The organism is Alteromonas sp. CyTr2 (assembly GCF_947311905.1).
Taxonomy (GTDB): domain Bacteria; phylum Pseudomonadota; class Gammaproteobacteria; order Enterobacterales; family Alteromonadaceae; genus Alteromonas; species Alteromonas macleodii.
Window position 1 is genome coordinate 1 of the sequence record NZ_CAMZMZ010000023.1, and the last position, 57,671, is coordinate 57,671.

At 45.1% G+C, this 57,671-nt stretch carries 49 protein-coding genes and 1 tRNA gene (1 of these 50 running past the window's edge); 34 read left to right on the top strand and 16 right to left on the bottom strand.

Annotated features, from left to right (window positions below; translation table 11 throughout):
- The first annotated feature begins 797 nt into the window (after positions 1–797).
- From QME20_RS12770 to ilvN, 7 genes are all read left to right on the top strand, one after another.
- The gene (locus QME20_RS12770; protein WP_281716029.1) at positions 798–3,269 is read left to right on the top strand and encodes a TonB-dependent receptor; all 2,472 of its coding nucleotides are present in this window, start codon (positions 798–800) and stop codon (positions 3,267–3,269) included.
- 93 nt (positions 3,270–3,362) lie between these two features.
- Complete coding sequence (locus QME20_RS12775) at positions 3,363–4,928, top strand: tetratricopeptide repeat-containing sulfotransferase family protein (protein ID WP_281716030.1); 1,566 nt, start codon at positions 3,363–3,365, stop codon at positions 4,926–4,928.
- A gap of 104 nt (positions 4,929–5,032) precedes the next feature.
- Positions 5,033–7,027 carry an alpha-amylase family protein gene (locus QME20_RS12780; protein WP_239259218.1) on the top strand — a complete coding sequence of 665 codons (1,995 nt, stop codon included), beginning with the start codon at positions 5,033–5,035 and terminating at the stop codon, positions 7,025–7,027.
- 242 nt (positions 7,028–7,269) lie between these two features.
- Positions 7,270–7,731: a hotdog fold domain-containing protein gene (locus QME20_RS12785; RefSeq protein ID WP_187446944.1), complete on the top strand. Its 462-nt coding sequence runs from the start codon at positions 7,270–7,272 to the stop codon at positions 7,729–7,731.
- Between the two features lie 233 nt (positions 7,732–7,964).
- On the top strand, positions 7,965–8,342 hold the full coding sequence (locus QME20_RS12790) for a DUF413 domain-containing protein (RefSeq protein ID WP_061486911.1): 378 nt from the start codon (positions 7,965–7,967) through the stop codon (positions 8,340–8,342).
- Positions 8,343–8,615: 273 nt separating this feature from the next.
- The gene (locus QME20_RS12795; RefSeq protein WP_039225051.1) at positions 8,616–10,334 is read left to right on the top strand and encodes an acetolactate synthase 3 large subunit; all 1,719 of its coding nucleotides are present in this window, start codon (positions 8,616–8,618) and stop codon (positions 10,332–10,334) included.
- On the top strand, positions 10,334–10,831 hold the full coding sequence (gene ilvN, locus QME20_RS12800; RefSeq protein ID WP_014975513.1) for an acetolactate synthase small subunit: 498 nt from the start codon (positions 10,334–10,336) through the stop codon (positions 10,829–10,831). Before QME20_RS12795 ends, ilvN begins: the two co-directional genes overlap by 1 nt.
- 80 nt (positions 10,832–10,911) lie before the next feature.
- Here the strand turns inward: ilvN and QME20_RS12805 are convergent, their stop codons facing one another.
- Positions 10,912–11,973 (bottom strand): hypothetical protein, encoded by a 1,062-nt coding sequence (locus QME20_RS12805; protein ID WP_278346274.1) that lies wholly within the window; start codon positions 11,971–11,973, stop codon positions 10,912–10,914.
- A 177-nt stretch (positions 11,974–12,150) separates the two neighbouring features.
- Here QME20_RS12805 and tatA point away from each other — a divergent pair, with 177 nt between their 5' ends.
- The 7 genes from tatA to hemB are packed head-to-tail and all read left to right on the top strand — an operon-like array spanning position 12,151 to position 17,714.
- On the top strand, positions 12,151–12,396 hold the full coding sequence (tatA, locus tag QME20_RS12810; protein WP_230633705.1) for a Sec-independent protein translocase subunit TatA: 246 nt from the start codon (positions 12,151–12,153) through the stop codon (positions 12,394–12,396).
- Positions 12,396–12,695 (top strand): Sec-independent protein translocase protein TatB, encoded by a 300-nt coding sequence (gene tatB / locus QME20_RS12815; RefSeq protein WP_014948087.1) that lies wholly within the window; start codon positions 12,396–12,398, stop codon positions 12,693–12,695. The genes tatA and tatB overlap by 1 nt, the downstream gene beginning before the upstream one ends.
- Complete coding sequence (gene tatC, locus QME20_RS12820) at positions 12,696–13,451, top strand: twin-arginine translocase subunit TatC (protein WP_014948088.1); 756 nt, start codon at positions 12,696–12,698, stop codon at positions 13,449–13,451. It abuts the gene before it with no gap.
- Positions 13,452–13,476: 25 nt separating this feature from the next.
- Positions 13,477–14,019 (top strand): hypothetical protein, encoded by a 543-nt coding sequence (locus QME20_RS12825; RefSeq protein ID WP_014948089.1) that lies wholly within the window; start codon positions 13,477–13,479, stop codon positions 14,017–14,019.
- The gene (locus QME20_RS12830) at positions 14,020–14,796 is read left to right on the top strand and encodes a TatD family hydrolase (RefSeq protein WP_281716031.1); all 777 of its coding nucleotides are present in this window, start codon (positions 14,020–14,022) and stop codon (positions 14,794–14,796) included. It begins immediately after the preceding gene.
- Between the two features lie 12 nt (positions 14,797–14,808).
- On the top strand, positions 14,809–16,707 hold the full coding sequence (locus QME20_RS12835; RefSeq protein WP_281716032.1) for a diguanylate cyclase: 1,899 nt from the start codon (positions 14,809–14,811) through the stop codon (positions 16,705–16,707).
- The gene (hemB, locus tag QME20_RS12840; RefSeq protein ID WP_281716033.1) at positions 16,704–17,714 is read left to right on the top strand and encodes a porphobilinogen synthase; all 1,011 of its coding nucleotides are present in this window, start codon (positions 16,704–16,706) and stop codon (positions 17,712–17,714) included. Before QME20_RS12835 ends, hemB begins: the two co-directional genes overlap by 4 nt.
- Before the next feature lie 114 nt (positions 17,715–17,828).
- On the opposite strand, the gene QME20_RS12845 is transcribed toward hemB, so the two are convergent.
- Both QME20_RS12845 and rhlB read right to left on the bottom strand, forming a co-directional pair.
- Positions 17,829–19,340 (bottom strand): guanosine-5'-triphosphate,3'-diphosphate pyrophosphatase, encoded by a 1,512-nt coding sequence (locus tag QME20_RS12845; protein ID WP_101563389.1) that lies wholly within the window; start codon positions 19,338–19,340, stop codon positions 17,829–17,831.
- 33 nt (positions 19,341–19,373) lie between these two features.
- Positions 19,374–20,666 carry an ATP-dependent RNA helicase RhlB gene (gene rhlB, locus QME20_RS12850; protein ID WP_014975523.1) on the bottom strand — a complete coding sequence of 431 codons (1,293 nt, stop codon included), beginning with the start codon at positions 20,664–20,666 and terminating at the stop codon, positions 19,374–19,376.
- A gap of 100 nt (positions 20,667–20,766) precedes the next feature.
- On the opposite strand from rhlB, the gene trxA (QME20_RS12855) reads away from it, so the two are divergent.
- From trxA (QME20_RS12855) to QME20_RS12870, 4 genes are all read left to right on the top strand, one after another.
- Complete coding sequence (trxA, locus tag QME20_RS12855) at positions 20,767–21,093, top strand: thioredoxin TrxA (RefSeq protein WP_012517074.1); 327 nt, start codon at positions 20,767–20,769, stop codon at positions 21,091–21,093.
- Between the two features lie 271 nt (positions 21,094–21,364).
- Positions 21,365–22,630, top strand: a complete 1,266-nt coding sequence (rho, locus tag QME20_RS12860; protein WP_014948094.1) for a transcription termination factor Rho — start codon at positions 21,365–21,367, stop codon at positions 22,628–22,630.
- Between the two features lie 229 nt (positions 22,631–22,859).
- Entirely contained in the window at positions 22,860–24,158 is a 1,299-nt protein-coding gene (locus QME20_RS12865; protein ID WP_014948095.1) for an amidohydrolase, read from the top strand.
- Between the two features lie 22 nt (positions 24,159–24,180).
- Positions 24,181–26,997, top strand: a complete 2,817-nt coding sequence (locus tag QME20_RS12870; protein ID WP_281716034.1) for an ATP-binding protein — start codon at positions 24,181–24,183, stop codon at positions 26,995–26,997.
- Here QME20_RS12870 and nhaA read toward each other — a convergent pair.
- Positions 26,959–28,233 carry a Na+/H+ antiporter NhaA gene (gene nhaA, locus QME20_RS12875; protein WP_014948097.1) on the bottom strand — a complete coding sequence of 425 codons (1,275 nt, stop codon included), beginning with the start codon at positions 28,231–28,233 and terminating at the stop codon, positions 26,959–26,961. The two genes, QME20_RS12870 and nhaA, sit on opposite strands and share 39 nt — an antisense overlap.
- A gap of 278 nt (positions 28,234–28,511) precedes the next feature.
- On the opposite strand from nhaA, the gene purE reads away from it, so the two are divergent.
- The 6 genes from purE (at position 28,512) to QME20_RS12905 (ending at position 32,923) form a co-directional block, all read left to right on the top strand.
- Positions 28,512–29,006 (top strand): 5-(carboxyamino)imidazole ribonucleotide mutase, encoded by a 495-nt coding sequence (purE, locus tag QME20_RS12880; RefSeq protein WP_014948098.1) that lies wholly within the window; start codon positions 28,512–28,514, stop codon positions 29,004–29,006.
- Positions 29,003–30,139, top strand: coding sequence for a 5-(carboxyamino)imidazole ribonucleotide synthase (locus tag QME20_RS12885; protein WP_014948099.1), 1,137 nt, complete (start codon positions 29,003–29,005; stop codon positions 30,137–30,139). Before purE ends, QME20_RS12885 begins: the two co-directional genes overlap by 4 nt.
- A gap of 60 nt (positions 30,140–30,199) precedes the next feature.
- Positions 30,200–30,275 (top strand) — tRNA-Thr (locus tag QME20_RS12890).
- A gap of 66 nt (positions 30,276–30,341) precedes the next feature.
- Positions 30,342–30,887, top strand: coding sequence for a copper chaperone PCu(A)C (locus QME20_RS12895; protein WP_014948100.1), 546 nt, complete (start codon positions 30,342–30,344; stop codon positions 30,885–30,887).
- Between the two features lie 186 nt (positions 30,888–31,073).
- On the top strand, positions 31,074–31,547 hold the full coding sequence (locus QME20_RS12900) for a Dps family protein (protein WP_014948101.1): 474 nt from the start codon (positions 31,074–31,076) through the stop codon (positions 31,545–31,547).
- A 194-nt stretch (positions 31,548–31,741) separates the two neighbouring features.
- Positions 31,742–32,923, top strand: a complete 1,182-nt coding sequence (locus QME20_RS12905) for a PQQ-dependent sugar dehydrogenase (protein WP_014948102.1) — start codon at positions 31,742–31,744, stop codon at positions 32,921–32,923.
- Positions 32,924–33,123: 200 nt separating this feature from the next.
- Here the strand turns inward: QME20_RS12905 and QME20_RS12910 are convergent, their stop codons facing one another.
- Together QME20_RS12910 and QME20_RS12915 are read right to left on the bottom strand one after the other, a co-directional pair.
- Positions 33,124–35,232, bottom strand: a complete 2,109-nt coding sequence (locus QME20_RS12910; protein WP_187446953.1) for a S9 family peptidase — start codon at positions 35,230–35,232, stop codon at positions 33,124–33,126.
- Between the two features lie 283 nt (positions 35,233–35,515).
- Positions 35,516–35,848, bottom strand: coding sequence for a DUF962 domain-containing protein (locus tag QME20_RS12915; protein ID WP_187446954.1), 333 nt, complete (start codon positions 35,846–35,848; stop codon positions 35,516–35,518).
- 287 nt (positions 35,849–36,135) lie between these two features.
- Here QME20_RS12915 and trxA (QME20_RS12920) point away from each other — a divergent pair, with 287 nt between their 5' ends.
- On the top strand, positions 36,136–37,005 hold the full coding sequence (trxA, locus tag QME20_RS12920) for a thioredoxin (RefSeq protein WP_014948105.1): 870 nt from the start codon (positions 36,136–36,138) through the stop codon (positions 37,003–37,005).
- A 153-nt stretch (positions 37,006–37,158) separates the two neighbouring features.
- On the opposite strand, the gene QME20_RS12925 is transcribed toward trxA (QME20_RS12920), so the two are convergent.
- Positions 37,159–37,587, bottom strand: a complete 429-nt coding sequence (locus QME20_RS12925) for a hypothetical protein (RefSeq protein WP_014948106.1) — start codon at positions 37,585–37,587, stop codon at positions 37,159–37,161.
- 264 nt (positions 37,588–37,851) lie between these two features.
- Between QME20_RS12925 and QME20_RS12930 the strand changes: the two genes are divergently transcribed.
- The 5 genes from QME20_RS12930 to QME20_RS12950 all read left to right on the top strand — a co-directional run bounded on the left by QME20_RS12930 (position 37,852) and on the right by QME20_RS12950 (position 43,216).
- On the top strand, positions 37,852–39,030 hold the full coding sequence (locus QME20_RS12930) for an aminotransferase class V-fold PLP-dependent enzyme (RefSeq protein ID WP_281716035.1): 1,179 nt from the start codon (positions 37,852–37,854) through the stop codon (positions 39,028–39,030).
- A 56-nt stretch (positions 39,031–39,086) separates the two neighbouring features.
- Positions 39,087–39,269, top strand: coding sequence for a DUF2065 domain-containing protein (locus tag QME20_RS12935; RefSeq protein ID WP_014948108.1), 183 nt, complete (start codon positions 39,087–39,089; stop codon positions 39,267–39,269).
- Between the two features lie 503 nt (positions 39,270–39,772).
- Positions 39,773–41,071, top strand: a complete 1,299-nt coding sequence (locus tag QME20_RS12940; RefSeq protein WP_014948109.1) for an adenylosuccinate synthase — start codon at positions 39,773–39,775, stop codon at positions 41,069–41,071.
- 310 nt (positions 41,072–41,381) lie between these two features.
- Complete coding sequence (locus tag QME20_RS12945; protein WP_168463105.1) at positions 41,382–42,788, top strand: aldehyde dehydrogenase family protein; 1,407 nt, start codon at positions 41,382–41,384, stop codon at positions 42,786–42,788.
- An 11-nt stretch (positions 42,789–42,799) separates the two neighbouring features.
- Positions 42,800–43,216, top strand: coding sequence for a VOC family protein (locus QME20_RS12950; RefSeq protein WP_168463104.1), 417 nt, complete (start codon positions 42,800–42,802; stop codon positions 43,214–43,216).
- A 52-nt stretch (positions 43,217–43,268) separates the two neighbouring features.
- Here QME20_RS12950 and QME20_RS12955 read toward each other — a convergent pair whose 3' ends face one another.
- A complete protein-coding gene (locus QME20_RS12955; RefSeq protein WP_281716036.1) occupies positions 43,269–43,988 on the bottom strand; it encodes a PepSY domain-containing protein in 720 nt (239 codons plus the stop codon).
- Between the two features lie 77 nt (positions 43,989–44,065).
- Between QME20_RS12955 and QME20_RS12960 the strand changes: the two genes are divergently transcribed.
- Positions 44,066–44,536 (top strand): NYN domain-containing protein, encoded by a 471-nt coding sequence (locus QME20_RS12960; protein ID WP_014948113.1) that lies wholly within the window; start codon positions 44,066–44,068, stop codon positions 44,534–44,536.
- A gap of 156 nt (positions 44,537–44,692) precedes the next feature.
- Here QME20_RS12960 and ggt read toward each other — a convergent pair whose 3' ends face one another.
- The gene (gene ggt, locus QME20_RS12965; RefSeq protein WP_014948114.1) at positions 44,693–46,411 is read right to left on the bottom strand and encodes a gamma-glutamyltransferase; all 1,719 of its coding nucleotides are present in this window, start codon (positions 46,409–46,411) and stop codon (positions 44,693–44,695) included.
- A 76-nt stretch (positions 46,412–46,487) separates the two neighbouring features.
- Entirely contained in the window at positions 46,488–47,864 is a 1,377-nt protein-coding gene (locus QME20_RS12970; protein WP_168463101.1) for a Na+/H+ antiporter NhaC family protein, read from the bottom strand.
- Between the two features lie 196 nt (positions 47,865–48,060).
- On the opposite strand from QME20_RS12970, the gene QME20_RS12975 reads away from it, so the two are divergent.
- Positions 48,061–50,034, top strand: coding sequence for a glycoside hydrolase family 3 N-terminal domain-containing protein (locus QME20_RS12975; RefSeq protein ID WP_168463100.1), 1,974 nt, complete (start codon positions 48,061–48,063; stop codon positions 50,032–50,034).
- Between the two features lie 106 nt (positions 50,035–50,140).
- Positions 50,141–51,211 carry a mechanosensitive ion channel domain-containing protein gene (locus QME20_RS12980; protein ID WP_168463099.1) on the top strand — a complete coding sequence of 357 codons (1,071 nt, stop codon included), beginning with the start codon at positions 50,141–50,143 and terminating at the stop codon, positions 51,209–51,211.
- A 159-nt stretch (positions 51,212–51,370) separates the two neighbouring features.
- Here the strand turns inward: QME20_RS12980 and QME20_RS12985 are convergent, their stop codons facing one another.
- A complete protein-coding gene (locus QME20_RS12985; RefSeq protein WP_168463098.1) occupies positions 51,371–52,873 on the bottom strand; it encodes a DUF1343 domain-containing protein in 1,503 nt (500 codons plus the stop codon).
- 18 nt (positions 52,874–52,891) lie between these two features.
- Positions 52,892–53,905 carry an N-acetylmuramic acid 6-phosphate etherase gene (murQ, locus tag QME20_RS12990; RefSeq protein ID WP_168463097.1) on the bottom strand — a complete coding sequence of 338 codons (1,014 nt, stop codon included), beginning with the start codon at positions 53,903–53,905 and terminating at the stop codon, positions 52,892–52,894.
- 190 nt (positions 53,906–54,095) lie between these two features.
- On the opposite strand from murQ, the gene alr reads away from it, so the two are divergent.
- Positions 54,096–55,172: an alanine racemase gene (alr, locus tag QME20_RS12995; protein ID WP_168533604.1), complete on the top strand. Its 1,077-nt coding sequence runs from the start codon at positions 54,096–54,098 to the stop codon at positions 55,170–55,172.
- 425 nt (positions 55,173–55,597) lie between these two features.
- Here the strand turns inward: alr and QME20_RS13000 are convergent, their stop codons facing one another.
- The 4 genes from QME20_RS13000 to QME20_RS13015 form a co-directional block, all read right to left on the bottom strand.
- Positions 55,598–56,323, bottom strand: coding sequence for a YitT family protein (locus tag QME20_RS13000; RefSeq protein ID WP_168533602.1), 726 nt, complete (start codon positions 56,321–56,323; stop codon positions 55,598–55,600).
- 222 nt (positions 56,324–56,545) lie between these two features.
- Complete coding sequence (locus QME20_RS13005; RefSeq protein ID WP_014948122.1) at positions 56,546–56,857, bottom strand: hypothetical protein; 312 nt, start codon at positions 56,855–56,857, stop codon at positions 56,546–56,548.
- Positions 56,858–56,949: 92 nt separating this feature from the next.
- On the bottom strand, positions 56,950–57,336 hold the full coding sequence (locus QME20_RS13010) for a VOC family protein (RefSeq protein WP_014948123.1): 387 nt from the start codon (positions 57,334–57,336) through the stop codon (positions 56,950–56,952).
- A gap of 48 nt (positions 57,337–57,384) precedes the next feature.
- Positions 57,385–57,671, bottom strand: partial view of a Rho-binding antiterminator gene (locus QME20_RS13015; protein WP_278343511.1) — the 3' portion only. 55 nt of this gene lie beyond the right edge of the window; 287 of the gene's 342 nt are visible here — the last part of the coding sequence; its start codon lies beyond the right edge, outside the window; the stop codon is at positions 57,385–57,387.

Below are 57,671 nucleotides of genomic sequence, written 5' to 3' on the forward strand. Positions count from 1 at the left end.
GGAATAGCTCAGTTGGTAGAGCACGACCTTGCCAAGGTCGGGGTCGCGAGTTCGAATCTCGTTTCCCGCTCCAAATTTTTACACTCCTATTTTTGTAACAGCCTTTGATTAGTGTATCAATGCGACCCCTTGATGGGCCCGCGACCGAGTGTCGGCCAGTTGGCGAATCTCGTTTCCCGCTCCAAATTTTTCAGACACCTCAAAAATAAAAACTTATCTTGTTTTTAAGTGCGACCCCTTGGTGGGCCCGCGACCGAGTGTCGGCCATTGCTTCACAACGAGAACAAATCTGTTTCTCGCTCCAAATTCACTTGCATCGAACGGTGTTCCTCTAAGCTTTCCTTTCCCACAAAACCCTGCACTGATTCTGGGTATAAATTCGATTTTTCACGCACCAAAGTCGTGCGACTTTAATATAGTTATGTGCCTATTTCTATAAGGCTATGATATTTCAGTTAAAAGTAATTATTTTATGAGCTCTCATAAAGTGCGGCCGCCCCAATGCGCAACGTGTTGTGGGATTATTTGCGCTTTAAATGAATAAATACCCTGTTTTGCTCTGGCTTTTGACGTTTTTTATATTAGAATGCGCGCAAATTCCGGCACGTATTCTGCTGAGTCTTGGGTTCTAGGCCCTTTTCACTGAGTAGCAATGAATAATAATAAGAACGCTACAAAGAACGAGCCGGTACACATTTTTACCCAATTCACGCTAAAACGCTTAATTAGAAGGACTCTGTTTTTTCCTATGGAATGGGCTAGTGGTTTTTAGCAATGTCCATTTTAAGAGAGAGAACATGCATAGTAAGAGTGCTCCTTTCCATATTTCCGCTGTAGCAGGCGCCGTGTTAGCCGCTTGCTCAAGCCCAAGCGTATATGCCCAAACGGTTACAGTAGACGAAAAACAAATTGAAAAAGTAGAAGTAACCGCAACGCGCAGAAGCGGCACCCTACAAGAAGTGCCTATTAATATCTCAGCGCTAACCTCTGACGTTTTAGACCAACAGAATATTGAAGATCTTGACGGCGTAGCGCGTTGGGTACCTGGTCTTACGGTGACAGATCAAGGTGGACGAAACGACTCTCCAATTATCGTACGTGGTCTAAATACTAATTCATCAGGCCCTGGTTCAAATGGCGGCACGGTAGCCACCTACTTTGGTGATATCCCTCTTTTCCTGAATATGCGTCTTGTAGACGTAGATCGCGTTGAAGTTCTTATTGGTCCGCAGGGTACGCTTTACGGAGCAGGAACCTTGGGCGGTGCTATTCGTTATCTTCCTAAGAAAGTCGATTTAGAGTTTGTGTCTGGGGAAGTAACGGGTGATGTGTTCAGCATTAGCGAGAGCGATTCACTAGGTGGAGAAAGCAGTATTGTCTTCAACGCACCTATTATTGATGGTGAATTAGCCGTACGCGCGTCATTGAACTATTTCAATAACCCAGGCTTCCTTGACTACAACTATGTGGTAAAAGAGGGCGGTGTGTCACTGCCAGACCCAGACTGGTCTAATGAAGAAGAGGTGAATAGCAACCTACGTCGTGTTGAAGATGCTAACGGTGAAGATACGCTAACAGGCCGTATTGCAGTACGCTGGGCGCCGAACGACTGGTTTGACAGCACATTGACTTACTTTTACCAAAAGCAGGACGTTGAAGGTCGCTCTATCACACATTACGACGCGCTTTCGGACGAAAATCCTTTAAGCGATGTTATCGGCAAGTACGAATCAGCCTATCGCTACGAAGAGCCGCGTGAAAAAGAAGACGAGCTATTAAGCTTAGAAGTAAGTGCTGACCTGGGCTTTGCAGAATTAGTATCTGCAACCGGTCTATCTAACTTTGACGCGAACGGCCAACGTGACCAAACTGATCTTTTAATTCGTTTAGACTACAGCTATGAAGAATTTCCAGCATTCTCGGCGTACACGGAAGAAGTGGAAGAACGGGAAGTTTTTACGCAAGAACTGCGCTTAGTTTCTCAAACCAGTGGGCCTCTATCATGGATCATTGGCGGCTTTTATTACGACTTAGACAGTGAAGGCAGCAGTAAAGAATTTACACCTAACTTCGATGTTTATGCCATTGACGTGTGGGGTGTAGACGGTAACTATCGTCCAGATGCACTTGAATACTTCTCAGTTGACGAAAGCGAGGTTACTGAAAAAGCGTTATTCGGAGAACTTACTTACGAGCTAACAAGCGACTGGGACGTTACATTAGGTTTACGTGCATACCAATATGATGTGCATTCACGTTCGGCTGTCGACTTACCGCTTTACAACTCAGTATTTGAAAGCAGAGCGTCTGACTCTATCGTACTAGATTATGGTGAGACAGAAGCTGACGATAGCGGCACGTTATTCAAATTCAACACTAGCTATCAGTTTACGAACAGCACAATGGGTTATTTGACCATCAGTGAAGGCTTCAGAATTGGTGGCGCGAACAGCGTTGGTGCTTGCCCAGATAATGTCGATGATCTGAATAACCAAATTGTTTGTGCTACTCCTGAAGAACAACTCTTTGAGGCGGATACCACAACTAACTATGAGCTAGGCGTTAAAACCAGTTTCTTCAGAAACAAACTTCAGCTGAATACGGCGCTATTCTACGTTGACTGGCAAGACCCTCAGGTGTCGGGTGCCACAATCAATGGTCAGCAGCCGATTATCGTTAATGCTGAAGGTGCGGAGTCGAAGGGAGCGGAATTCTCGATTCGCGGCATTATTGGCGACAATATCACGACTTATGCAACATACGCCTACACACAAGCTGAGTTAACTGCAGACGCACCATTCTTATTTGGTGTGTTTGATGAGCAACGCACAGAGCTTCAAGACTTTTACGATGGTAAAGATGGTGACCGTTTACCGGGAACTGCAGAGCATCAGTTCTCATTCGGTATCACATACAGCCAAGAAGTATTTGACGATAAAATGTTGAATGTGAACTACGGTATCACTGCGCAAAGCGATGTGTATACCACGGTTGGCCTTCGTCAAGATGGTGAGGCGCTGCCTGGCTACGCAGTAAGTAATTTGAACGCGACAATTTCAGATGAAGATTGGTCGGTAACCCTCTACATCGACAACTTATTCGATAAGTATGCGTTTACTTCAACTCGTCGTAACGTAGGCGATATTGGTTTAGGTCAGTTTAACGACACCCTAGAGCCAAATGGCATCGAGTTACAGCGAAACTATGGCCATTATGTGCTAACACCGCGTACTGTGGGATTGATGTTTAAGTATCAATTCGGCATGTAGTATAGTTATCGCTATAAGATACAATAAAAAGGCGCTTACGCTTAACGTGTAAGCGCCTTTTTCGTATTAAAACGGTTTTGAAAAAAGATAAAAATGAATACAAGTAACACTCGCTTAGACGACGCCGTAAGGTTTTTATCACAACGTGATTATCAGCAAGCACACCGCTGTTGTGTAGAAGTGATTCAACAATTCGGGCCGCATGCTCACGCCTATTTTTTACTTGGCATTATTCATGTTGAAATCGGACAGATAGAAAAGGCGATTGCCTTGTTAACTAAGTCTAACGAAATAGAAAACCGTTCAATTACCTTTGCCTATCTGGCCAAATGCTTTGCGTTAAAAGGCGACATGCAGCAAGCGCTAGACTGTGTGGCTCGTTCGCCAGTAAAGAGCCTTACCCGTGCTCTCGACTTAGATACGGTTGGCGTTTCATTATCGAGAGTAGGCCTACATGAGGATGCTATCGCCTATTTTGAAAAGGCCCTTGCTTTGGCGCCATCAAATCCGCAATACCACTACAACTATGCAGTCAGCTGCAAGTTTGCGGGAAAATTTGAGCTAGCCAGAAAGCATTTTGAACAAGCCATCGATAACGAGCCTAATTTCTTTCAGGCGCATTTTGCCCTGTCTGATCTCGGCGGCATTTCGCGTGAAAATAATCATTTAGCGCGACTTGACCCCTTAGTGGAAAAAGTAAAGGCAAACCCCGATGCACGACTTCACATAGGGCATGCGCTCGCGAAAGAGTATGAAGCACTAGGTGATTACACTCGTGTTTTTGAATCCCTGCAACACGCGAAAGCGCCCCAGAAGGCACGTAGTGAAAATACGCTGAAAGATTATCAGGCAATATTTAATACTCTTCATGCTAATTTGCAATCACAGATTAGCTCGGACGCTTTTTCCACCAATCTTTCTCAAAGCGACGCCCCCATTTTTGTAGTGGGTATGCCGCGCAGTGGCACAACACTGGTTGAGCGTATTTTAAGTCATCATTCGTTAGTTGCCTCTGGAGGAGAGCTACAAGACTTTGGCGTTGCTGTTAAACAGGTAACCCAAACTAGCAGCCAACTAGTGCTTGATACGCCTACCATTGAAAGTGCATATCAGAGTGACTTGGCCAAAATTGGAGAGCTTTATCTTCAGCGTACGGCTTTCTTGCGACAAGAGGCAAAGCACTTAGTCGACAAACTGCCATTCAATTTTTTCTATATCGACCTAATTCGACAGGCACTACCTAATGCAAAAATTGTTTGTTTGCTGCGTAATCCAATGGATACCTGCGTAGGTAACTTCAGACAGTTGTTTTCTATCCACAGCCCTTACTACGCTTACGCTTACGACCTTGAGGTGATTGGACAGCTTTATCAAAGCTTCGAACAGTGGGTGAGGAAATTTGCTGATACATATCCGAATGCTATTCGCCTGCAATCATACGAGCAACTTGCTCAGAATCCGCAAGCTGAAGTCAAAGATCTATTGGCATTCTGTAACTTGCCTTGGGAAGCGCAATGTCTACAAGTTGAAAACAATACGCTCCCTGTTTCGACCGCCAGTAAAGTGCAGGTTCGAGAGCCAATTAATACAAAGTCTATTGGACGCTGGAAACGATATGAACCGCAATTGGATGTACTTAAGGCAGTGATTTCGCAATAAAGGCACTGCATACGTATTCATTTGTTCTTACATACGTATGCATATTTAACAAATTTGAAACGTCTGGCTTACTTAGTGTTCACAAAATAAGCAGGAACACACCCATGAAAATCTCTTCTACTGCTGCCGCTTTGGCACTTTCGTCTACGTTGTCAATAAGTACCAGTGCCATTGCTTCTCCCACTACTTTTGTACATTTATTTGAATGGAAATGGGAAGATATCGCTACTGAATGTGAAACATTTCTAGGACCTGAGGGTTATGCCGCGGTACAAGTGTCTCCGCCTAACGAGCACATTACGGTGTCTCAATGGTGGGCACGTTATCAACCGGTAAGTTATGAGCTTACCAGTCGCGGAGGTAACAGAGCTCAGTTTGCTGATATGGTGCAACGGTGCAAAGCGTCCGGTGTTGATGTTTACGTTGATGCGGTAATAAACCACATGGCAGCTGGAAGTGGAACGGGAACGGCGGGTAACACATTCGGAGCTAAACAATATCCTATTTACTCGCCGAACGACTTTCACCCGACATGTGCCATAAGTAACTATAACAATCGTTACGAAGTGCAGCACTGCGAGTTAGTGGGTTTAGCTGATTTAGATACTGACAGCACTTATGTACAGGACACCATCGTAAATTACTTAAACGACTTAATTAGTTTAGGTGTTGCAGGCTTTCGGTTTGATGCAAGTAAACACATGCCAAGTGGAGATATCAATAGCATTGTCGCGCGTTTGAATAACACACCACTGGTTTTTCAAGAAGTCATTGACCAAGGCGGTGAAGCAATTAGTGCCAACGAATACTTTGGAAATGGTTTGGTTACTGAGTTCAAGTATAGCGTTGAAATAGGCAACACTTTCCGTAATGGCAAGCTAGCATGGCTGAGCAACTTTGGGGAAGGTTGGGGCTTTATGCCTAGCTCGAAAGCTGTGGTTTTTATAGACAATCACGATAATCAGCGCGGCCACGGTGGTGGCGGTAACGTTATTACGTTTGAAGATGGCAGGCTGTACGATTTAGCCAACGTATTTATGCTTGCTTATCCCTATGGTTATCCAAAGGTAATGTCGAGCTACGACTTTGGCGGTGATACTGAAAGGGGGGGGCCAAACGTCCCCGTTCATAACAATGGCACATTGGAGTGCTTTGGCAATAACTGGAAGTGTGAACATCGTTGGTCATACATAGCTGGTGCCATGGCGTTTAGAAACGCTACTGCATCAAATTTTTCGCTAACTAATTGGTGGTCGAATAACAACAACCAGATTGCCTTTGGCCGCGGAGATAAAGGATTTGTTGCCATTAATAAAGAAGACAGCGTGCTATACACGTCGCTCGCCTCAAGCATGCAACCCGGCACCTATTGTAATGTATTAAAAGGTAACCTCAGAGCTGATGGCAGCTCGTGCACTGGAGAAACCGTTACAGTAAATGCCGATGGTACGGTTAACGTTGACCTTGCACCATGGGATGCTCTTGCTATTCATCATGAAAACCGGGTTAATCCAACAGATAATACTGGTGCAGATTGGCAGCGCACCGTGATCTTTATTGAAGCAGAAACCCAAAGTGGACAAGATATGTTTGTTCGCGGTGGGATCGATCATGGCTATGCAGCATCAGTGTTCGGTACGACCTGCACAGATAGTAATTATTTATGTGCCATTCCTGTAAGGCACAACAACCTGCGCAATGCGACAACTTCGCCATGGAAGCAGGGCGATAACTTCCTTGATTGGTATGGTATTGAGTCTGCACAAAGTACTGAAGCAGAAGGAAGTGCAATGGATTGGACAACGAATAACTGGCCTGCGCAGTGGGGCGAGACAAAAGCCGTGGCGTCTGACGGTTTTGGACTTGAACCACTCAATGTTTGGGGACCACACCATTGGATGCTAGACGTTGAAATGGATTGTAGTAAAACAGTAAACGGCTGGTTTGAACTTAAAGCATTTATCAAAAACGGTCAGGGGTGGGAAGCTGACGTAAACCAGTCCAATACACCTTACTCATCAGGTAATCACTTTGCCCAATGTGGCAAGGTAAATCGTTTCGTTTTTGGTGATAGCGCCTATACAATGCAGAATTTTTAGTTGGTCATTTTTCTAAAAATTGGCAAGTAATTAACGCTTACTTACTTGCACTGCAGAAAAACATAGTTAAGCAGCACTGTGTGCTGCTTTTTGCGTTTACCGCTATTCAAAAGTTGCAACCCATTCACACAACGATTATGTTTATAGGTATGTAACTGGTCAAACCAGATTGGCGACACACGTAATCTACGTTGTGTAAAGGCGAACTTTTGTAAGGCTTAATTGAAGCTAGCGTGGACACTATGTCAAAGAACTATATATTAAATACCTATAATAAATTCATGAAACTTCCGTTTGGCAAGAAGCTATTTAGCTGGTACTCAGCGCGCAGGGCACCTTATTTTTCTACCGTTTCACCACTTATCTCAGACATTAAACCAAACTACTGTGAAGTGCTTATTAGTAAACGTAAAGCGGTAGAAAATCACATTGGAACGGTTCACGTTATTGCTATTTGCAATGGTCTGGAAATGGCCATGGGGTTCATGTGTGAAGCATCCATACCTAAAAACCTTAGGTGGATCCCGAAAGGTATGGAAGTAAAGTATCCGGCGAAAGCAGACTCAGATATTCGTTGTGTAGCAGAAGTGCCAGCTGACGCATGGAAACCAGGTGACTTACCTATTTCTGTTAAGGCGTATAACGCTGAAGGCACCGTGGTCGTCGACGGAACTATTACGGTTTGGGTAAGTGAAAAACGCTGATATCCCACTTATATTAAAAGGCCGCGCTTGCGGCCTTTTTTATGCTCTTTTAAAACATTCAATATTAAGTTTTTACTACAGCTACTTTTCTGTTTGACAGAAAATAAAAATCCGACTAAGAATAACCTTGAAAGCGATTAAGGCGCTATATCAGTAGTCTATTTCATTCAACAGTTGGTGTTGCAATTATGTCTGTGTTTACAACGCAGGTATTAGCGGTGGAAGAGGTTAAGATGTCTGTAATCACAAAAGAGCAATTCGCAAGAAAACCCTTTATAGATAAGAAAAATTACCCGTACGGCTTTGCCCGTTCAGGAGATTTTTCAATTAATGAAAGTAAGCTTCTTCAGGCTCATGGTAGTTTATTCGCTGCACTAGTGGACGGGAAAATTACGCCAGAGAATGATGAAGAACAAGCCTATTTGGAATCGGCTCTTGGTCATCGTGACCCTGCAACACCGCAAGAGAAAGCGTGGTTGAAATACCAAGCCAGAATAAACCGTCCAAAAACAGCAAGTATTTATGGCTCTAAGCGTGCTGCTGAACAAGATGTTGACGATGACGACGATATGAGCGATAACAGTGATCTTGATATCGACCTCGATGATTAAGCTTATGCCTTTATGCATTTAAAACGTGTAAAGGCGCCTCTCTTAAAGCAACTATGTTTATTGTTTGCGCTGTTAAAATCGTGTAAATAAATATCCTATTTTCTGTCAAAATTACACTTAAGTCGAAATATTTATCCTAATTATTGCGAATATTGGGATATATATCTCACTTTTACGCAATTTGGTGTTTTATCTTCCTATTACCTTAGATATAGTCGGGGCATCGTCAACGTACGCTGACAAACCCCCCAACCCATTACAGGAGAAAGCACTGTGAAAATGATGTCGGGCGCAGCCATGGTGGTTGAAGCGCTAAAAGATGTAGGAGTGACACACGTGTTCGGTTACCCAGGTGGTGCCGTATTAGACATTTATGATGCGTTATTTGCGCAAGATGATGTCAAACACGTCCTCGTACGTCATGAACAGGCAGCCGCCCACATGGCGGATGGTTATGCACGTTCAACTGGCAAAACCGGCACAGTGCTCGTCACATCAGGTCCAGGCGCTACGAATACTATTACAGGTATTGCTACTGCATATATGGACTCTATTCCGATGGTTATTTTATCGGGACAGGTGCCGTCGAAGCATATTGGTGAAGACGCATTCCAAGAAACTGACATGGTGGGGTGCTCACGCCCTATCGTTAAGCACAGCTTTTTGGTAAAGCGCGCGGTTGATATCCCAGAAGCGATTGCTAAAGCTTATTATATTGCCAACACAGGTCGTCCTGGCCCGGTGGTAGTAGATTTGCCAAAAGATATTGTGAACGTAGCAGAAGAACACCCGTACGAGTTCCCAACTGACGTGACCATGCGTTCTTACAACCCAACTGAAAAAGGCCATCCTAAACAGGTCAAAAAAGCAGTTGAGTCGCTACTTAAAGCAGAACGTCCCGTACTGTATGTAGGCGGTGGAGCTGTAGCTTGCGATGCGTCTGCAAAGGTTATTGAATTAGCCGAGAAGCTTAATGCACCGGTAACTTGTACGCTAATGGGCCTTGGTGCTATGCCGGGTACACACAAGCAATTTATCGGCATGCTAGGTATGCACGGTACGCTTGAAGCGAACAAGACCATGCATAATGCCGACTGCATCATTGCACTAGGTGCACGTTTTGATGACCGTGTTACTAATAACGTTGATAAGTTCTGCCCACATGCGGATATTATTCACGTTGATATTGACCCAGCATCGATTTCTAAAACCGTAAATGCGCATATTCCTGTGGTAGGTTCGGTAGATAAAGTACTTGATCAAATCTTAAGTCAGGTAAATAAGAAAGACTTATCAGGTCAAAGCGAAAAGCTGGCCGATTGGTGGCAACAAATTGAAACCTGGCGCGCTCGTCAGTGCTTAAACTACGCACAGGGCGAAGAGGTAATTAAGCCTCAGCGCGTTATCGAAGCCTTGTACAAACACACAGACGGTAAAGCTTACGTAAGTTCTGACGTGGGTCAGCATCAAATGTTTGCTGCGCTTTATTACCCTTATGATAAACCGCGTCAGTGGATCAACTCAGGTGGTCTTGGCACCATGGGCTTTGGTTTACCGGCTGCAATGGGTGTGCAGTTTGCGCATCCAGGTTCAACCTCTGTGGTAGTAACGGGTGACGGCAGTATTCAAATGAATATTCAAGAGCTATCTACTTGTTTGCAGTACAACCTGCCTATCAAGATTATCTCATTGAATAACCGTGCCCTAGGTATGGTTCGTCAGTGGCAGGATATGATTTACAAAGGACGTCACTCACACTCTTACATGGATTCAATGCCTGACTTTGTGAAATTGGCAGAAGCTTACGGACATGTGGGCATTAAAGTAGACAAGCTTGACGAGCTAGACGCAGCAATGGAGAAATGTTTCAGTTACACAGATCGCTTAGTGTTTATGGACATAGCAGTAGACCAAAACGAACACGTATATCCAATGCAAATTAAGTTTGGCGCAATGGATGACATGCGCTTAAGCAAGACGGAGCGAACCTGATGAAACGTATTATCTCTGTATTAATGGAAAACGCCCCTGGCGCACTATCTCGTATCGTTGGTGTATTCTCACAACGTGGTTACAACGTCGACTCACTGTGTGTGGCACCAACCGACGACGCGAGCCTTTCGCGTCTAACGATTATCACGCACGGCGACGACAAAGTCATAGAGCAAATTACTAAGCAAGTGAATAAGCTTATTGATGTGCTAAAAGTGGTAGACCTTACTGAAGGTACGCACATTGAACGCGAACTTATGCTGATTAAAGTCGCGACTCGCACAGAGTCGGTACGTGCTGAAGTGAAGCGGAACTCTGATATCTTCCGTGCGCGTATTGTGGATGTGAACGTAAACAACTACACCATTGAAATTACGGGCACCACAGATAAGCTAGATGCATTTGCCACGACTATGGGGCAGTGTGCTGAAATTATCGAATCATCGCGAACCGGTGTGTGTGGGCTTGCTCGAGGTGATAGGGCGCTTCGTCCTTAAATTTTTTCCCGAGTTTTCGCGCAAAGCGTTTTTTCGAAAGGCTGTCAGTAGACAGCCTTTTTTCATTCTAGGGAATTACCCTAAGTATCGCGCCCATAATAGGCTTCTACGCGCAGGGCTACGCCGTATGAGGTTTTAAAATCCTCTTCACGTAGCCATAAAACGAAAGGCTCTACCTCAAAGAATAGCCAATCGCGCAGCATGTTGTTACGCCACCTAAACCCGCCATAGACTTCTTCTACGCGAAAGTTGGGTTGGCTAAGTCCTTCCACCATAAAGTGAGGAATAACGGCGTTATGTTGATCTACCGAAAACAAATGGTGGACCTCGTGACGCCATAGCCAGTCGTTGGTATCGTCGCGGTAGTAGTAGCGATTATTTTGTCGAACCAGGTGCTTTTTATTGATTTCGTATTGAAAAGCGACGCCCACCTCCGCACCCAAACGGTCACGGGTGTAATAGTAAAGTTCGGCGTCGTATAGCATGGCCCATTGTTTAGAAAAGGCAAAAGCATCTCTGTATCGGGTCATCGCATAGAGTTGGTCGCGGCGACCAGCGCCAATTCTAAATGAGTAGTGAGAGTCTTGCTCAGGACGAAAGCGAAGCGCGATGGTCGTTCGATCGCGGTTGTTATTGCCGGTATCCCTCGCGGCTCGTATTGTGTTGTTCTGTGTCTCGTCTTCGTTATCACTTAATAGTAAATCAACGCGTTCTTTTAAAGCCGGTAGGCGAACTCTTACCCTGAAGCGCAAATCCGTATCCGAGAGCATGCCACTTCTTGGCTCCCATGCAAGTTGAACACGGCCTTCGGCTCTGGCTTCCTTCTGTCCTGAAGCACCTATTTCATCTGAACTTTCAAACAAACCATCAAGCTGTTTTACGGTGAAGTCCATGGTGTCGGTGAAGCTACGCTGCCAAATATCAAACCATTGCTCATTAGGTATTGAAGGAGGCAAGGAGTGTGTACTTTCTTTTGTCGAGTTAGCGCGGTTAGAAGGCGTATTTTCTGGCCGAGCAATGTCCCGATAGGTTATACCTACACTGGTCGCATTTACGGGGGAGTTCAACGTGTCAGCAGCTGAGTCAGGTGCAACAGGTAAAGCGAGCAATAAATGGCAATAGACCACGGTAAGGCATAGCATTGCTCACTAACTCCTTGTAAAAATTAGCATAGTTGAATGTTTCGACCATTCGCATTGGGAATATACAGAGCATGGATTGTCCCAACCAAAACGTCAATCTTTATTCATTGAAGTAAATATTCAGGTGAAAGCATCAGCAGGCAATGGCATACTGTGCCAATCGATGTAAGGGAGATTATTTTTATGGGTGGTATTAGTGTTTGGCAGTTGCTGATCATACTGGTTATTGTGGTGCTTTTATTTGGTACGAAGCGCCTTAAAGGTATAGGTACTGATTTAGGCGGCGCAATCAAAGGCTTCAAAAAAGCTGTCACCGAAGAAGACAAAGACGCAGACTTTGAACAAAAGAAGCAAGTTGAAGAAAAGTCAGCAGCAGAGCCTGTTTCAACTAAGACGCAGAGCGACGTTAAAGAAAAATCCTAATGTTCGATATCGGCTTTTGGGAGCTATTGGTTATCGGTGTACTGGCGCTGCTTATTTTAGGGCCAGAAAGATTACCGGGTGCCATGCGCTCAACTATAAATACAATTCGTAGCGTGCGTAATGTAGCAACGGGCTTTAAGCAAGAAGTTGAGCATCAGTTGCGCGTGCACGAATTGCATGAAAATTTGAAAAAAGCAGAGCAGCAAGGGCTTAAAGATCTTTCACCTGAACTTGAACAAAGCGTCGATGAGCTAAAAAAAGCTGCAGAGTCGGTTCAAGAACCTTATAAAAAGCAATAGATGTCTGACGCTAATAACCTTATTTCTCATTTAATTGAATTGCGTAGCCGTATTCTCAAAGCCCTTTTGAGCGTACTTATCGTCTTCATTTGTCTTGCGGCGTTTGCGCAAGACCTTTATAAGCTATTGGCGATGCCATTGCTTGAAGCCTTACCTGAAAATGCGAGCATGATTGCAACCGACGTTGCATCACCTTTCTTTGCTCCGTTTAAACTTACACTGGTGTTATCGTTTTTTATTGCTATTCCCTATGTGCTCTATCAAGTATGGGGGTTTGTGGCTCCGGGTTTGTACAGAAATGAAAAGCGCCTGGTAGCGCCTTTACTACTTTCCAGTACGCTGCTGTTTTACGCAGGAATGGCGTTTGCCTACTTTGTGGTATTTCCAATAGCGTTCGCGTTTTTTACAAGCGTAGCACCTGAAGGTGTAACGGTAAGTACAGATATATCCAGTTATTTGAACTTCGTCTTGAAACTGTTCTTTGCATTTGGGGTCTCATTCGAGATACCGATAGCCATTATCTTAATGTGCTGGACTGGGGTAACGGATGCTAAGTCTTTACGAGCCAAGCGCCCGTACGTGGTTGTTGGTGCATTCGTGGTTGGCATGCTGCTAACACCTCCAGATGTTATCTCTCAAACATTATTAGCTATTCCAATGTGGTTGCTGTTTGAAGTAGGGGTTATTGTTGGGGGATTTTACGCGGGTAAAACACCAAAAGACGATACATCTACTGAAACAACAGACAACACATAGATGTTAAAAAAAGAAAGGAATAAAAATGAAAACCCGACTGCTATCTCTTGCCACTATTCTGTGCGCGTTTGGGGCGTTTAATGTACAAGCTGAGACAGTTGCTGATGCATTGGAGAAATGTCGCAACACGGATAATAGTTTAAAGCGACTTATGTGCTATGACAGCGTCGCGAAATCACTCAACAAGTACGAAGGTTCAGACGCTCAGATTGAGCAACTACAGGCCTACAAGAGCAACAATGGTAATCAGATGAAGCCTCGCCCAGCGCCTGTCGCTCAGGGACAAGTTCAAGCCTCAGAACCTAAGAATGACTTTGGACTTGAACATAAGCGAGATTTGTCTGACGAAGCTTCTGAGATTGCGGTCACTATCGCTTCGATCAAGAAGAATGTGCGTGATAAGCATGTTATAACTTTCAGCGATGGTTCTGTATGGCAGCAAACTGATGGAACCTATATGAAGCTTAAGGAAGGTCAGTCGGTAGCCGTAGAAAGGGGCTTATTGGGTGCATTTTTCTTAAGTGTAGAAGGGCTTAACAAGCGCATGAAAGTAAAACGCGTAAAATAAATGCCTTGGTTTGATGCTGGCGTCAACTTGCTTGATAAGCGATTTGACGCCGATGAAGTTATACAACGAGCAAAAGATGCAGGGGTAGAAAAACTCTGCATTATCACCACGCACCCCAGTGAATGGGACGCCGCAGTAGCGCTATATAATAAGTATCCAACCCAATGCTGTTACACTATCGGTGTCCATCCTCACAATGCAAAAGATGTCACGCCAAGTGATTACAAGTGGTTACGCGAACTTGCACAACAGAAAGGGTGTGTTGCAATTGGTGAATGTGGTCTGGATTTTAATCGCAACTTCTCGCCACAGCCCGTTCAGTTGGCAGTGTTCGAAGCCCAGTTAGACATTGCGGCTGCATTAGACTTACCCGTGTATTTACATGAAAGGGATGCGTTTGACGAACAAGTCGCGTTATTAGCCGAGTATATGCCTCGTATAAAAGGTGGTATTGCCCACTGTTTCACTGGGAATGCAGAGCAGGTTCAGCACTACCTTGCGCTGGGGCTCTATATTGGTATTACTGGCTGGGTATGTGATGAGAAGCGAGGCGAAGCACTACGCGAAGCCGTGAAGTCTATACCTTTAAACCGTCTTATTCTTGAAACAGATGCGCCTTATCTGTTTCCCAAAACCCTTCGACCGAGAAAACGTAATAACGAACCTGCTTTTCTACCCAATATCGCTAAACAATTAGGCGAATATCTGCAAGTTGAGACTGATAAATTACGTATTAGCAGTTATGCTAATAGCTGTGAGTTGTTTTCTCTCAGCTAAACATAGGTTTATATGCAGACAAATCTGAAAGCGATGCGCAAGTATGATGCGGGTCTTATTCTTATCACCCTAGTGGCCGTCGTTGCATTTGTGTCTGTGTTGTTTAGTTTGTCTCCTAACGCCAGTGCAACACCACGTTTCTCGCAGCTTACTTATCTCAATGTAGATAATGGCAATGCGCTCGATTTTACTACCATTACTCAAACGCCGCTTACCGACTGGACACCAATATCTTCACCCATTAACTTGGGTATGAACACAAACGTACATTGGTTTTCAATGGTCATTGCGCCAACACAAAGCAATGAAAGTCGATTTCTATTGCACATCGACTATCCCCTTTTAGATAGTTTAGACGTTGCGATTTACAGCCAAATAGGCAGCACGCCTATTGCTACTTATTCAGGTGGCGATGGCCTGCACTTTGACAACCGGCCTGTTTCTCATGTGAAGCCACTATTCCCCCTACCAGTAAGCGCTCAGTCGCAGCGGGTGATTATTCGAATACAAACCTCTGGCAGCGTACGCCTTCCTATTCGTATATGGGAAGAAACAGAGTTTATTGCCTATACATCAAGCCGTAACCTGGCATTGGGGATATTTTTTGGCATCTTGGTAGCAATGGGCGTGAGTAACGCATTTTTAACGGTAACGACAAGTAACGTGTCGTTCCTTTATTACTCTGGCTATGTAATGAGTTTGGCGCTTATATTGGCGACGTTACACGGCTACGGCTTCTCCTATATGTGGCCGGGAAGCACATGGTTTCAAGGTAAAGCAATTCTTGTGTTTGCCAACGCGACTATTATGTTTGCGGCGATGTTTACGCGAAGCCTACTACCTATTAGAGCCCACAGCGTAAAGCTAGATAAAATCACACAGGCAATCAGTTGGGTGTGCGGGTTAAGTATAATCCTCGGCCTTATCTTGCCTTACTCGTTCATGATAAAGGCGTTCCTGTTACTGCTTAGCCTCATCGTTATTTTTACTCTTGGGTTAGGTATTTGGCTAACGCTCAAAGGGGTGGTCGTAGCACGTTATTTTACCATTGCTTGGGGTTTTCTATTAATTAGTGGACTAAGTGCGAGCCTTGATAACGTTAATATTATTCAATTGCCTATTTCGTCAAATAACCTGCTGATCATTGGTGGCGCGGTAGAAACGCTTATCTTGGCACTTATCTTAGCGATTAATTATAGCCACAGTCGCGATGATCTCATTGAGGCGCAGCAGTTCGCGCTAGAGCAGGAAAAACAGGCAAATACGGCCAAAGAGAATTTACTTGAAGTACAAAAGCGTTATCAAGATGACCTGGAGTATAAAGTACAAGAACGCACGTTAGAGCTAGAAATTACGTTACGCGAGTTGTCTGAAGTTAACCAAGAACTGGAAAGGTTAAATGCAATAGATCCGCTCACAGGAGCGCACAACCGTCGACATTTCGATAAGCGTCTGCGTTCTGAAGGGCGACGCAGTAGACGTGAACAAACACCATTATCTCTCATCATTGTTGACGTGGATCATTTTAAGCAAATTAATGATCAACATGGACATGATGGTGGTGACGCGTGCTTAATTCACGTCACCAATGTCTTTCAGAAGCACATCCATCGCCCTACAGATGACTTGTGTCGCATAGGTGGTGAAGAGTTTGCCATTATATTGCCTAATACCGATCTTGAAGGCGCTTTTCACGTTGCCGAAAATATGCGAGATAGCCTTGCGTCGACCCCACTTGATTACGAAGGGGAAACCATTAAGCTAACTGCAAGCGCGGGCGTTTCTACAACCATTATTATTGATGAAGAGCACGCGCAAAATCTTTTCAAGTTCGCCGACGAATGCCTTTACGAAGCCAAGGCTGCGGGCCGCAATACAGTAATACATAACCATTTACAGGAAAAACTATGACATCTTCACCTTTCCCTCAAAGAAGAATGCGCAGACTACGCGCCAAAGATGCTTTAAGAGGGCTTGTGGCAGAGCACCGTTTAACCACTGACGATCTCATTTACCCTGTTTTTGTACTACCCGGTGAGAACGCACGAGAAGCCGTACCTTCTATGCCTGGTGTGGAAAGACTTTCTATCGATTTGCTAGTGCAAGAAACGGAGAAATGGGTAGAGCTGGGCATTAGAACGATTGCGCTTTTCCCTGTGACACCTATGTCTCTTAAAACCGAGTGTGCAAGCGAAGCGTTCAATCCTGAAGGGCTTGCTCAGCAAGCTATGAGAGCGCTCAAAAAGGCGTTTCCTGAAGTAATGCTGATGTCTGATATCGCATTAGATCCATTTACGTCTCATGGTCAAGATGGCCTCTTAGACGAAACTGGTTATGTGATGAACGACGAAACAGTCGAGGTGCTCATTAAGCAAGCGTTATCGCATGCTGAAGCTGGCGCTGATATTGTTGCGCCTTCTGACATGATGGATGGGCGCATTGGCAGTATCCGAAAAGCACTTGAAGAAGCAGGTCACATCAATACGTGTATTATGGCTTATTCTGCTAAATACGCGTCTGCGTACTACGGTCCATTTCGTGATGCCGTCGGCTCCGCTGCAAATATAAAGGGCGGCAACAAGAAAACCTATCAAATGGATCCTGCCAACACCGATGAAGCACTCCACGAAATTGCGCTTGATATAGAAGAGGGCGCTGACATGGTAATGGTGAAGCCAGGTATGCCGTATTTAGATGTTGTGCGTCGTTGTAAAGACGAATTTAAAGTACCGACATTCGCCTATCAAGTAAGTGGCGAGTACGCTATGCATCAAGCTGCTTTTGCTAATGGTTGGCTAAAAGAAGACGCGGTAATCCTAGAATCGTTATTAGCGTTTAAGCGCGCTGGCGCAGACGGGATTCTGACTTATTTCGCTCCGCAAGCTGCTGCGCTTTTAGCGAAGCAAAATGACAAGTAATACCAACAACCAAAGGTTCGACAACAAAAAAGCCGTGCAATGCACGGCTTTTTTTCATGTTTTTTTCCGTTTATCGGTATACATATTTAACGCATTCTATCTTTTTGTAAGTGGTTACTTACAAACGAGTTCGCAGCCAGCTTTATGCTGAAGCCAGCATTCATTTGCTAGCTCTGCGTTGATCAAAGGATGCGATTTCAGCCAGCCTTCAGGGAAAGTAAGTGTCCACTTACTTTCTTCGCACTGCAAAGTTACTTCTGGTATATGTTTATTCTGACGACGCAGACATAACACCACTGCGATACGTAAAATTCGCAATAAGCCTTTTAGCATTGGACGGTAGTCTTCGTGGTACTTTTCAAATACGTCTGGCTTTATGTTTAATCTATGCTGAGCAACTAAATCGCGGATGGCGGCGCGCTGAAGGCGCGTGAAGCCAGGCAAATCAATGTGACTTAATATGTATTCACCATGCTCATGATGGCGCTTATATTCAATGTGAAGACCTATTTCATGAAGCTGTGCGGCTGCACCTAAAATAGTTTCGGTATCTAAATGACAAATATTCTGTTGTGCACAGAGTTGATGGCATAAAGTAAGCGCTACGTGACTAACCGAGTTCGCGTGACTGGCATCTACATGATAACGATGTTTTGCCTGATTAAGGGTCTGCTGGCGACGATCATTCTCGGTAACGTTATCTAACATTCCGTAGATAAGTCCTTCTCGAAGCGCACCACCAGAAATATTCATGTGCTTGATATTTAGCGCTTCAAATAAGCTGATGAGGATCGCTAAACCAGACGGGAAAATAGCTTTTCTGTTATCTTCCAATCCGTCGATATCAAGGGTTTTAATGCTGCCGCATTCAATACATTGCTTTTCTAAATGATACAAATAGTCTAAGCGGATAGCATCACTAATGCCCTGTGCTACAAGAATCTCAGTAATGGCTTGCGGCGTGCCAGATGCACCTAAACAATTCTCCCAATCAAAACACAAAAACGCGCTAGACACATCGGTAATAAGCGCGTGTGCGGCTTTTTTGGCATTGTCGAAATTGTCTTCGGTGATAGTGCCGCCGGTGAAATAGCGTTCCATAAACGTTACACAGCCCATATCCAAACTCTTAAGATGGATAGGCTGCATGTCGTTGCCGATAATGATTTCTGTGCTGGCACCGCCAATATCTATGACTAAGCTATTGCCTTGGTTGGCGGATGTGTAGGCTACGCCAAGATAAATTTGTCGCGCTTCTTCTTCACCGCTAATCACTTCAAGTTTGTGATTGAGAATCTCTTCTGCCTTGCGAATGAATACATGCGCATTGGTTGCCAGTCGCAATGTAGCGGTCGCTACAATTTTAATATTAGAAGGGGGGATATCCTGCAGGCGTTCCGAGAATACTTGCAGGCATTGCCAGCCGCGTTCCATGCTTACGTCATCAAGTGCTAGCTCATCATCTAAACCTGCTGCTAGGCGCACTTTCTGTTTAATTTTCCCTATTATTTGCACACTGCCGTTAACAACGTGAACAATCACCATGTGAAAGCTGTTAGAGCCTAAATCTACGGCGGCGTAATACTCGCCGTAGGTTTGTGCGTCGTGCTGGAGTTCTGCCTGCATAAAACCTCGATTCTTATTGAGTACCTTTACGCCTCACTGTTGCGCTCTGTTGTTTCGGTTTTGAGGCTTTCCACGGCCTCTTCCGTTTCCACGACGTGAAGAATTGCGGTTGTTAGGCGTACGTCTTCTACGTGGTTTTGGAGGCGTTACATCATCAAGTAGAGCACTGCGGTCGTAATCGGTAACCGGTATTGCCTTTTGGATGTATTGCTCAATAGCAGGTAAGTTTAGTGCGTATTTTTCGCACGCGAAACTAATTGCAACACCACTTTGTCCTGCACGGCCAGTACGACCAATACGGTGTACATAGTCTTCGGCGTCGTCAGGTAAGTCGTAGTTGAATACGTGCGTTACCGCGTCGATATGAAGACCGCGCGCTGCAACGTCGGTTGCGACTAAAATATCAAGATTGCCTTTGGTGAAATCTTCTAAGATCCCAAGGCGTTTCTTCTGTGGTACATCGCCGCTAAGCAAGCCCACGCGATGGCCATCTGCGGTAAGCCAGTCGGTAACTTTCTCACAGCTATTTTTAGTGTTGGCAAAAACAATGGCCTTTTCTGGCCATTCTTCTTCAAGCAGCGTAAGAAGAAGCAGCATCTTGTCGTCATCAGACGGATAAAATAGCTCTTGAGAAACGCGAGTTGCAGTTGTTTGTTCTGGCGCTACCTGTACGTGGGTAGGGTTGTTCATGTGCTCGTAAGCAAGCTCTTGCACGCGGTAGCTAAGTGTAGCTGAAAATAGCATGCTCAAACGTTCGCTTGCCGGTGGCATGCGGCGGAATAAAAAGCGGATATCTTTTATAAAGCCTAAATCGAACATGCGGTCGGCTTCATCAAGTACGGCAACCTGAATATTCTTCAGTGTGAACACATTCTGTTTGTAGTAATCCAGTATGCGTCCTGTCGTACCAATTATAATATCTACCCCTTCTTCCAAAGTTTCACGTTGACTTTGGTAACCTTCGCCCCCATAAATCAAACCAAGCGACAATCCAGTATGCTCACTAAGCAGTTTGGCGTCGTTATAAATTTGAACGGCGAGCTCTCTGGTCGGCGCCATGATAATTGCGCGAGGGCCATTTGATTTGCTGTTATCTGCATTTTCTGCTTTGCTTAGCAAATAGTGAAATGTAGCTACCAAAAAGGCAATGGTTTTACCGGTTCCGGTTTGAGCCTGACCTGCAATGTCGTGACCTTCCAATAAAGGAGGCAGTGCAAGTGCTTGAATTGGTGTACAATGTGAAAAATTAGCTGCCGCCAAGGCGTCAACAACCTTGCCGTTAATCGGCAGGTCAGAAAAGTGAGTATCAGTTAAGTGAGTAGGCATAGCTTATAGCTTATCAGTGCTTGCATTAAAAAACAGTTTCTATATAACACTTATGGTCAGGCTGAGACAAATCAGCGACAGACCAATAATGGAGAAAAGAATGAGCGACAAAATTATCCAGTTATCTGACGATAAATTCGAAGCAGATGTTATCAATGCTGAAGGTCCTGTACTGGTTGACTTCTGGGCTGAATGGTGTGGCCCGTGTAAAATGATCGCACCAATCTTGGAAGAAGTTGCGACCGAGTTTGATGGCAAGTTAACAGTTGGCAAGTTGAATGTCGATGAAAATAACGAAACTCCACCTAAATATGGTATTCGTGGTATTCCTACATTGCTACTTTTCAAAAACGGTAACGTTGCTGCAACTAAAGTAGGCGCGCTATCTAAAGCTCAATTAACAGAGTTTCTTAACGAAAACCTTTAATTGATTTCAAATTGAAAACCGGTGCTAACGAAGCACCGGTTTTTATTTACGCCACAGGGACTAACGTTTCATTCTAGAAGAGCAAGCCACAAATTATTTAACATTTCGGCGGTAAAACGCTGGACGTTGATTAAATATAGTGCTAACTTTTCTTCAGCGCTCATCCGAGCAGCGTTCTGCTTACGCCCACATCAGGGTGATATCAAATCTAAACTAGAACAGAGTGACTTTAAGTCCTGTAAGCGAAGTTCAAGCACAAAGACCCACCAGTATGAATTTAACTGAATTAAAGAACAAACCAATAAGCGAGTTGGTTAACCTGGCCGAGGAGATGGGCCTGGAAAACATGGCGCGCGCCAGAAAACAAGACATCATTTTCTCAATCCTAAAGACACACGCAAAAAGCGGTGAAGACATCTTTGGTGATGGGGTACTAGAAATTTTACAGGACGGTTTCGGCTTCTTACGCTCAGCTGACTCTTCGTATCTTGCAGGACCAGACGATATTTATGTATCGCCAAGCCAAATTCGACGCTTTAACTTGCGTACCGGTGATACGATTGCCGGGAAAATTCGTCCACCGAAAGACAGTGAACGATACTTCGCCCTGCTAAAAATCCGCGAAGTTAACTTCGACAAGCCTGAAAATTCACGTAATAAAATCCTTTTTGAAAACCTTACACCGCTTCACGCAGCAGATCGCTTGCGCATGGAACGTGGTAATGGCTCAACAGAAGACATTACGGCTCGTGTACTAGATTTGGCGTCGCCAATCGGTAAAGGCCAGCGTGGTCTTATCGTAGCGCCACCTAAGGCCGGTAAAACGCTTCTTCTTCAGAATATTGCTCAGTCAATTGCTGCTAACCACCCAGATTGTGAGTTAATGGTATTGCTTATTGATGAGCGTCCGGAAGAAGTAACCGAGATGCATCGTCTTGTTCAAGGTGAAGTCGTTGCTTCAACCTTCGATGAGCCAGCAAGTCGTCACGTACAAGTTGCTGAAATGGTTATCGAGAAAGCCAAGCGTCTTGTTGAACACAAAAAAGACGTGGTTATCCTGCTTGACTCGATTACTCGTCTTGCTCGCGCTTACAACACGGTTATCCCATCATCAGGTAAAGTACTTACCGGTGGTGTTGATGCGAATGCTCTTCACAAGCCTAAGCGCTTCTTTGGTGCTGCCCGTAATGTTGAAGAAGGCGGAAGCTTAACGATTATCGCAACAGCGCTTATCGATACCGGCTCTAAAATGGACGAAGTTATCTACGAAGAGTTTAAAGGTACAGGTAACATGGAATTACACCTTAATCGCAAAATCGCGGAAAAACGTGTATTCCCGGCTATCGACTTCAACCGCTCTGGTACCCGACGTGAAGAACTGCTTACAGCGCAAGATGAACTACAGAAAATGTGGATCCTTCGCAAAATCGTTCACGAAATGTCAGAAATTGACGCAATGGACTTCCTTATCAGTAAGTTGTCGATGACCAAGACAAACGATGAGTTCTTTGACGCAATGCGTAGACAAAAGAGTTAATAGAAACTTAGTAATAAGTTGATATTTAAAGAAAAGGCGCCACTCGGCGCCTTTTTTATTCCCTGCATCGATAAAGCACTTTTCTTATACTTCCGTCTAATACCCTCAGTCTTGTGAATGGGGTATTTTCGTTTGCTTATTGATTTTTAACAGCAATCGTTAGTTCAATGGTGTGTTCTCCCTTGAGATGATTTACTCTGTCTAAAAAACACCAAAGGAAATAATAGTTATGTACCAGAAATTGCTGTCACTCGCATTTGCAGGGTTGGCCTCTGTGTCAGCTGCTAATGCCGCTCAGATCAATGTTGATGAATTAGCGAATAAAGTCGAGCCTGATGTAATTAAATGGCGTCATCACTTTCATGAATTTCCTGAATTATCGAATCGCGAGTTTAAAACCGCTGAATATGTTGCTGACTACCTTGAAAGCCTAGGTTTAGAAGTGCAGACCGGTGTGGCAAAAACGGGTGTGGTAGCTATTTTAGACTCGGGCAAGCCAGGTCCTGTGGTTGCATTACGTGCAGACATGGACGGACTTCCTGTAAAAGAGCAAAACGATTTGTCCTACCGCTCAAAGCAGATGGGCGAATACAACGGAAAAGAAGTGCCGGTTATGCACGCCTGTGGTCACGATACTCACATGGCAATGCTCATGGGCGCGGCAAAAATTCTTACCGAAATTAAAGGCGACCTGAAAGGTAAAGTGAAGTTTATCTTTCAGCCAGCAGAAGAGGGCGCACCCGCTGGAGAAAAAGGCGGTGCGGAAGTTATGGTTGCTGAAGGTGTACTTAAGAACCCTGATGTAGACGCTATTTTTGGCCTGCATATCAATGCTAACACCGATGTGGGTAAAGTGCGTTATAACGCGGGTGGCACCATGGCCGCGGTAGACCCATTTAAAATTGTTATTCACGGTAAGCAAGCCCACGGCGCTTATCCTTGGAAGAGTGTTGATCCAGTGGTTACCGCTGCGCAAATGATCATGTCAATTCAGACTATAGTAAGTCGTGAGTTGAAATTGATTGACGATGCAGCGGTGGTGTCTATTGGCTCTATTCACGGCGGTAACCGTTCAAACATCATTCCAAATGAAGTAGAAATGGTTGGCACAATTCGTACACTCAATGAAGCCGCTCGCGATCACATTTACGAGTCGCTTCCGCGCAAAGTAAAGGCTATTGCTGAAAGTATGGGCGCAGAAGCTGAACTTACGCTACCGCTAGATTACTATTACCCCATTACGTACAACGACCCAGAGCTTACAAAAGCCATGCTGCCTACTATGCAGCGTACCGCAGGCGTTGAAAACACGCTGCTTTCTAAGCCGGTCACGGGTGCGGAAGACTTTTCATTTTTCCAAGAGCAAATTCCAGGTTTATATGTTTGGGTAGGCGGTAAGCCATTAGACGTCTCTGAAGAAGATAGCCCTGCTCATCACACACCGGAATTTTATGTTGATGATGAAGGCATGAAATTAGGCGTGAAGCTTCTAACGAACTTTACCCTAGATTACATGGCTCAACACTAAATCTATTCGCCGGAGACATGCGTTGAAAATTGGCAGTATTTCATTTTCTTTTTCATGGTCTCTGGCCCTTCAAGCACTACTTGTATGTGTGTTAGGTGCGGGTCTTAATGCTCTCAACCCACCCTTTGATAGTACAGGGATAGCTACATTTGGTATAGGTGCGGCAGTCTACGCTTCACTTCGGTTTTCTCCTTTTATTTCCATTCCTATTGCACTTGTTGTCAGCCTTCCCTTATGGCTTAACGACGGGAGCATAGTTGGAAAGGAAAGCCTTACTCTACTGCCCATCGTGCTTAGCTTTTTTGGCTATAACAAGTCGCTTAAACAGGTGATAAAAGTAGGCGCAGGCTTTTGGTCTATTGTCTTTCTGCCCATTCTTGTTTTAGAGCATTCTCTTTATGATGGCGATAACGCAAATATGCTGTTTTCGGGTGTGCTGGTCACCTGGGTAAGCGGTGTATTTGGTCTTGTAACCGGACACTTTTCGTATTTGGCAGTCCACGGGCTTAAGCGACAAACATCAAGTAAGTCCGAGCGGGTTACGCTGCATTTTCTTTTTGGGTACTTCTTTTCCGGTTGCTTCTTCGTTGCTTCCATGGCAGTAATTTATTTGTCGGTAAGTCTGTTTCAAAAACAGCAAGAAAGACAAATTCACAGTTACATGTCGCAGCGGGTGAATGTGCTGGAGTTCCAACTTTCGAATTTTATTCAGCAACACCAAAGTGCCATTATTAGTGCAGCGCAAGTGTTGTCTAGCGAGGTATCAAACAGCGATTTCGATAATGCAGCGGTGACAAATTTGCGGGTGTTGGCATCGCACAATCCAGAATTTTTGACCTTCCTCATTGCAGATGACAATGGCGATCTTACCCACGCTTACCCGCCTAGCCTGTTGGATAAGGCAAGACAAAGCGGCTTGTCAAATGTGGCTTACAGGCCGTATTTCTTTGAAGTCATGCAGACAGGTAAACCATTCCTTTCAAATGTATTTCAAGGCCGAGGTTTTGGTAACGATCCAATTGTAGCCTTGTCAGCCCCTATTACAGATGCAGATGGCACTCCAAAAGGTATTGTAGAGGGCTCTTTATCGTTAAAGAGCTTTTCTGCTATTGATAACCTAAGCTTGGGTGGTTTTTTGATGCTCATTGAGGATCAAAAAGGCGAAGTTATCTATGCATCTAAAGGCCTGAAGATGAAGCCACTCACTAAAGCACCTTTTTATATTTGTGAACCTGATTGTGCTGTTGAGGTGGAGAACGGGCCTCAGGGGAAAACATGGTTGAGGTTAGCGAAAGATATGCCTTTTGCTAGCTGGAAAGTTAGCTATTACTTCGACAAACGACTGCTAATGGCATCAATGAGTAATTATTTGCTAAAAGACTTGCTGCTGCTATTGGCATTATCTGCATTTGGAACATTCACCGGGTACGTAGTTGCAAAAATGGTCGGCGCGCCTATTCGTCGCCTTGTTCGCTATATTTCCGAATTCGACCCCACACAAAAAGAAGGTGTTAAAGCACCACAAAGGGCACTGCACATTCAAGAGCTCTCGTCGCTAAGCGATGAGTTCGTGAGTTTAGAAGCCCGATTGCTCGATGCATTTGAAGAGCTAAAGGTTGCAAGAGAAGTAGAGCAAAGCCTGAATGTCGAGCTAGGGGAATTGAATCAGTCTTTGGAAAAGCGCATAGAAGAGAAAACCGAGCACCTTGCGTTAGCGCTTAAAGAAGCGGAAGCCGCGAATGTGGCGAAAACGCAGTTTCTCGCCAACATGAGTCACGAGATTAGAACGCCAATGAATGGCATTATTGGCTCATGTGAATTGATGCTCGAGAACGAGTTGCCGGAAAATGTTTCGGCTAGAGCCAAAACAATTTCACGCTCTGCTAGCAATTTACTTATCATCCTGGACAGTATCTTAGATTGGTCGAAGATTGAATCGGGTAAAATGCTTACCGATATTCAAAGCTGTGCCATTCGCGAGTTACTTGAAGCTTCTAGTGACCTCTACCGTCACGCTGCGCAAGTAAAAGGGTACGATATTGCTTTGTATATTAATCAGGGCGTACCTAACGCACTGAACATTGATGCAGGGAAGGTGAGTCAAATCATCAATAACTTACTTAGTAACGCGATTAAGTTCACCAGTGATGGTGTCGTGACGGTTAACGTCAGCTATGCCCACCAAGGACTTAAAATTTCGGTTAGCGATACGGGAATAGGCATTGCTCCCAACAAACTACGCCTTATTTTTGATAAGTTTGAGCAAGCCGATCCGTCCACCACTCGAAATTTTGGTGGCACAGGATTAGGTTTGGCCATTTCTAAAGGTTTGGTTGAGCTTCTTGGTGGAGAGCTTTATGTTGAAAGTGAACTGGGTAAAGGAACAAGCTTCACCTTCCACATTCCTGCCACAGTAAGTGAAGAAAAAGAGCATGCAGAAAATGAGGTGATTCCGTCATTACCTGATGGATTACGGGTTTTATTGGCTGAAGACAACGACATTAATGCTGAAATCGTCATGGACATGCTCAAATCGTCCAACATCAAATGTATTAGAACGAAAAACGGGCAAGATGCTGTTAAGGCCGAGAAGAGGCACGATTTCGACGTAATTTTAATGGATTGCCAAATGCCGATCATGGATGGTCATACAGCATCGAAACTTATTCGAAGTGAAGGCAGGAATAAGGACATGGTCAGGATCATCGCCTTAACCGCCAATGCGTTTATCGAAGACAAAAATGCCTGCTTAGAAGCAGGCATGAATGCGCATTTAAGTAAGCCTATTCGAAAGCAGGTTCTATTTGACTGTATTGCCCGTGAACTTGCTAGCGTTTGAGGCTACATCAGTGTTATCGCTCGGCGCTTCGCTAACGAATCGCAGTACAATATACCCTAAGCACGCCGAGACAAGAGAGCCGGTTAAAATGCCCACACGCTCGTCAAAAATTTGATTGATACCTGTCTGTGCAAAGGCCAGTCCCCCAATGAATAAGCTCATTGTAAAGCCAACGCCGCAAAGTAGCGCACAGCCATAGATATGCTTGAAGTTAAGATCCTCTGGTAACTTAGCCAGCTTTAACTTCACCATTAAGTAGCAAAAACCGAATACGCCAATTTGTTTACCCACAACCAAGCCAAGAAAGATCCCAAAGGTAACAGGATGAAAAATACCCTCCGGACTGATGTTACCAAAACTTATGCCGGCGTTAGCGAAGGCGAATAAAGGTAGGATCGCGAAACTCACCGAGCCATTCAAACCGTGCTCTAGTCGCGTTACCGGAGAATAAGATTCGTCTTTCTCATCCCGCATAGGAATAAAGCCAGCAAGTACGACACCTGCCAGTGTGGCGTGAACGCCTGACTTCAACATGGCTACCCACAGAATGATTCCCACAAAAACATAAGGCGGAATATCTACCACATTGCGTTTATTCATTTGCCACAACAGCAATAAACAACCTGCAGCAATATACAGCGCACCAGCGGTAATGTGCTCGGTGTAAAACAGGGCAATAATTACGATAGCACCGATATCGTCAATAATAGCCAGGGTGACTAAGAAAACTTTCAGGCTCGTAGGTACTCGACTACCTAGTAGCGCCAAAATACCTAACGCAAACGCGATGTCAGTAGCGGCGGGAATTGCCCACCCTGCAATGGCTACGGGGTTGTCCCAGTTGATGCCTACATATATCAAGGCGGGTAGTGCCATACCACCTACAGCACCCGCTGCGGGTAAAATAATATCTTTGGGATTGGCCAATTCACCTTCGCAGATTTCCCGCTTCAGTTCCAGACCCACGTGAAAAAAGAACACCGCCATTAACCCGTCGTTAATCCACAGCAATAATGGCTTATCGATAGCCCACGTACCGGCTGATATTTGTACCGGCATACTGATTAAATGATCGTAAAGCGTATCTAGGGGAGAATTAGCAATAATGAGCGCAAGAATCGTTGCACCCATTAACAATATGCCGGGAGCGGCTTCGCGATTTAAGAAGTCAGAGACCACGTCTTGTACTTCTTCTATCACCTCATCAAGTACGTCGGGTTCGTGTTTATCTGTCATCAATAACCTCTAACGCCCGTTCATGGTCAACGTCGCAAAATGTGGAAATAAAAGCGTTCGTTAATCCGTGTAGTCAGGCAACTTTTCTACATAAATTAATTATAGTTAATACGACTGACAGCGAAGAGATAGATCACCCTTATAAGAGAGTAGCCTCAACAACCCTTAAGCGAGAGGCGATATAATTGACGCCATTTACGGTGGGATTTTGAACGGTTTTACGCTACAATCGCGGCCTTTCCAAGGTTGTCCACTTTACCTACCCCGAGGATCTCTAGATGGCAAAAGTCGCGATTGTAATGGGTTCAACTTCAGACTGGCCTACTATGCAGCAGGCCGCAAAAATGCTGAAGTCGTTTGGTGTTGAATTTGAAGCGAAGGTGGTGTCGGCGCACCGTACACCCAACTTGCTAGTAGAGTTTGCAGAAAGCGCTGCAGATGAAGGTTTTAGCGCAATCATTGCTGGCGCAGGCGGCGCAGCTCACTTACCGGGTATGATTGCTGCACACACGCATTTACCTGTGTTTGGCTGCCCGGTTAAATCAAAAGCGCTCAACGGATTAGACTCACTGCTTTCTATCGTTCAAATGCCGAAAGGCGTTGCGGTAGGTACACTGGCAATAGGTGAGGCTGGTGCAGCAAATGCGGGTCTTCTCGCGGCACAAGTTGTTGCGCTGCAAGACGAAAGCGTACGCAATGCCGTTATCGCTTTTAGAAAATCGCAAACTGATACGGTACTTGCTTCAAGCAATACGTTGGAGCTAGATGAATGAGAGTAGTCGTTTACGGCGCAGGCCAACTTGCTCAAATGATGTACCTGGCGGGTAGCCCGTTAGGTATTGACGTTCAAGCTGTGGACGTAAACAACGATACCGTTGTACATCCAGTTAGCAAAACCCCTCTTGAAATCTCACTTGCTCAAGCATTAGAAGGTGCAGATGCTCTTACCGTAGAATTTGAGCATGTACCTGAAAGGCTTCTTGAAGACGCGGCGAAAACAAACAAGTTGATGCCAAATATCGACAGCATTCTCGTTGGCGCCGATCGCGTACGTGAGAAAAAGCTGCTTGAAAGCATGCAGGTGGCAAATTGTGAGCACCAAATAGTTACCGACCTTGCCCAGTTAGACGATTGCGTAAAGCAGTTGGGTAGCAAACTTATTCTTAAGGCTAGCCGCGATGGCTATGACGGATATGGTCAATGGCGTCTAAGTGATGAGGCTGACTTACCTGAACTAAAAAATGCCCTTCAGGGATTAGATTTGCAGACCGTGCCTTTAGTGGTTGAAAAAATGGTGGCTTTCGACAGAGAGTTGTCATTAATCGGTGTACGCAATGCTAATGGCGACGTACGCACCTATCCACTTGCTGAGAATTTGCATCACCAAGGTCAACTTCACGTGTCGGTTGCACCAGCGACTAACGTTGATGATGCACTTCAGGCCCAGGCTCACGATATTTTTGTGAAACTTGCTGAGGGTATGAACTACGTCGGTGTGCTGGCTGTGGAACTATTCCAAGTAGGCGACAAGCTACTTGTAAACGAACTTGCTCCTCGTGTACATAACTCCGGGCACTGGAGCCAGTCGGGCGCTGTAACCAGCCAGTTTGAAAATCACTTACGTGCAGTCTGTGGATTGCCTCTTGGTGACACGTCAGCCATTGGCCCAAGCGCTATGGTCAACATTATTGGTTGCAGCAGCTTCTCGCGCGATTTGCTAAGCATCGATGGTAGTCATCTTCACTGGTACGGAAAATCTGTTCGTGAAAAGCGCAAGATGGGACACATCAATGTCACCACGAATAGTTATGGAAGCTTGGGTGAAAAGCTCATGGCATTGAGCAAATATTTACCGCTTGAGTACTTCCCAAAATTAGTTGGTGAAGCAACGCGATTAAAAGGTTGACACCCACGCGTTTATCGCTAGAATACGCATCCGCTGTCTAGGCAGCGGTTTTTAAAGTGTGCCGACTTAGCTCAGTTGGTAGAGCAACTGACTTGTAATCAGTAGGTCGCCAGTTCGATTCCGGCAGTCGGCACCATTTTTCTTTTTTCCTATGCCAATCTTACGTACACTTGCTTACGAGTATTCATTCGGAGCAGACTGTATGTCATTTTTTTCCAAATCACTTAAACCGTTAGTTATCGTAACTGGCTTATTTTCTTTAAGCATGTCTGCGACTATTTACGCGCATGGCAATGACCATGATAACCATCACATGCCAAAAGAGCAGCACAAGCACGCCAGTAAGCAATCAGAAGTAATGGTAATGAATGGTTATGCCAGAGCGACCTTTGCTTTGGCAAAAACCGGCGCAGTGTACTTTACTTTGCATAATCATGGTGACAGCGATAAAACACTGACGTCTGTTTCAGTATCAAGCGATGTAGCAAGTGAAGCGCAAATCCACACAACGGTGATGGAGGAAGACGTGATGAAAATGCGTGAGCTAACTGACGGCGTTATAATAAAAGCGGGCGAAATGGCCTCTTTTGAATCAGGCGGCCGTCATATCATGTTGATGGGGCTGACCAAAGGATTAGAAGAGGGCAGCGAAGTAGCACTAACCCTCACATTTAGCGATGGGAGTGAACTACCGGTTTTGCTACCTGTTAAAAAAGAAGCGGGCGAAAGCCACCATCACCACCATTAATAGAGTGGCTGAGGCAGAATGTATAAAGTCATCGATTAATGCGATGAATGCAATCAACTAAACCGTTAATCTAAATCAAAATTTCTGTAGTACTATTAACTTATATTATTTAAACCAAGATTTTTCAGCGCCGATGAATGGACTGAAGGTAAATCTAAAAAGGGTTTTAACGTTAAGGAGTGTGACATGAGCAAGATTGATATTGGTATTTCTGAGAGCGATCGTAACGCAGTAGCAGAAGGTCTTAAAAAGCTATTGGCCGACTCTTACACTTTGTACCTTCAAACGCATAATTTTCACTGGAATGTAGAAGGTCCGCAGTTCCGTGAATTGCACCTAATGTTCGAAGAGCATTACACAGAGCTTGCCGAAGCGGTAGACGAAATTGCAGAGCGTATTCGTACTCTAGGTGTAGCTGCACCGGGCACATATAAGTCGTTCGCTGAGCTTAGTTCAATTGAAGAAGTGGAAGGTGTACCTGAAGCGACGGAAATGGTGAGATTGTTAACTCACGGTCATGAGCAAGTTGTGAAAACCTGCCGTGAATCGTTAAAGCTAGCGCAAGACGCAGACGATGAGTCATCTGCAGCGTTAATTGGCGATCGTATGCGCGTTCATGAAAAAACTGCGTGGATGCTTCGTGCAACATTACCGAAGTAAGTCGCTACATAAGTGCGGTGACAGTGATTTAACATAGGCTTAATCGGCCAGTCACCTTTATCGCATAAGCAAGTAAAATTATTACAAAGGGTACAGCAGCGCTGTGCCCTTTTTTGTATACTGCCTTCCACTAAGAATAATAGAAGAAGCCTGTGTGAACGCGCACACGGCTTTTTAAAATGAGGCTCCTAGCGATGAAACCATCAACTATTTTAGCTGTACCATTCAAACCTGTGAGCGCGCTAGCGCAGTCACTTACTTGTGTATTGGCGCTTACGATCAGCCACTCCGCTTTAGCTCACGGAGATCATAAACATGGCGAAGCGCATGAAATCACCGACAGCGATATTACCGTAACCACGCTCGCTGAAGGGCTTGTTCATCCTTGGGGAATGGCATTTTTGCCAAATGGCGATCTGCTAGTTACGGAACGTGAAGGTGGCATTCAGCGTTTATCAAAAGACGGTAAGTTGTCAGGACGTCTAGGTAATGTGCCTAAGGTGGTTGCGCAAAACCAAGGTGGTATGTTGGACATCGCTATCGACCCGGATTTTGCCAGCAACAACACTATCTACTTCTGTTACAGCAAAGCGAGTGAGGTTGAGGGCAAGCCGGGCAGCAGTAGCAGTGTTGCAAAGGCTAAGCTTACCGACTCAGGCCTTGAAAATGTTGACGTTATCTTTAGTGCCGACTCAGTTGTCGATAACGGCTTTCACTTTGGCTGTCGTTTAGCGTTCGATGCTAAAAAGCACTTGTACATCACCATGGGCGACCGCTACAAGTACATGAAAGAAGCGCAGAACACCGATAACCACTTCGGTAAAATTGCACGCATAAACCGTGACGGCAGCGCAGTAGAAGATAACCCATTCACAGACGGCAAAGCCCCTGAAATATTCAGCTATGGTCACCGCAACGTGCAAGGCGTTACTATTCATCCTGAAACTGGTGCGGTATGGGCGATGGAGCATGGCCCGAAAGGTGGTGATGAAATCAATATCCTTGAACGCGGTGCAAACTACGGTTGGCCTGTGATTACCTATGGTGTTGACTATAGTGGCGACATTATCAGCGACAAAACCCATATGGATGGCATGAAGCAGCCTTGGGTGTATTGGGACCCATCAATTGCGCCAAGCGGCCTAACGTTCTACCAAGGTGAAATGTTCAAAGAATGGAACGGGGATGTACTGGTGGGGTCGTTGAAGTTTACTCACCTTCGTCGCATAAAAGTAGAAGATGGAAAGCCCGCAGAGCAGTTTGAATATGTTCGTGACAATCACGCCCGTATTCGCGACGTTGAAGTTGGCCCAGAAGGTGCCATTTACTTACTGACCGATGCACCGAACGGCAAAGTATTAAAGCTAACCAAATAGCATAGTACCAGTCCGCATAGATAAGTGCTCACTCAGAAGGCACTGGCAAGCTTCATAGCGAAGCGTGGGAATGCAGGAATGGCTGTTCCCTTTCAAATTCTGGTATAAGACGCAGAATGAGAAAAGGCGCCACTTCATTGTTATTGTAAAATGAAGTAAGCGCCTTTTTTATTTATAAGGACATCGGGTCTCGTATTGACTTATTCGCCGTCGTTATTCTTCTTGTAGCGTTCAAACCACGCCACAATATTTCCTACTTTCTGTATCAAGCGAGAAGGGCGGCTTGCAATGCCGTGTGAAGCCCCTGGAATTCGTACCATTGCAGCATCGACACCTTGTAACTTCAACGCTTGATAATACTGCTCTGTCTCGCTAATTGGCGTACGGTGATCGGCTTCACCGGTTAGCAGCATAGTGGGTGTTACTACGTTGCCCACTAAGCTCAAAGGGCTACGCTGCCATAACTTATCCGCGATAGTCCATGGCATATCTGCCATCCAGTAGTTGCTAAAGTACGGGTACGCGTCGGCAGTCAATGAAAAGCTCATCCAGTTAATAACCGGCTTCGCCACAACAGCTGCACTAAAGCGGTCAGTTTTACCAATGGACCATGCGGTAAGGGTTCCGCCGCCTGAGCCGCCAGTAATAAACAGATTCTCTGAATCTATATAGCCTTGCTTAACAACCGCGTCTACCACATCCATTAGGTCGTTATAATCTTCTGATGGGTAGTTATGGTGGATCAAATTACCAAAGTCTTCACCGTAAGAGCTACTGCCCCTTGGGTTGGACCATACAACCACATAACCTTGCGCGGCCATTAGCTGAATTTCCATGGCAAAGTGAGGGCCGTAGGCTGCATGTGGGCCGCCATGAATTTCTAAAATTAGCGGGTATTTTTTGCTGCTATCAAATCCTGGTGGCAAAGCAATCCATGCGTCGATAGGTAGCTCGTCCACACTTGATACTACGGAAAGGTCTTGTACTTCTGCCAGCGTTTTATGACCAAGTGCATCGCTGTTTAAATCGGTAAGTTGTGTATCGTCTTTGCCTTTTTTATAAAGCGCCAGGTCGCCAGGCACAGAGCGGCTTGCCGTGGTGTAAACAATATCGCCTTTATCACTAACTGCGAAGTCGCCCGACGTGTAAGGGCGTCCAAACGCTTGTCCACCTATGCTAACGTCGATAGGTTTCACATCGCCTTTCAGGTTCACTGCAGCAAGTTTCGTTTCGCCGTGATCAAGGTAAGAAAAGATTAATCCTCGGCTGTCTTTGCGCCACTCAAATTTGCCTAAGCTTCTATCTAGTGACGTAGTTAAGCGGCTGATGTCACCACTTTCAAGCTCAAGTACCACAAGGTCGCCATTCTGATAAGAAAGCTTTCTGTCGTTGAGCTGAGTAAATGCAAGGTATTTTCCGTCGGGACTCAAGGTTGGTCTACCTTCAGGCCCTTCGATATCGGTAACTTGTTCAACTGCCGCTGTATTCACATTCACTTTATAGATGTCGCTAAACAAAGGGTGCAGCGCGTAGTCTTCTCGTTGTGGTGTGGCGAAATAAATCCAGTCATTCTCTTTAGAGAAAGAAAGGGTGCCGCCGCTAGGGAATTTTCCAGTTGTTAACTGACGCGGCGTACCGCCTTCAACAGGCAGAACAAATATCTGGTCAAAGCCTTCACGCAAGTAGCCTCTTCCGTCACCTCTATACTGCACCGCATCAATATAGGTGCCTTGGTCAGCCCACTTTGCTCCTTTAGGCTTGCTCGGCATGCCGGTAAACAATGGCTTTTGCTTTTCTTCGGTAAACTGGGTGAAGGCTAAGGTTTTGCTGTCATGAGACCAGGTTAACTGACGAGGTGCTTCGCTGGTGTTGGTCAAGCGCACAGACTGCATGGTATCTAAGTAATAGAGATGGATTTGTGCGCGGCCGTTGACCGATTTTGTATATGCCACCATTTTACCGTTGGGCGATAAGGTAGCCTGTGACAAGTTTTCATCTACACCAATAAACGGGCGATGCTCACCGGATTTAATATTTACTTGCCAAAGTCGGCTTTGTCTTCCGTCAGTCATGACATCCATGCTCTGACGAGAATAAATTACCGTATCCTTATTAAGAAACTGTGGGTTGGCCACAAATTCTAAGTTAAAGGTGTCATCGTATGTCAGCGCATTTAAGCTAGTCGAATCAGAGGCAGATTCCTGCAATGCATTGGCCTGACTTATACCTAAAACCAATAGTGATAATGCAGTCGAGGTAACACATAAGCCTTTTCGTACTGGTCGAAGGGCGAAACGAGACGCAAACATAGTTGTTCCTTTTGTTATTGTTTTTTGCGCTGAGCGCGATAGGTAGAATGTTCGCTGTCGTGTGCTTAGCGTAAATCCTAACGCAAATGTAGCAACCTGCGAACGTTGTCTCTAACCATATCGCTTTCGTTTCTTTTATGTAAAGCGCGTGCGGTGAAGAGGCTGGATTGTCCGTTAAAATTACATATCCAACATTAAGCGCAACGTTTAACAACGCAGGGCGCTAGCAATGGCAGTTGTCATTATTAATAGAGGGCTGGCCGTCCTTTAAGTCATTTGAGCTTTATTCGCCTTTAAGGCTAATTTTGCCCACAAGAATATCTTTAAACATGACCCAGTCGCCCATTAGGCTGTAAAGCGGGTGTTTAAATGTCGCAGGGCGATTTTTCTCAAAGAAGAAATGACCTACCCAAGCGAAACCGTAACCTACTAGCGGAATAAACCACAGTAGCGACCAGCTAGCCATAAATACTGCTAGTGCTATAACGCCGAGAACCAGCCACGAGCCGATAAAATGAAGCGTGCGGCATTTACTATCTCTATGTTCATTTAAATAAAACGGGTAAAACTCTTTGAATGAAGCAAAATGCGTGTCAGCGCTTGTTTGTGTAGACATAAAACCCTCTCGGCCATAAGCATGTATTTTATAGAAGTAGAGTGACTTAGTAGCAGTAGTTTACACTACGTTAACATTCTATTCTGAAATAGATTGTCGTGAATACGACAAAAAGAGAATGAGTTTTTGCAAACATGCGTGCTCACTGGCGCAGATCAACAAAGTGGCGAATTAAGAAGCGCTTCCTAGTGCAAGGCGCGGTGACCAAAGATAGCCTACCTTAACCTTGTAATTTCAGGACGTCTGCCCCATATTCCTCTCAATACAAGAAATTAAAGGCCTGCGTTATGGAAAATCTCGTTGCGAATAGCCAAGCAACCATCGTAGATATTACGGTAGAAAACTTTCAACAAATCATCATTGAAGCGTCGCAAGATAAGCTGGTGCTAATTGATTTTTGGGCAGATTGGTGCGAGCCCTGTAAAGACCTTATGCCTATTTTGGAAAAGCTGGCGGGTGAATACAGCCAGCACTTGATCCTTGCTAAAGTAGACTGCGAAGCCCAGCAAGAAGTCGCTGCACAGTTTGGTATTAGAAGTCTACCAACGGTGATGGTGGTGCAAAATGGTCAGCCTGTTGACGGCTTTGCGGGTGTGCAACCTGAGCAGCAAATTCGCGAAATGCTCGCTAAATATTTGCCTAATCCTGAAGACGATCTACTTGCCACTGCTGGCAAAGCGATTCAGCAAGGTGATTATGCAGAGGCACTGCCCGCAGCTAAAGAAGCCCTAGCGCTTAACCCAGATAACGTAAACGCTAAATATATGCTTATTGATTGCTATATCGAGACCGGATCTATCGATACAGCCAAAGCGTTATTGGAAGAAATTAAGTTGGTTGATCAAGACTCTCGCTATAAGAGCTTAGCGGGAAAAATTGAATTGGCAGAACAAGCCGCCGACACTCCTGAAATTCGTCAGCTTCAAGCAGCGGTAGAAGCGAACCCAGACGACTTGCAGCTTAAAGTTGATTTAGCGGTACAGTTGCAGCAAGCGAACAAAGCACAAGATGCACTAGAGCTTCTTTATAGTGTGTTAAAGAAAGAACTTGGGTTTGGCGACGCCAGAAAGCTAATGATGGATATGGTGAATGCGCTTGCCGACGGCGACCCGTTGAAGTCGGAATACCGCCGAAAAGTTTACAGCTTATTGTACTAACAACGTCAGCATTTTAGCGGCTGTCGTAGGGGACAATGAGTCGAGTCTGACTTTGATAAATTGACTGTACGAGGTTCGTGCTGGTGCTTGCAGGTGAACGAGAACACATGCTGACGAGTGTCACCGTGTGTATTTCTACTTCGATTGCTGTATTTATTTAGGCGAGAGAATAGGGGAGAACCCCTCTTTGTGCAGCCAATTAAGTGCTTCGAAATACTTTTGAAAATAATCGCGCTCGTAGTTAGCTGATTCAGCGTCACGGTGCTTAGATGGGTGGGTTCGTTCTAATTGGGCCCGCCTAACCATTCCGGTATCCAGCACGTAAGCTGAGCGTGTGAGCCCTCGCGAAATGTTCACCTTTATTGCTTCTGCTAAACGGGTTTGGCATTCAGGCGTAGAAAGCACCCAGCGGCGTCCGTCCATTAGGGCAGCCCAAGGCTTATTGTCGAACTTAGCGATAAGTTCATGCATTTCTTCTATAAAAAACTCTGTCGTTTTCAGGTTCCACGCCCCGGTTGCAAACACCTCAAGTACGTTACCTGAGACATCCAATGAATAATTTCCGTATTTAGGAAAACGCATAAAATACCTTTAATGTTTGTCTGCGTGGAACAGACGGAGCTTGCTAACTCGGCTAACAAAAACATCTTGCCTCTATAGGGTATAGCAGAGTTCTAAAAATTTGCTGTAGTTGTGTTTATATAAGAAATATCACTAAGCACGTCGATTTGGGCAAAACAATTTACACTTAATTTGTAAATAAATGTTTTGTTGCAGGCGCAGATTCATGCGAAAAAGGTAGAAATTTGATAGGGTTTACGCAGTTTTTATATTGGGTAATAGAGCATGGCATATCAGCATTTTTATACGGGTTTTCTTAATGCGAACAAAGGTAAACAGCACTATGCATGTCACAGCCACTACTTTTGGCCCGACTGCACGCGTGATGCAATGCTCAACTACTGGGATGACAGCGCTAAGTATGTTGACGAAAAATGGGGATATTTCTTCCAAACTTTGGTGCCAGAGCTACAGCAGCGCATTAGCAACATACTGAACACTGGAGCACCACAGCAAATCGTTTTTGCGCCCAATACCCATGAGCTGCTTTATCGCGTAATGAGCTGCATCGATAGTACTGCGCCTTATAAAGTAGTGTCGACAGACAGCGAGTTTCACAGTTTTCAGCGCCAAGCGAGTAGGATGCAAGAGCAGGGTGCGATAGTACTTATTACCGTCCCTACTAAACCCTACGATACGTTTGCGTCGCGCTTTAAGGCCGCCATTGCCGAACACGATCCCGAGCTGGTTTTCTTTAGTCAGGTGTTTTTTAATTCCGGATACGTGGTGAACGATGTCACAGATATCGTAAATAGCGTAACTAACGACAATACCCTTATTGTGGTTGATGGCTATCACGGGTTTATGGCAAAGCCTACCGATATAGCGAACATTGCCCACCGAGCCTTTTATCTTGCCGGTAGTTACAAATATGCTCAGGCAGGAGAGGGCGCATGTTTTGCGCACGTACCCGTGGGCTGTGAGCTAAGACCCGCATATACAGGCTGGTTTGCAGAGTTTGGCGAGCTAGATAAGCCTCGCAAGGTTGGCGGCAAAGACAGCGTTCAATATAGCCTAGATGGAATGCGTTTTGCCGGTGCGACCATGGATTTTACCGCGCTCTACAGATTAAGAGCCGTGCTTCGTATGTTCGACGACAATGGCATTGATGTAGCCACAGTTAACGAATATATAATGGGTATGCAGCGCACATTTCTAGAGAAACTTGCTACCTGCAACCATCCCTTGCTAAACGAAAAACATCTAGCAGTAAGTGATGAAGCAAACCGAGGGCATTTCCTTACCTTTGAATTAGATAGTGCCGATGAAACAAAAGCCCTCGCTTCAGCGCTTAAAGAGCACCATATCCTTACCGATTTTAGAGGAAACCGCTTACGGTTTGGTTTTGGTCTGTACCACACCCCTGAGTACATTGATTTAACCGCACTGAATCAGAAAGCGTAAGTCGTTGCTTTAAACATACGTAAATATTAACGTCACACTTATTTAAGGATAGTTTTATGGAGTGGCTACTACCCGCTTTAGCGTTGGTACTTATTATAGAAGGAATAGGGCCGCTTCTTTTTCCTAATAAATGGCGCAATTATTTACTTCAGATAAGCCAACAGCCCAGCAATCAACTGCGTCAAATTGGCGGAACCCTTGTGATAATAGGCGCACTACTGCTGTTTTATTTCAGTTGAGTTAGCGCCCAGATCTAGGCATTAAGAGACGTGAAACGGTGTGAAAACGGACCTCATCAAACACTCTCACACGCTTTACCATAATACAAAGTACGAAAAGGAGCGCGACTTTACCGTTGACTGAAAAGTGTGCTCTTAAACCTGTATTCAACATTCAGAGGTATATTTTCAGCCCTTTGAATACCTCATTAGCTTTTAAGCATCCAATGCCCGCGAATAATAGCAAAACGTTATATAAATGGGCGTAGTGCAGACTGCGATAGACCGTCTGTTCAGCTTTTTTACCAGGTAATGTTTAGAAAGCTTTAAAAATTAGCGCCTTAGAATGTTTGTGCTGAAAAATAAGAAGCCAAGCCTTATTTCAAAAAGGCTCGAGCGGCAGTGGGTCATCTTTGTGATTTCAAAAATAAAAATAAAATAGTCGTATTTTTGTTCGAAAAAGAGATGATCCTTGCGCTAGAATTTTGTAGAATCCCCGCCTAATTTTCTTACACATATGATTCATGGCAAAGAACGTTGTGGTACTCGGCACTCAATGGGGTGACGAGGGTAAAGGCAAGGTCGTAGACCTACTCACTGATCGCGCAAAATATGTTGTTCGTTACCAAGGCGGACACAATGCAGGTCACACTCTAGTAATCGACGGTGAAAAAACCGTACTTCACTTAATCCCATCAGGCATCCTACGCGATAATGTTACCTGTATTATTGGTAACGGTGTTGTGCTAAGCCCTGACGCACTAATGAAAGAAATGACTATGCTTGAAGAGCGTGGCGTTCCAGTGCGCGAGCGATTAAAGATTAGTGAAGCTTGTCCGCTTATTCTTCCTTATCACATTGCACTAGACGTAGCGCGCGAAAAAGCCCGCGGCGCAAAAGCAATTGGTACAACGGGTCGTGGTATCGGTCCAGCGTATGAAGATAAAGTAGCCCGTCGTGGATTACGCGTTGGCGACTTGTTTAATGCAGAAGACTTCGCAGCAAAGCTGAAAGAAGTGCTAGACGTGCATAACTTCACGCTTACGCAGTACTATGGCGAAGAAGCAGTAGACTTTGACGAAACCTTAAAAGGTGCAATGGAAGTTGCTGACATTCTTAAAGCAATGGTTGTTGATGTAACTGACGAACTAGACAAAGCACACAATGCTGGCTTGCCTATTATGTTTGAAGGTGCACAAGGTACACTTCTAGACATCGATCACGGTACTTATCCTTATGTTACGTCGTCAAACACTACCGTTGGTGGTGTAGCAACGGGTGCTGGCTTTGGCCCACTTAAGCTAGATTACGTACTGGGTATTGTTAAAGCATACACTACGCGTGTAGGCTCAGGCCCTTTCCCTACTGAACTAGAATGTGAAGTAGGCCAACACTTAGGTGTTAAAGGTCACGAGTTTGGCGCGACCACAGGTCGTAAGCGCCGCACGGGTTGGTTCGATGCAGTTGCGATGAAACGCGCAGTACAAATCAACTCTATTACAGGTTTCTGTTTAACCAAGCTTGACGTGCTAGACGGTCTTGAAAGCCTTCAAATTTGTGTAGGCTACAAAGATGCAGACGGCAACGTGAAAGACGTTCCTCCTATGGCGGCTGACGGTTACGAAAAAGTGACGCCTGTTTATGAAGAAATGCCGGGTTGGACAGACAACACCTTTGGTGTAACTGAGTTTGAAGCGCTTCCACAAGCTGCGAAAAACTACATTAAGCGTCTTGAAGAGCTAACAGGTGTGCCGGTTGATATCGTTTCAACAGGCCCTGACAGAAACGAAACTATCGTTTTACGCAGCCCATACGACGCGTAATAGTTTCACATTAAATGTTTAAAAGCCCAGTGTTCACTGGGCTTTTTTTGTAATTTTTCGACCTTTTACTTTTATATAATCTTGTTATTGCTTCAACGTTAACTGTTTATACTCCTTAAGTGTGACGTCAGCCACTTGCCCTAAAATACGAGCTCATTAAACATTAATTAACAATTTAGTTGCGTTGTCTTCGAACATCCCTATTAATATAAGATAGTATCAGTTAATTATTGCGCTGCTTTGCCCGACAACAATCTTAAGATGAGCCATAGAATTGTTGCAGTGGGTGTTATGCTATCGGAGCTTTCTTATGCCAAATAGACCTTCTCTTCACGCAGTGGAAACTGGCGTGTGTTTCGTTGACGTTGTTCACAAGCTTAACGACAGTTTCGATACAGGGAAAACCCAGTCCCTGGAGTGGCGTAAAAGCCAGTTAAAGGCATTAGAAACTTTACTGAAAGACAACCAGCACGACATCTTACAGGCCCTTAAAAATGATTTAGGCAAATGTAAGACCGAAGCCATGGTAGCGGAACAAGGGTTTCTGCTTTCTGATATCAAGCATACGCTTAAGCATTTGGATAAATGGGCAAAGCCACGCAAAGTATCAACGCCCATGGTGGCATGGCCAGGTAAGAGCTTTCGCAAGCCTGAGCCGCTTGGCACTGTACTTATTATCGGAGCGTGGAATTATCCGCTTCAGTTATTGCTTGCCCCTTACATCGCCGCTATTGCAGCGGGCAACTGTGCGGTATTGAAACCCTCTGAATTGGCTGAAGAAACCTCGTCGCTGGTGGCTAAGCTTATCCCCCAATATATGGATAATTCATGCGTTGCCGTAATAGAAGGCGGTAAAGATGAAGCGACGGCGCTACTTGCCTGCAAATGGGACCATATTTTTTACACCGGTGGTGAAGTGGTGGGTAAAATTGTCATGAGCGCCGCGGCCAAACATTTAACGCCAGTAACCCTTGAGCTTGGCGGTAAAAGTCCCTGTTTTGTTGATAAAAACACAAACCTTGCTGTCACCGCGCGCCGTTTAGTGTGGGGTAAATGGATGAATGCGGGCCAAACTTGTATTGCGCCTGACTATGTCATTGTTGAAAAGGGCTTTGAGCAAAAGCTTATTGATGCGGTTGAAAAAGAGCTGAAAAAGCAATACGGCAAAGCACCTTTATCGTCACGAGATTACGGCAATATCGTTAATCATCGTCACTTAAAGCGTCTTGAAAGTTACCTTGAAAACGTCAATGTGGTGTATGGCGGCGAGCTAGATGAATCTCGTCCAGCAATGGCGCCTACCCTTGTACTGGAGCCATCGCTAGATAGCCCGCTAATGAAAGAAGAGATCTTCGGCCCTATCCTACCTATTGTCACTGTCGACAACATGGAGGCGGGCATTAAGTTCGTGAACAGCAGGCCTAAGCCACTCGCACTTTATGCATTTAGTGATAAGGATGATGTGCTTGATAATATTATCAGCAAAACCAGTTCAGGCAGTGTGTGTACTAACGACACTATGCTGTTTATGACTAACCCTGAGTTACCGTTTGGTGGCGTAGGAAATAGCGGCATGGGTAGCTATCATGGCCAAGCAGGTTTTGATACATTCAGCCATATTAAAACGGTAATGAAACGTTCTTTTGCGCTCGACGTGTTCTTTCGTTATGCGCCGTTTTCTAAGTTTAAGCTGTCGTTGCTTAAGAAGTTTTTATAACAGGAGTTTTCATGGTTCAACCTTTTCATCTTGCCATTCCGGTCACTAATTTAACCGACGCAGAAGCGTTCTACGGTGAGTTGTTGGGTTGTGAAAAGGGCCGCAGTGACACCCAGTGGATAGATTGGAACTTCTTCGGCCATCAATTAGTGACCCATTACGTAGAGGCTATGCCGTCGCCGCCTGCCTATAACGGGGTAGACGATCATGCTGTGCCGGTGCCACACTTTGGCGTTGTGCTATCCATGGACGATTGGCAAGCACTGGCAAGTAAATTAGAGGCTGCCGATACCGAGTTTGTTATCGCACCTTACATTCGTTTTAAAGGAAAGCCGGGTGAACAAGCCACCATGTTTTTCAAAGACCCTTTCGGCAACGCCTTAGAGTTCAAAGCGTTCGCCGATATTTCTCAGCTTTTCGCTACATAATAATGGGGGCAGTTGCTCTTTGCCGTACATCAAAGAGCTGCCTGATACTAGGCTAGCGCTTCTTCTTTTTTGGTTTGAAGCGCTTATATAAAAGCGCAACACCTGTAAGGGTGAACAAAAAGGCGCTGCCCGAAAAAGCAATTAACCACGGCGTGTTAAAGTTACTTCTGTCCTTATAATCCATTATGTGCAGCATCCACATAAAATCAAACAGCCGCCATGTGTCGGTACGTACGCGCAGAACACTGCCTGTGTTTGGGTCGATATAAAACCGCGAATTAAGGTCGTCATCGAAGTTTACCTGCCATAATGGCGCAGACAGGTTTTGCACTTCTTGAGGTAACACGCTTAATAGCTGGGTCTCACCAATATCGCCAGTACCTGCGTATTGCCCTTTTGCTGCTTTACGAATAGCGCTTTGTTGCATGGTTTGCAAAGCTTCACCTGTTAATGCGCTGTAGCGATAGGCAATGTTGTCATCCACGACATGATAAACAGGAATAGCATTGAGCGAGCCCGGTTCTGCGAGGCCTACTTCATTTATGCGATGGGTGAGTGATAGCACCGCAGTGCTGCTGTGGTTACGCAAAATATCAGAAGGAGTAACGGAAGCGCTGTGCCATGATGTGGTTACCCTGTTCCTTAAATGGTTACCTCTTACTTCATCTATGGGTAACCAGGCCATAACCAAGCCGCTTAAAAACCATAGGCCTATTTGTACAAATAGTATTAAGCCTAGGTAGTTGTGCGCTTTGCGCATAAATTTCATCATCAGGTTTTTTGGTTTTATTATCAAAAGGCTATAACATCAGAAAACAATAACCGAGTAAACCGAAGAAGAGAGTGGTTTTGAATAAAGCATTAGTGCTGGTAGACGTACAAAATGTGTATTACACCTGCCGTCAGGCGTACAAACGCAACTTTAATTACAACCAGTTTTGGCGTGAACTTACCTACAACTTGGATATAGCCCATGCTTTCGCATACGCCATAGACAGGGGTGACAGCAAGCAGCGTGAATTTCAAAACATTCTTCGTGCTATTGGATTTGAAGTAAAGTTAAAGCCTTTCATTCAACGTGCTGACGGCTCGGCGAAAGGTGACTGGGATGTAGGTATAACAGTAGATGCACTTGAACACGCCGACGATGTTGATGAGATCATTTTGGTGTCGGGCGACGGCGATTTCGATATTCTTGTAAACGCCCTTAAAGCAAAAGGGAAAACCGTAACGGTGTACGGTGTTCCTGCATTAACGGCTGAAAGTATTCAAAAAGTGGCGTCTAAGTACGTGCCTATCGACGCCACGCTGTTGCTGTAGTTATCAGCTTGTACTTTGTTCAAGGCTGAACTAATTACGCTGAGCCCTCAAAGCTACACTAATGGAGCTCAGCTAATGTGGCTGAGCTAACAGCCCTGTGCTAATACGGTTGTACTAAGACGGCTGTGTAAATACGACTGTGTTAATAAGGCTGTACTAATATGGTTGTACTAGGCTCTTACCTCGTCCGCTTTTTTCAGATGCGGCTTCTACACCCTCTTTAGTACGCTTAATTAAATGTACATCACCAAAGCGACGGTTATCTATGGTATAGCCCATTGCTTTAAGCTCATTTACCGTTGCCTCTGTAAACCCGTCGTGCATACGAATGGTGTCTTTGGGCAATAGCTGGTGATGAAAACGTGGTGAGTTCACTGCTTCTTCAGCGCTCATATCGTAAAGCAGGGCATTCAATAGCGACTGAGTTACTGACGAAATAATGGTAGTGCCGCCAGGAGAGCCTGTTACCAGTACCACTTGGTCGTCTTTAGTGACCAGCGTTGGCGTCATAGAAGACAGCATGCGCTTGTAAGGTTCAATAGCATTCGCCTCACCACCCACTGCGCCAAAGAAGTTAGGCACGCCAGGCTTAGCACTAAAATCGTCCATTTCATCATTCAACAAAAAGCCAGCACCAGTCACAACAACACCGCTACCAAAAGTAAGGTTGATGGTCGTTGTATTAGCAACAGCGTTACCCCATCTGTCCATAATAGAGAAGTGTGTTGTATCTTCGCTTTCTTTTAAACCAGGCTTAACGCTTGGGGTATCAGAAATACTGGTAGGCTGAATATCTGCTGCGCGTTGAGTAATATAGTTAGCGTCAGTGAGCGCTTTTACCGGAACACTAACAAAATCAGGATCGCCCATGTATTCAGCGCGATCGGCAAACACGCGCTTACCAATTTCTGACATAACGTGAATGTATTCAGTACTGTTTTGCGCTGGCAAATCGTGCGTTGCGTCATAGGCTTCTAGCATGCCGATCCACTGGGCAACGGCAACACCACCAGAGCTTGGAGGAGGTGCGGTCACCAGCTCATAACCTTGCCAGTTTAGGTGAAGAGGTTTGCGCCACACTGCTTTGTAAGCCAGTAAGTCTTCATAAGTAATAAGGCCGCCGTTTTGCTGCATAAAATCAACAATATGCTTTGCTACATCGCCTTTATAAAAGCCATCCTTTCCCTGTTGCTGAATCGCTTTAAGCGTTTTCGCTAGCTCTGGCTGTTTGAAGGTAGTGCCTGCTTTAGCGTGTGCAAAATACTCGCTAAAGTTGTTATTGATAGCTGCTTCTTTGGTACGCTCAATATAGTGATCAATGTTATTGGCCAGCTTCTCGTGAACCACAAAACCTTGCTCGGCCAAATCAACGGCTGGTGCGAGTAGACGCTCCCAATCCAATGTGCCGTATTTTTTATGCGCGGCCCACATACCAGCAACGGTACCAGGAATGCCAGACGCTTTAGCCCCAAACAAAGACTCGTACGGTTTTACGTCACCTTGCTCGTCAAGATACATATCGCGATGCGCATTTTCAGGTGCCATTTCACGGTAATCTAAAAAGTCGGTGTTATCTTCAAACTTTATTGTCATAAAGCCGCCACCGCCTACGTTGCCCGCCTCAGGTAGAGTAACAGCCAAGACAAACTGTGCCGTAATAGCAGCGTCAATTGCGTTACCACCTTCTTGGAGTACCTGCATTGCAGCATCGGCACTGTAGCTGTCAGGCATGGCAACGGCCTGTTGGCTAAGCCCTACTGTATTGTTGCTAGCACTATCAACAGGGGGATTTGGCGCATGGGAACATGCTGCCACTACTGAAATAAATGCCACTATTACCGAGATAAACCCGACGTTAGCTATCCGCTTTTTCATTACAAACTCCTTGTTACAGACATTGCTAAACCTTTGCGATTAGCAACTGACTTCCAGCAAGCTTTAATCAACGGCATTAACCAAGCATGATCAAGCTTGCTACAAAATAGGCAATAAGCGTAAGTGCGCCCGCAAATAGTGCGTAGGGAAACTGAGTTTTAACGTGCGTTAATACGTCAATACCTGCTGCTAGCGAAGATACGGCAGTAGTGTCGGAAATAGGTGAACAGTGATCACCAAATATGCCGCCCCCCAAAATAGCGCCAATGACCAGTGAAGGGGGTAACCCTAAACTTTGAATCAACGGCACACCAATAGGAATTAGGATGGCGAATGTGCCCCATGACGTGCCTGTGGTAAACGACATGATCGCTCCGGCAATAAATAGCATGGGAACAATAAGCACTAAAGGAAGATACTCTCCCACTATGCCCGCGACAAACACGCCCGTTCCAAGCACCTTAAGGCTATTGCCTAAGGTTAACGACAGTAACACTATGGTTACTAGAGGAAGTAGTTCACCCATCCCTTTAAAACCAATTTCTACCGCTTCCTTGTGGGTAAAACGTTTGTGGATTAAGAGCTGGCCATAGGCAATGGCAGTGGCTAAAGCAGTAGCGTAAAGTACAGATTTGCTCCCGCTGCCTTCAGACAATACCCCATTACCTGTCCAGAACATGAAGCCAACCATGCTTAATACCATTATTATTAGCGGTACCAACATAAAACGTGCCTTGGTGGCAGGTTCCGTAGTTTGGTTAACCTCTACATGCGTGAGTGCTTTTTCTTCCTCAGCCATGGGGCCGTGCACTTTGTCAGCGGAAATAGTGTAGGCCACAATAAGTAAGGTGAAGATAGCGTAAAAGTTAAAAAATACGCTGCCCCATAAAATTGAGGCTGACGAAGCTGGTAGCTCGTATGCATCGAGCAGGCTGAGTATAAATGCCCCCCAGCCGTTCAATAAAATCAAAATGCAAACGGGCGCGCTGGTGGAGTCGATGATGTAGGCTAAGCGCGCGCGGCTCATGCCGAAACGGTCAAACAGACCTCGGGCGAATATGCCGGCAGTGAGCACACTTAAGTTTGATTCTATGAATACAGCGATGCCAGTGAACATGGTCAAGCCGCCAACTTGTTTGCGACTCTTCGCTACCCCTTTGTTTACTAGAAAGTTGACCGTTGCCGTTACTCCGCCAGAGTCACGTATAAATGCGAGCAACGCGCCCACTAGTACAGAGAAAATAAGCACCCGTGTATTGCCCGGACTCGCGGCGGTATCAACCACGCGCTCTATGGCATTAATGGGCGCCATATAGCTGCTAGCGATATCAGCATTTACCAAAATTAACGCTTCCGCGCACAAAACAGCCAGCGCTAATGCGAGTATGACTTCTTTTTTCCAAAAGACGACGGCAATAGCCACAAGAGGGGGGATGACTGACATCCAATCCATACTTCTTTCCAAACTTAAATTTATGTGTGCCTAGGACTTGTTGAGCTTTGATAAGTTACTACGCTCTTCTTGCCCTATAGGTATGTCTATTTGCGTAAGAGAATGTGTGATTGCAGTTCAAAGTTGGCGAACATGCTTCTCTCATTTATGCTAGCGTACCGTATTGTGCTTCGTGTTACCAAGGATTAGATAAACATTGTTATTCCAGCAAGTTATTTGTAAAAAACGTACTTCATTGATGGGCCTTAGCGCTATCTTGTCAGGCATACTCATTTTATTAAGTGCTTCACTGTTTACTGCTAGCGCAACCGCTCAATCTGAAAGTGCTAACGCTTCGAATAATCCTAAGCCCAGCGCTGATGCCGAAACAATTCGCGCTGTAAAAAACATGCTCGGGCAAAAAATCATTTTGGATTTTCGCTATTTCTGTGAAGACAATACGCCGTCTTCGCGCTGCCGTACGCCCATGACCGTAATTCCACCGTCACTTTTAAATGTGCTTAGTACGCACAACATCGGCGGTGTTATTTTGTTTTCAGAGAACATTCAAAATACCGAGCAGTTAATTACGCTCAATTACACCATGCAGCAGCATATGGTAAAAGCAGGTCGTCAGCCGTTGTTTATTGCTGTCGATCAAGAAGGGGGCAGAGTAGCAAGGTTGCCTTCAGACATGCTCTCGCCGTTTGCGGGTAACATGGCCATTGGCGCCACTTTTCATCAGCGAGGCAGCGCATTTGCGCAAAGTGTGGCATCGCATATTGGGCAAACGCTTTTACCGCTGGGAATAAACACCAATTTTGCGCCGTCGGTTGATGTAAATAGCGAGCCGAAGAACCCCGTTATTAACGTACGCAGCTTTTCGGAAAATCCAGAGCAGGTAGCCGCACTCGGGCAGACATTTGTCAGTGCTATGCAAAGTACAGGTGTAATGAGTGCTATCAAACATTTTCCAGGCCATGGTGATACCCATGTAGATAGCCACAGTGGCTTGCCGCAAGTAACGCATAGCAAAGCGCAAGCTATGGCGGGTGACATCCTTCCTTTTGCGAATATCATTAATAGTGCAACGCCTCCTGCAATGGTAATGAGTGCACACATTCAGTACCCGTCTTTAGACGATACGACAATTATTGATAAGCATGGTAAGTCACAAATAGTTCCTGCTACTTTGTCGAAGAAGATACTAAGCAATTTGCTTCGCAACCAATTAGGATATCAAGGCCTTATCGTTACTGACGCGTTAGACATGGCAGGTATTACTCAGTTTTTCTCCCATGAAGAAGCATTAGTTAGTGCATTTAGCGCAGGTGCTGACATTGCGCTTATGCCGTTCACCATAAGAACCCAAGACGACATAAAAAAGTTCGCGTTACTTTTGGATAATGCAGCAAATCGAATTCAGGAAAGCGCTTTCTTGGAAGCGTCTCATAATCGTATTATTAAGGCAAAACAGCGCTTTGCTTTGCAAAGTTTTATTTCCAAGCCCATGTCATGGAGGCTCAATGAAGCGAAAGAAAATGCTTCAATGAATAATCCTAACAGTTTGAAAAACCGAGGAATTCAAATTGAGAAAGCGCTTTCCAAATCATCGGTATCTGTACTCTTCGGGAAGGATGAGTTGCCAATAACTTCAAATCGCTGGTTGGCGCTTATGCCAGACGCAGCAAGATGTTTAGCATTTGAAGCCGCGCTTACACGCGCACGTTCCAACGTTAACAATAAGCCTTTAGAGTTTGCCTGTTTACCGTTGACTGCGTTACCTAAAACCCAGTTAGCAATGAGTCTATTAAAACAAGCAGATGTGTTGGTGGTTGGTAATATTAGCCCGCTACATGCTAACTATGAATTAGGAGGAGTCGATTTACCTGAGCATGTGAAACGACGCGCAAGCGAGACTGAGGTGATGGCATTTAGCAAAAAAATAATGGTTGCTGCGAAAGCACAGAATAAAACCGTGGTCTTTGCGCCACTGCGCATGCCATATAAAGCGCATGACGTGAAAGAGCTAGCCGATGTTGCTATTGCTACATTTAGTTATGCGGTGAACATTACACAGCAAAGTGACAAAGAAAATCAGCACGTTACGAGCTATAGTCTTAATGCTTTGGTTGATGTATTACTGGGTAGCGCGCTCGCTGAGGGACGTTCACCTGTTTCGTTGAAATAGGTGGCCACGCGAAAGCAGAGACCAAAACCAAAGATATTGCCCATTTAAGTGCGAACAAAGAGCCAAGCCAAAAGTCATTTCAAAAGCCAATTCAAAAGGAAGTATCGTGAATACAACAAATACATCAGGCGCTACGCAAACTTCATTAGTCGATACGGTATTAAGTGCGTTGTTCCCTTTTGTTCCGCTCTTTGTCGCTATTGTATTGGTAATAAGTGCGCTCATCGCACTGCACTACCTTCTGCTAGCCAAGCAAAGCCATCTTACTAGTGAGCAAAAGTTACCTCGCCAAGTTGGAATGTTGGTACTTACTATCATTGGCGCTGTCGTAATTGCGATGACGCTCCCTGTAAGTGAGAGTACTAGAAATCAGGTTATTGCACTTATCGGCGTACTTATATCAGGTGTGATTGCCTTTTCTTCTACCACTATGGTTGGGAATTTGATGGCGGGGATCGTACTTCGTGTAAATCGTCCGTTTAAAGTGGGTGACTTTATCAAGGTAGAAGGCTACAGCGGTCGCGTTACCGAAATGGGCTTGCTCGATGTGGAAATTCAGACTGAGAGCAGAGAGCTTATTGCCTTTGCCAATACACTGATGGTGAATTCGCCCGTTTCTGTGACCAGAGCGTCTGGCGCAATTGTTAGTGTGGATATCAGCTTAGGCTACGATATTCATCACAGCATTATTGAAAAGCACTTACTTGTGGCAGCTGAAAATGCCCAGCTGTCAGAGCCATTTGTACAAGTAGTTGGGCTAGGCGACTTTTCAGTAAGTTATCGCATTTCAGGTCTACTAACTGAAGTGAAGAGTTTGCTGAGCGCGCGCTCAAGGCTTCACAAAGCCGTACTCGACGCTTTGCATAATGCCGATATTGAAATTGTTTCTCCTAGCTTTATGAACCAACGCCCCCAGCCTGACGGTTTGAAAATGATAGCTAAATCGCCTGGACACACTAAGCGAGAAGAAGCATCTCCTGAAGACGTTATTTTTGACAAGGCTGAAGAGGCCGAGCAAAAAGAAAAAAGTAAAGAAACGCTGATGCAGACGATCGCCGATATTGATGCAAAAATCGCTGAGAGTGACGGTGAAAGCAGAGATGAGCTTAAACATCAAAAAGCCACCGCTGAAGCTCAGCTCGCAGCTTTGGTAAAAACAAAAAATGAAGAAGGTTAGTTTTTACTAACTTTTTTGGCTTCCAATAAACCCGTGTTTATGTGGGTGTGAGTGTTTACTTACATGTTTTGTGTTAAGTTTAGTATCGCTAACACTTCCTCCACATTTACCTTGAAAAGATACCTCAAATCCTCAAGGCTAAAGGCGTTTATCTGTACATCAGTCCGTGTCTTCGTAAAGCAGGTATGCTTTTCGTTTTTCTCTAAATTTATTTAAATCTTTCTGCCAACTCTGGCGAATTTCTGCAGGCGTTTTACCGGCTTGAATTTGATATCGTAGCGCATCGGTACCCGCTAATTTGTCGAAGAAATCTGGGCGAGTAAAGAAGGTTTCTTCAGAGGCATCACTGGCGCTGATCACCTTGTTATATTCAGAAAAACGAGAATAGGCATCTATCAATGTAGCGATATCTAAGCCACTAATTGGTGAGCGCTTGTGAGTTGTTTGCTTAGAGTCAGAGCCTTCCAAGATCGTTGGATCAGCATAAGAAAAGACATGTGCACTTAGCAGAGTATTTTCATGTTTAGGGTGGGGCGCTGCACTATTTGCATTTACCGGTATCTTGGTTTTACCAAACTCAACAAACGGGTGGCCAATAAGTTGGAAGGGAAAGTCAGTGCCGCGACCTATACTCACGTCGGTGCCCTCAAAAAAACACAGCGTTGGGTACAGACGTATTGATAAATCGCTTGGCAGGTTAGGGCTAGGCGCTACGGGCAATGAATAATGTGCAGTGCGTTGATAATCCTGCACCGGGACAACGGTAAGCTTAGCGTTGTCATAACTGCTCGCGTCAATATCTAACCACTGTTCCCCCACAATCATTTGAGCAAGTTCGCCCAAGGTCATACCGTGTAAGACGGGGATAGGATGCATGCCAATGAAGGACGAAAATTCAGATTGTAGTACTGGCCCGTCAACATAGCGGCCGTTAGGATTTGGCCTATCTAACACGATAACGTCGATATTACGCGCAAAGGCCGCCTCCAACACATAGTGCAAGGTGCTTAAATAGGTGTAAAAGCGTACGCCTACATCCTGGATATCGAAAACAATCACATCGATGCCATCCAACATGTCGGGGGTAGGCTTTTTGGTTGCGCCGTAAAGGGAGTGAATAGGTATACCGGTTTTAGCATCAATATTGCTATCTACCTTTTCGCCGGCGCCTTTGTCTCCTCTAAATCCGTGCTCCGGCGACATAATACTTACAACGTTAACACTGCGTTGAAGTAGGGCATCAAGCAGATGCTGATTGCGCTGGCTTGTCTTTATCTTATTTTTTTGTGTAGCCAAGCTGTTGCTCGATTCGCGCTCTTCAGGCTCAACCGTGCTAGAAGGCAATGCGCTGTGGCTCGAAACCAACGCGCTTTGGTTTACCACCAAACTAACTCGTTTACCTGCTAGCAATGGCAGGTATTTCGAATAGCGTTCAGCGCCTACAGTAAACTGCTTAGTGCTTGATACAGGCTGCTTATCCCCTAGTGTAGGCTGCTTCGCGTTGCCACCTGTATCGCTTGTATATACATGTGTAGATAAGCTTTGCTGTGCACAGCCGTTGAGCGATAAGCTAATTAGTGCTGAAGATAGCATTGCAATGAATGCGCTCGACGTTAGGCGTCTAAAAACCTTGTTAAATGTGACCGAAGTTAAAACTTTCATAGCATTAGGCTACCGTGCTTATTCGCTTTTATTCACGGCGGAACGTAAATACCCACCGCTAGCATCTAATTGAGCGGCGGCCTGCTCGGCAGATTGCCCCGTTAATACCATTAAAATAGCAACTTTAGCTTTGTTGTTACACGCACTAAGCGCTGCTAAAGCAGCATTTTCACTGCAGTCCGTAGCCTGCATAACAATGCGAAGCGCACGGGCTTTTAGTTTTTCGTTAGTGGCATTCACATCTACCATTAAGTTTTGATAGGTCTTCCCCAGCTTAATCATTGTGCTGGTGCTAATCATATTAAGAATTAGCTTTTGCGCCGTACCCGACTTCATCCGCGTACTGCCAGTAAGTGCCTCAGGGCCAACAACTGGGCATATAGCTACATCAGCATGGGTAAAAATAGCGGCGTTAGGGCTACATGCAATAGCGCCGGTAAAGCAGCCAAGCGAACGGGCATATTCCAGTGCGCCACTTACATAGGGTGTACGACCGCTTGCCGAAATACCAATAACGGTATCGTTGTGGTTTAAGGACAGCGCTACAAGATCAGCACGCCCCGCGTCGACGTCATCTTCTGCACCTTCTACGGCGTGCTGAATGGCTTTTTCACCGCCAGCTATCACGCCAACAACCAGTTCATCAGGCACGCTAAACGTGGGGCGGCACTCTACTGCATCAAGTATGCCCAGCCTGCCGCTGGTTCCCGCGCCTATATAAATAAGCCTGCCACCATTTTTAATGCTAATGGTTGCAGCATCCACCGCTTTTCCAATTTGCGGAATTTGCGAGGTAACTGCGTTTGCCACTTTCGCGTCTTCGTTGTTAATGCGGGTAAGAATGCCTTCCGTGCTTAGCGTGTCTATATCGAGGGTGTCTGGGTTTCTGCCTTCGGACACAATTTTATTCAGTGACTGGGCTAATTCGTTAACGGTGGGTTTATTACCTGCCGCTTCATTGTCAGTACTGACTGTATTTTTAATACTGGCGTTGGCGGATGATTCTGAAGTAGAAGAATTGTGCGAAGACATTAAAAACCTTGGGGCAACGAAATTGTGATAATGAGCTAGCGCAAAGCATAACGGTATTTTATGCCATAAGAAACCTTGCGTTAGATGGTACGTTTTTCATTATTAATCCTGCGCAGCTAATACGTTTCTCGTGGTACACTTTGGCTTTCGATATTCTTTCTCATTAAACATTTAAGGAACGTGTTTTTCTGTGAGCCGACAAACGCAAGCTATCATTCATGCTGATGCCCTTTTACATAATTTTAAAGCCCTTGCTGCTTTAGCGCCCTCAAGTCAGTCTATGGCGGTAGTAAAGGCCGACGCTTATGGTCATGGAGCTGTAAATGTAGCGCGCATTCTTCAGCATGTTTCTTCGCGTTTTGCCGTAGCCATAATTGAAGAAGCCATTGCGCTTCGCGACGCGGGAATTTCTGCGCCTATTGTGGTGTTAGAAGGGGCACATCAGGCAAAAGAGTGCCAAATGGCATTTCAGCATAACTGTATATTAGTTATGCACTGCGAAGAACAGCTTACGTGGTTAGAAAGCTGCCCCGAACAGCAGCGCCCGCATATTTGGCTTAAAGTGGATAGCGGCATGCACCGGTTGGGTTTTGCCCTTTCCGATATCGAAGGGATTGCTGCTAAGTACAATCATTTACTTAGCGAGCAAACGGTTATTGCTACGCACTTTGCGTGCGCTGACGATGTAGATAATAACTTTACCAACACGCAAATCGATGCGTTCAATCAAGTAGCGAGTAAATTGGACTTGCCAACCAGCGTGGCTAATTCTCCCGCCACGGTAAACTGGCCTGCAAGTCGAAATGCTTGGAACCGTTTAGGTGTGGGGGTTTATGGCGGTGCCGTTTCTACCTCACTAAATCTCGACATTGAAATCTACCCTGCCATGACACTTCGCTCCAGTGTATTAGCGGTACGAACCATACCGGCAGGCGAGGGAATTGGTTATGGTCAAACCTGGGTAGCAAGTAAGCCCAGCAAAATTGCAACCGTAGGCATTGGTTATGCCGATGGCTATCCAAGGCACTGCAAAAACGGTACGCCGGTAATGATTAGAGGTAAACGCGCCTATTTAGCTGGCCGCGTTTCTATGGACATGATCACAATCGATGTAACTCATATCGACAACGTCGCGGTGGGCGATGAAGTTGAGCTCTGGGGGCAGAATGTACCAATTCAGGAAGTTGCGGCTAATGCTGACACTATCGACTACGAATTAATGACCCGCGTTTCTCAACGGGTGCCGCGCATTGTAAAATACCTTTAACTTTCAAAGCAGTGCCAATTTGGCCAATCTTTATATAAGTTTTAATAAAGCACTATTCATTAAAAGAATGAGACTTTTACCCCCATTTTGAGCCTATACTGTATCGGCTTGGTTGCGGGATTGCGGTGAATGTTTCGCCTCCAACTGTGCTGAGCAACAACTCATAAGTGAGGTTTGTATGCGTACTTCGTTTTCTCGTCCAAGAGTGAACCGTGGAGTAGTAAGTCGACCGTCAAGACCTGTTCAGAAGAAGCAATAGGTTTGTTATAGGCGTCTAGGAATACAAATAAAAGATACAAGAAAGCCCGGTTAGGTTGTGCCTAACCGGGCTTTTTATTTGTTGCCCTAATCATCGCTGCTGTCTCTTTTTGAGGGGAGTAAGAGCGAAAACTTATGACCGAATGACAAAGACTGGCTGAGTAAATTTAGCCGTTTTGTGCGCGAAGCTCGCTGTCTAAGCACTGTTCTAGGCTGTTTTCAGCACGATTTTCCATGTGATTGATATCGGCATTGTTTGACTCAGGGTTTGCCTTTTTTGATTCAGATTCGCCTTGCACTGGGAAGTAACGCTCTGGTCTATGGTTAAGCGAAATAACCATGTTCAAACAAAATGCCGCTAAAATTGAAATTAGCACTAAAGGCCAAGCGATGAAAAACAGAGCACTAAGTAATATACAGCTATCTACGGTTAGCTGGAATGTACCGGCTCTAATATTGAAACGCTGTTGTAAATAGAACGCCATAATACCAACGCCACCAAGGCTTGAGCTATGACGAAACATCATCAGCATACCTACACCAATTAAAATACCGCCAAATACCGCCGCAAAAAATGGGTTTACGTGGCTAATATCCACAAACGCTGGAATTTGCTCGGTTAGTACAGAAACCGTGGTGACGGATATGAAGGTGTTAATGGTGAAACGCTTGCTAATTTGCGTCCAAGCTAGGGTGTAAAACGGTAAGTTAATCAGAAAGAATAGCAAGCCGAAGTCCATATCTACGGCATAAGTACCTAATAGCGCTAAGCCTGCCGCGCCACCTACCATTAAGTCTTGAGACTGAAATAAATATACGCCAAAAGCAACAAACAAGCCGGCGCTTATCAGGGCGAAAACATCCTCGATGACACTGTGTTTTGTTTTTTGCATAAGAAAAAGTTTGCGTTAAGAAGACACAGCGTAATTATACGTTTACAACACAGTAGGTTACAGCGAGATGAAAAGTTAACTCGGTGCGATAAATGGCGGAAGGTAAGTTTGCCTTTACGACTTTTAGCGCACCGGTGAATAGGGTGTTGCGTCGATGTAAACGTTGCACCAACCTGGTTCACATAAAACGCAAAAAGTAGAGGAAGCTGCTAGGGAGTCTGATTACTCAACAATAGAGAATACAACGGTATCTTGCTTATTAAATTCTACGCTGCATTTCATAATGCCTAGGTGTAGAGGGCTATATGCTTCAATTTTGCTGCCATTTGCAACAAACTCTGTATCCCACAACAATAAGTTTGCAGTATCTAGCTGGCGTTCGACACTCTTTTTCGATACGCCAGGCGTAAAATTATCGCAGAGAATTATGACTTCGCGCCTTGCTTCTATCCAATAAAACGTCGTAGTGATCAACAGTGCTATTGCCGCTATTGCAACAACATCAGCAATAATGGAACGCTTCATGGCCTGCACGTGCTACTTCTCCTCTACTTCCTTACACTATTCATTTAAAACCTTGCCGCAAAAAATATCGCAACGACAAGGCGCACTTATATAAAGTGCAATTAGGTGGTTTGGATCAAATCCCACTTATTGCCAAACTTATCTCTAAAGATGGCTACCGTACCATACACTTCTTCCCGAGGGGTTTCTAAAAATGCCACCCCTTTGCTTTGCATGGCATTGAAGTCGCGCCAGAAGTCGTCAGTATTCAAAATTAAAAATACTTTATCGGCGGCTTGGCTGCCAATGAGTGCCATTTCTGTGTCATTTTTTGCTTGCGCCAACAACAAGCTCGTAGCACTGTGTGGTGGGGTTACCAGAACAAAACGCGAGTTTTCGCCGGTTACTTTGTCTTCGGTTAAGGTAAAGTTTAAAACCGTGGTGAAGTATTCAACGGCACTGTCGTAGTCGTCTACAAAAAAAGTAATGGCCGAGAGGTTTTGCGTCATAAATCAGGATCACTTTGAAAGTTAAGCTAAGTTAGCTGCGCATACTACCTAAAAGCTGACTGAGCTGAAATGCGGGTTGTCAGTTATTGCATGAAGTTGAGCGATTTCATTAAGCGCAATATTTTGCGTGGTTTTGTCGATGGACATTTGAATACACTCTGTGGCCACGTCGTTGCGTTTATCGATAACTGTGGTCAGTGCTGTACCCCTTACCGTATTCCCGTCTTTTAATACTACGCTCACCTCAAGCCCATACATGCAGGCAATTTCGATGTAGTCGTAAAGCTGGCACGCTATGTTCACATATTCCCCTATTTGCTGTTCAAGTGGCGACC

Bases quoted from the DNA above. Each gene is read 5' to 3' on its own strand.
- QME20_RS12930 (WP_281716035.1), top strand. From the start codon at position 37,852: ATGGCATATCAGCATTTTTATACGGGTTTTCTTAATGCGAACAAAGGT.
- QME20_RS13000 (WP_168533602.1), bottom strand. From the start codon at position 56,323: ATGCAAAAAACAAAACACAGTGTCATCGAGGATGTTTTCGCCCTGATA.
- QME20_RS12950 (WP_168463104.1), top strand. From the start codon at position 42,800: ATGGTTCAACCTTTTCATCTTGCCATTCCGGTCACTAATTTAACCGAC.
- rhlB (WP_014975523.1), bottom strand. From the start codon at position 20,666: ATGCCTACTCACTTAACTGATACTCACTTTTCTGACCTGCCGATTAAC.
- tatC (WP_014948088.1), top strand. From the start codon at position 12,696: ATGTCTGACGCTAATAACCTTATTTCTCATTTAATTGAATTGCGTAGC.
- nhaA (WP_014948097.1), bottom strand. From the start codon at position 28,233: ATGACAGATAAACACGAACCCGACGTACTTGATGAGGTGATAGAAGAA.
- trxA (WP_012517074.1), top strand. From the start codon at position 20,767: ATGAGCGACAAAATTATCCAGTTATCTGACGATAAATTCGAAGCAGAT.
- QME20_RS12985 (WP_168463098.1), bottom strand. From the start codon at position 52,873: ATGAAAGTTTTAACTTCGGTCACATTTAACAAGGTTTTTAGACGCCTA.
- ggt (WP_014948114.1), bottom strand. From the start codon at position 46,411: ATGAAAAAGCGGATAGCTAACGTCGGGTTTATCTCGGTAATAGTGGCA.
- QME20_RS12780 (WP_239259218.1), top strand. From the start codon at position 5,033: ATGAAAATCTCTTCTACTGCTGCCGCTTTGGCACTTTCGTCTACGTTG.
- QME20_RS12865 (WP_014948095.1), top strand. From the start codon at position 22,860: ATGTACCAGAAATTGCTGTCACTCGCATTTGCAGGGTTGGCCTCTGTG.
- trxA (WP_014948105.1), top strand. From the start codon at position 36,136: ATGGAAAATCTCGTTGCGAATAGCCAAGCAACCATCGTAGATATTACG.
- murQ (WP_168463097.1), bottom strand. From the start codon at position 53,905: ATGTCTTCGCACAATTCTTCTACTTCAGAATCATCCGCCAACGCCAGT.
- QME20_RS12945 (WP_168463105.1), top strand. From the start codon at position 41,382: ATGCCAAATAGACCTTCTCTTCACGCAGTGGAAACTGGCGTGTGTTTC.
- QME20_RS12835 (WP_281716032.1), top strand. From the start codon at position 14,809: ATGCAGACAAATCTGAAAGCGATGCGCAAGTATGATGCGGGTCTTATT.
- QME20_RS12770 (WP_281716029.1), top strand. From the start codon at position 798: ATGCATAGTAAGAGTGCTCCTTTCCATATTTCCGCTGTAGCAGGCGCC.
- QME20_RS12805 (WP_278346274.1), bottom strand. From the start codon at position 11,973: ATGCTATGCCTTACCGTGGTCTATTGCCATTTATTGCTCGCTTTACCT.
- QME20_RS12785 (WP_187446944.1), top strand. From the start codon at position 7,270: ATGTCAAAGAACTATATATTAAATACCTATAATAAATTCATGAAACTT.
- QME20_RS12955 (WP_281716036.1), bottom strand. From the start codon at position 43,988: ATGATGAAATTTATGCGCAAAGCGCACAACTACCTAGGCTTAATACTA.
- QME20_RS12885 (WP_014948099.1), top strand. From the start codon at position 29,003: ATGAGAGTAGTCGTTTACGGCGCAGGCCAACTTGCTCAAATGATGTAC.
- QME20_RS12915 (WP_187446954.1), bottom strand. From the start codon at position 35,848: ATGTCTACACAAACAAGCGCTGACACGCATTTTGCTTCATTCAAAGAG.
- QME20_RS12830 (WP_281716031.1), top strand. From the start codon at position 14,020: ATGCCTTGGTTTGATGCTGGCGTCAACTTGCTTGATAAGCGATTTGAC.
- purE (WP_014948098.1), top strand. From the start codon at position 28,512: ATGGCAAAAGTCGCGATTGTAATGGGTTCAACTTCAGACTGGCCTACT.
- tatB (WP_014948087.1), top strand. From the start codon at position 12,396: ATGTTCGATATCGGCTTTTGGGAGCTATTGGTTATCGGTGTACTGGCG.
- QME20_RS12940 (WP_014948109.1), top strand. From the start codon at position 39,773: ATGGCAAAGAACGTTGTGGTACTCGGCACTCAATGGGGTGACGAGGGT.
- QME20_RS12935 (WP_014948108.1), top strand. From the start codon at position 39,087: ATGGAGTGGCTACTACCCGCTTTAGCGTTGGTACTTATTATAGAAGGA.
- QME20_RS12775 (WP_281716030.1), top strand. From the start codon at position 3,363: ATGAATACAAGTAACACTCGCTTAGACGACGCCGTAAGGTTTTTATCA.
- QME20_RS12970 (WP_168463101.1), bottom strand. From the start codon at position 47,864: ATGGATTGGATGTCAGTCATCCCCCCTCTTGTGGCTATTGCCGTCGTC.
- QME20_RS12925 (WP_014948106.1), bottom strand. From the start codon at position 37,587: ATGCGTTTTCCTAAATACGGAAATTATTCATTGGATGTCTCAGGTAAC.
- rho (WP_014948094.1), top strand. From the start codon at position 21,365: ATGAATTTAACTGAATTAAAGAACAAACCAATAAGCGAGTTGGTTAAC.
- QME20_RS12905 (WP_014948102.1), top strand. From the start codon at position 31,742: ATGAAACCATCAACTATTTTAGCTGTACCATTCAAACCTGTGAGCGCG.
- ilvN (WP_014975513.1), top strand. From the start codon at position 10,334: ATGAAACGTATTATCTCTGTATTAATGGAAAACGCCCCTGGCGCACTA.
- QME20_RS12845 (WP_101563389.1), bottom strand. From the start codon at position 19,340: ATGCAGGCAGAACTCCAGCACGACGCACAAACCTACGGCGAGTATTAC.
- QME20_RS12895 (WP_014948100.1), top strand. From the start codon at position 30,342: ATGTCATTTTTTTCCAAATCACTTAAACCGTTAGTTATCGTAACTGGC.
- QME20_RS12790 (WP_061486911.1), top strand. From the start codon at position 7,965: ATGTCTGTAATCACAAAAGAGCAATTCGCAAGAAAACCCTTTATAGAT.
- QME20_RS12910 (WP_187446953.1), bottom strand. From the start codon at position 35,232: ATGTTTGCGTCTCGTTTCGCCCTTCGACCAGTACGAAAAGGCTTATGT.
- QME20_RS12900 (WP_014948101.1), top strand. From the start codon at position 31,074: ATGAGCAAGATTGATATTGGTATTTCTGAGAGCGATCGTAACGCAGTA.
- hemB (WP_281716033.1), top strand. From the start codon at position 16,704: ATGACATCTTCACCTTTCCCTCAAAGAAGAATGCGCAGACTACGCGCC.
- QME20_RS13010 (WP_014948123.1), bottom strand. From the start codon at position 57,336: ATGACGCAAAACCTCTCGGCCATTACTTTTTTTGTAGACGACTACGAC.
- QME20_RS12825 (WP_014948089.1), top strand. From the start codon at position 13,477: ATGAAAACCCGACTGCTATCTCTTGCCACTATTCTGTGCGCGTTTGGG.